This window comes from candidate division WWE3 bacterium, assembly GCA_026396615.1.
Taxonomy (GTDB): Bacteria; Patescibacteriota; WWE3; order JAPLWK01; family JAPLWK01; genus JAPLWK01.
In genome coordinates, this window is record JAPLWK010000011.1 from 1 (window position 1) to 55,932 (window position 55,932).

Sequence of the window (55,932 nt, forward strand, 5' to 3'; positions counted from 1 at the left end):
TCGTGGAAGTGACAGTGAGATTTACGGAGGCGCTTTGGTTGGGATTGAGACCGATGACTGATTGGCCGTTACTAAAGGACCAGTTAGACTTGACCCCGGCTGAAGCCGTAGCCACTGAAGATTCACTTAAGATACTCAAACGATAGGTTTTGAAAACAGGAGTCTCGTTGGTAACTTTAAGGACATCGCTGTAACTGGCGACTTGATTATTCAAAGCCATGGCGCGGACCTCTTGAAGTAGCACCGGGTTAATAGTTCGACCGTATTTTAAGAGATTATTATATTCAGTTGAGGCTGAAAGAACGCTAGCTGTAGAAGTGACGCCTTTCTTAACCAGGCCAAAAGTAAAAAATGGCAAAGCTAGTAAGCCTAAGAAGACGATCATTAAAGCAAAATTGTGCGGCAAATGTTTAAGCATAGAAAAGTTGCGACTCTTTTTTAATCGATAACTCACGTTCGACGTCTAACAGAAGTAGCACCAAAGTTAATACTGTTAAAACTAAGGCAACATAAAAAATCCAAGTAAAAATTAGACTACTAACCGCCATAATTCCCAAGATAAGAGTAGTTAAAAGTGAATAAGACAGCCACACTGTAGCTTGCGTGTAAAGCTCAAAACTGCTTTGAATGAGGTGAATTAAATTGCGGTCAACGAGCTTCGCGGAAGTAGCCGGACTAACGTGGGAATCGTGCCACAGATGAGATTTGAGCAATACCCACAGCGTAAACAGAAGAATTGCTCCAAACATAATTAAAGTGGAATAGGAATTGGCGGCTAAATAATCGGTCCCGGAGTAATAAACCAGACTAATTCCTTTTAAACTCCAACGTAAATTAAGAACGGAGTTGACGATGATGACACCAAGCACTTTAGCGGCCACTAAAATCACGGCCGGCAGAATCGCTTCATCGACTAATTTGGTTAGAGTTTTACTAAGCATACTTCTGTTAAAATACTAGCACTATGATGGGTCTTAAATCAATACTTGGGAAAGTAGAAACCGCTTGCGTCGCCTTACTATTTGTGGTGACGCCTCTCATAGTCACCACTTTTACCTATGAACTATTCGAATTCCCCAAAATGATTTTTGTTTATTTCGTCGGCGCCGCACTACTCGCTTCCAAACTGACGCAGATAATCATTGATGGACGATTACCTAAAATCAATGTTGACCGAAAAATTGTCATTTTATTCGCCACATTCGTCATTATTAACGCAATTAGCGTGATGTTTTCACCTTTTAAATACACTGGTTTATGGGGTTACTACAGCCGTTTTAGCGGCGGTCTGATATCAACATTTATATATTTTGGTGTTTTCTTAGTGCTGCTGACCTGGGAAAAGACGAAACTACTGGAAGTTTTAAAGTGGCTCTTAATGTCATCCGTTCTCGTCGCCATTTACGGCATTGCCCAGCATTTTGGCCTGGAAAAAGACCGCTGGGTTCAAGACGTGACCGCTCGAGTTTTTAGCAGCTTTGGCCAACCAAACTGGCTGGCCGCCTATAACGTTCTGATTATTCCTGTCACTTTTTACTTTAGCCTAATAATGAAGAGTCGACGTGACAAAGTAATCTTTTCGATAATTTTAATGTTAAATTTTGCCAGCCTCTGGTTTACTTTTTCCATGTCCGGCCTTGTCGCCCTCGTCGTCTCTGTAATCTTTATAATCCTACTCATGAACAACAAAGTCCGAGTGACTAACTGGAAACTTTTAACTGTTCAAGCTGCTTGTTGTTTGTTAATTGTTGTTTTACAACCAGGCCTTGCAGCTGGTCGAATTAGCGACACTTTCAAAACCATCAAATCTAAGGTTTCTGTCGTCACCGCCGCCTACGCCGCTACGACTGACCTGCAAGTTGGCGATACCGGCAATATTCGCTTAATAGTTTGGCAAGGAGTAATTAAAGCCGCCCTAAAAGATCCCAAGACTTTTTTGATTGGTAACGGCCCGGAAACCGTTGCTTATACCTTACTCCCCTATCGACCACTAGCTATGAACCAAACCTCGGAATGGGGCTTACTTTACAACAAGGCTCATAACTATTTCTTAGATTTACTTTTAAATACGGGAATCGCAGGTCTACTGGCTTACCTGTGTATAAACATTATAGCTATTATAACTGCTATAAAGACCAGAAACGACACACTGAAACTAGCCATTGGTGCGGCCTTAATTGGCAATCTGATTACTAACTTCTTCGGCTGGCCGGTTGTTATGACTAGTTTAATTTTTGCTTTATATTTAGCGTTATTGGCAAAAAAAGATGAAAATATTATCTAAACTAAAATATCCCGGTATAATCGCTGTTTGGCTGGTGACGTTATACTTTATTTTTAGCGTCCTTAACATCTTTTTAGCGGATGTTTCTTTTTCCAAGGGTATAAATAACGGCAGCATTAAAGATTTAACTGACGCCACTAAACTTAATCCACGTGAGGAAACGTACCATCGTAATTTAGGACTGGCCTACGCTATTTTAACTAAAAATGAAACTGATCAGGACTTGAAACAAGCGCTTGTTACGTTAAGCGATCAAGAAATGCAAACAGCCGTTAATTTAAACTCACAGAATTCATTGGTTTTAAAATCGGCCATTTCCGGTTATAACTATTTGGGGACGGTTAACAAAAGCTACTTCGATAAGGCTAAAAAGATTGCGACGGACCTAACAAAACTTTCGCCAACCGATCCGGAAGCCTGGTACCAACTGGCCACAGTAGAAGCTAAAATAGGAGATAAAACGCAAGCAGCGAAGGATTATAAAAAGACCTTGGAATTGAAGAATGATTTAATATCGTTTCCAATTATTGAGTTGGGGTTGTAACAACGGGCGCCACGTAAGTAGCTGAAACCCAGCCGGTCGTGCCGTCAGGAAGTTTTATTTGCACCCAGCCGGTTTGTTCTGCCAATTTTGGGTAAGTTTGACCTACGGTAGCCTTGCCAATTTCAGTGCCGCTGGGGGAATTACGAACTCGTAAGTAAGTTGCTCCGGTCGGCAATATTTTGATTAAAGTTTCTGACGACGCGGGACCACTAGCCAGCTTTTGTAAACCTTTAAGGGCCAAGGCCGAAATAGTTTTTTCGGTGGGAGTACTTAAATATCCAACATTAGTAGCCGCCGGAACGCTGGTGGAAACTGTTTTTAGAGCCGTCCCTTCGCGATCAAATAAGTTACCGGAACTATCAACAAAATAATTTAACATCGCCGAGGGACTGGTTTCCCGCTCTCGCTGCCAGTAAGAAACCGCTTGGGCCCAAGCATGCGTATCGGCGGATAGGAGCGGACTAGACCCACTTAAATTAAAGACTTTTAGAGCGGCCGGACCGCCGGTTAGTTCTGTTAATGACGGTATAGGTAGCAAAAACAAGTGGCTGGAAACGCCCAAATGATAATTTTCGCGAGCGGCCAGGTTTAGGCTCCGACTTTGGTAATTATCGACCGACAATTTAACAATGTGCGCTCCCGGTTTAATATTAATCGACAGCGGGGTTTTTCCAACATCGGTCCCATCAATAGTTACGAGAACAGAACCGGGATCAGTAATAATCGACAACCCGGCCGCACCACTCACTTTATCCAACCACACATTGTCGGCTCCCGAAAATACGGAGCCTGTTCCTAAGTCCAAATTTAAGGCGGTTTCGGTACCGGGCGTAAAACTTAACTCCCCTTCCCAAGCGTTCTCCGAACTGGCCACTCTAACTTGAGCCTTTTTTGAAGTTATTCCGGTTTTTTTAAGCGGAGTGACCCCAAGGAGCTTCCCATTTAAATAAACTTGGGCAACAGTGTTACCGGTCGCGACCGACAAAGAACCACTGGCAAAGAGCATCGTTTGCGGTAGAACTTTTATGTAAACAAAGACCCCCAGCGCCACCAGTAGTAATAAACTAAAAACAATTGCTATAATGCTCTTGGAATTCATTGCTAAGATTATAGTACAACCTGGCCACGTCGCCAAGCGGTAAGGCAAGGGTCTGCAAAACCCTTATGCGGCGGTTCGATTCCGCCCGTGGCCTCCATTAGAAACTCTTACGAACGAAGTGAGTTAGAGTTTCTTATGCCCTCCGTAGCCCCGAAGGGGCTTCGTAGGATTAAAACCATTAAACCTAAGTTATGCAGAAAAACTTGTAGAAATTCCCAAAAGTCAGGTTTTGGAGTCTATATACAACGCCGCTCGAAAATATTTAAGGCGGCGGAAGAGGGGGAGCAGGGGTGAATTCCGCCGCGGCCGCCGTCTTCTCCATGTTATGAATTAATAAGTTCGTAAATGGGGTTTATTTCTTCTGGATTATAAGGATCAAGCTGAAGAAGTCGTTCGTAAAAACCTTCTCCATAAGTCTGATCGAAAACTATTTGAACATAATCTTCGGCTGCTTCGTTTCCAATTCTGGCATACATTAGATTATCAAAAGCTTTATCCCGATTTGGTAATCTTTCAATTAGCATCCGCAGTGCTATCCCTATGTAATTTAAGTGCTCAGTTGGTCTATCCTCCGGCTTAAGCTCACCTGTAGAATACAAGTAGTTAGTGTAAGTTATTGACGCTAGGCCTTCCTCTAAAAACCGTCCTTGGAGTGACCCTTTTGGATCGTTCTCAAACCCACGCGCTAAGATTTGACTACCGTCGTTTTCTATTTCATGCATCCCAGTATTGTGAAACATCTCCTCGAAAATCAATTTAAAATTAAACTTGGGATCATCTTCAACCAACAAAGCGTAACCTGCTCTTAAGTCACTTCTATAAAGCCCACGACTTGGCCTGCTTGGATCATCCAGCTCTAATCTAGAGGCAGCGGCCTGGAATCGCTGTACAGACTTTGGTGGAACTATATAAATAGGATCCTCCTCGTAATCTTCTGCCACTGGAACATGTCTTCCCAAATATCGCCTGATGACATCTTTTTCTTGATCATAAAGTCCATTTTCGTACCCAAAAGCTTTCAACATTCCTATGTTTTGACTGAGCCACATCTCATGAATTTCGGATTCTGTGTAATGTGTGTCTTCCGGCTGCGGTTTTAATTTTAGCTCCTCCGGAAATACACCTGTCTGCTCATATGGTAAATCCTCTTCGTGAGGTAAAACTAAAAAAGTTGGCTTGTAATCTTCTGGGGAAAGTCTTCTTTTAAAAGCTTTTACGGAATCGTTACCAACAAAATTTCCCAACTTACCTATTACTTGCCTCACTAGTCTAGTAGACAACCAATCTAAAGTCTCTTTATCAGTTAGCTCTTCTTGAGAGAAATCGAACTCACTAGCATATGGAGCTTCAGCCTTAACTTTTTGGATAAATTCCTGTGGGTCATTTTCGTTTTGTAGTCCTTCAGCATAAGGAGAATGCACCATCTTAGCTAAAGCTAACATTCTGTCCAGCCGCTCATTCCGAGTCGCCTCATCTGGCATATCTAAAAACTTTCGGGCCATTACTAACCAATGAATACCAACATCAATTTTTAAGGCGCCCTCAGGTAAAGTTATTGAGTCCGCCTTACCATCAATTAATGATTTATACATTCGAGAAAGTGCCCTGGGAGCCGGAAAACGAGTCCCAGCCACATAAAAGAAATCCTCACCGTAACCTTGAGCTAAATAATCCTGCTCGATACTAAGTACATGCCGACCATGAAGATTTTGGTAAGGATCTGCGGAAGCCTCGGTAGAATTTTGAAAATACGTTGATAGAGCATTAAAGGATAGTACTAAGCCGTCTTTCGTTAGTAGCACCTCATTAAATGATTGATCACGATTACCAAGATATTCTCTGAGCCCATCCGACCCTCCCTGGTAAATTCTCTCTACATCCTTAGGTTCTACATTGTATTTACCTTTTAACACTTGGGTCTCGATGGTATTTCTTTCGCGCGGCCCAAAAACTACTAAATCCACATCGCTCACCGGCAGCTCATCTTCTACTGGTAAACCTAATGCTATTTTAGTTACGACTCTTGCCAAACCTCCCTTAAAACCAACTTCACCGGTATCAGTTTTTTCCGGCAAAGGAAACTCAAAAGTACCTTTAGGTGAAGTGATAACCAATTTTTCACCAGTTATAAATAATGTTGTAGCCCCAGAAGCCAGAGTATTTACCTGATCAGCTTCTAATTTCTCCATCGGAATTAACACTCCCTTATGATGCGGAACTTTTTGCTCACCTTCGATAAGCACCGACTGCTCATTTATCTGATACAGTACAAAATCGTAATTAATCGCCGCCGCAAGTAATGCCTCCGCGTTCGGGTTTTCGGCAGTCCCTTGATTTGCAACATCCTGATGAACTACATGCAAACTATAGTCTAAGTATTGCACCAAAGGATTTATGTACTTCTCGCAAAAAATCCAACGCGGATCAGTCCCTCTTTTCTCACCTGTCATATCAAAGACTGTTTGACTAACAGCACTAAAACCATCCTGCATCGCCTGAGGATAATCCTTAACACTTTCAACGGCCTTTAATCGCTCGGTTACATTGGTAGTTAGTAGTTCTTCGAATAATCCTCGAATTTCTTGTCTCTCAGTACGATTCAAACCTCGGAAAACATCTCGATTTATTGGCGCCTCGATCTCTGGTGGTTTTTGATCCAGTTCCGGGGTTAAATAATCAAGACCTGAATCTTCGAGCATTCCAGCCATTCGAATCGAAGCATCCTTCCGATTTCCGAATGCTAAAAACTTTTTAGGACCAGTGGATTCAATCTTGTAAATATAGTATGGCCCAAAAAGTCTAACCAGATCAACATCTAATTTCTTTTCTTCCCTTAGTCTACTTAGCACTGCTTCATCAATAGGCTTTGGTGCAATTAGGGCTGGTTCGTAAAAAACACTATTTAGTTGGCCAACTTCTTGCGGCGTCATCCGATCGGGGTAACTTACAGATTGAGGCTCACTGATGTTAACAGGACCACCGAGGTCACCCTCCTTAAAAAAAGCTGGGTGTGGTTCCTGAACTAAAACTAACAAAGGCCTACTAAGCTCCGGCAAAGTTTCAGGACCCGATTTTGTTTCAACTCTTTGAGTTTCTTGAAGAATCTCTGATGGGATGTTTGATTCCGGTGTCGAAGTTTCTGAGTTGAGCACAACAAAAGTATACAAAGGAACGCCAACCGCCACAAGAGTTAAACGTTTTTCTAACTACTCAAGAGGAAGTTTTATTTGCTTAGCAGCGGAGCGATGGTTTAGTACCTCTTCAATTTCGTACTCAGTTTTTATTCCAGAATCAGAAACCCATTGCTTTTCTCTTAATTTAACTTCGAATATATCGTCCTTTGAAAAACTGTCTCTGTTTTCCTGAACACCATCTAAAAATTTTCTATCTTTAACAACCGCATAGAAGAAAGAAATGTCGTTCTAGTTTCGTCTTTAAGCGGTTCGTCCTGAACATCTGGCGTTTTAAAATAATCTTTTTGATCAGTACTGATACTATTAATCTTCCCACCCTGTTCTGTTGCGAAAGTTTCTATACCCTCTTTTGATAACGGTTCTGTTATTACTTTTTGAAGAGATGTTCTAATCTTTACACTTGCATATAAATCAATGACTTTTTCTTCTGTCACAATATTTTCTTCATCAACGTAAATTGTAGCCTTACCATTATCTTTAGTTATTTTCTTTATTTTCCTATTGCGTAATAGAACAAGAAGTCCAATTAGACCAGAACCAGGTAAACCAATAAACCCTAAAAGTCCTAATAAATTACATGCAGCACTTACGCTATCAGAGTTAAGGGCGGATATTAGATCGTGTAGCGGTTGTTGAATTACTGAAAATTCAATCCCGAAAGATCCTGTTTTAAAAGATCCTTTAACATTAACCTGAACTTTACTCTTGTCGCCATAAACAATGGTATTCGCCTCATCGAGCATATCGCTAATAGCCAGAAGAGCCGGAGCTAAATCCCTAACGTCCATCTCATGAGACTGTAATATTGGGCCGTCGTAAATTACACTGAAATATTCCTTTTGGGGCATGCTAATAATCTAGTGGATATTTAAGTTGAGTTCAACAACTACTTCCTCAATTGCTTTTTAAAGACGCCTTGGCCGTATTTAATCACTTGGCCAACTTTAGAAACCGTCGCTATACTCGTGCCAACTTTAGCCGCGATTTTGATATGCTGCGCCAAATCCTTGACCACACTTTCTACTGCATCTACAATCAAACTCGTGAACGTCCAATCTCCCGATCCCAAAATTTTAATGGAAGATGGCTGGAAGGCCCGTGAGAATTACGAATTTAAGCAGTCAGAAAAACTTCTTACTGTGGCAAAAAGTCTTTTTGAAAAGCAGAAGGACTGGCAGAATGTTACCGAATGTTTAAACCATCTTGCATATCTTCGCCAAATGCAGGCTTTTGATCTTTTAGTTCAAGGCCGAAAGTTTGCCGCCGAATCACTAACCGTCGCCAGAAAAGAGTCCGTAGACCAAGCACTCCCCAATCGAGCCAACCAAACAATTCTTCGCTGGCTGGGAGAATTTGAACAAGCTGACGAGTTTGCTAAGGTGCTAGTTAATAGTATTAACACAAACTCAGCCGCTAGGGCGGAGGCCCGCGGAAGTTTAGCTCTTATTTTAATGCGTACGGGAAAAATTAATGAAGCGAAGAATGAGATTGAACTAGCTTTTAGAGAACTCGACGAAGGCTGGGAAAAGGAACGAATGCCGCACAAAATGATCTGGAAAACAAAACTTCTGATAATCGCTTCTCTTATTGATTATAATCTTGGTAACAAAAAGGACGCTAAAATTAGAGCCGCCAAGGCCCTAGCTCTATCCAAAGAGCACAATCTTAAAATGCGGTTGGCAGAGGCGGAAGAACTGCTAAAGCTATTTAGCTAGCTCGCCCAACTCACATTGGCCTTCGTCCACTCCAAAATCTTCTTTGTATCTCCAAAGCGATCGCTGCTACCAAGCACCACGACTATAAAATCGCGATCGCGGAGGTGGTAAGCAGTAACGAGACATTGACCGGCTAAATCGGTGTTGCCAGTTTTAACACCAAAAACGCCAGGATAAACTCCTAAAAGCTCATTGGTGTTAACCAGTGACCGCATTAAGTTTGAATTTTGACCGGGTACTAAATAAGTTTTGGTACCGACGACAGTCTTAAAAGTTTCATTTTGCAAAGCAGATTTGGCGATAACGGCTAAATCCCAAGCCGAAGCATTATTTTCTTTCCAAGAACCATCGTCAAACCCAATCGGATTCTCAAAGTGAGCATTAGCAATTCCTAAAGACTCGACGTAAGTATTCATAGCCGCAACGAAGGCTGGTTGACCGCCTGGATAATTGGAGTAAACAGTGCAAGTAGCATCAGTATCGGAGACGAGGAGCATCGCATAAAGCAAATCTTTAAAAGAAATTTCTTCGCCGGGATAAAGTCCTGAATTATTGCCGTTTAAGCCAACACAACTTTTAGGCGTGATTAGTTTTTGATCTAAAGAATAAGTTTGCAGTCCCACCATCGCCGTTACTATTTTAGTCGTTGAAGCCGGCTCGGTTTCGGCGGTTGCTTCCCGACCATATAGAACTTTTAAAGTCGCTAAATCGGCTACAATGACTTGCTTAGCCGAAATCGAAGCGGCATTAAAATCAGCCGCAATTTTAAACCGCGGCTCGACCGGTCGAATTAGTTCTTTGAATGACGGGATCGCTACCGGTTGGTTTTGAATGCCTTCGACCAATCCTTGCGTAATTTGATTCCCGCCAGTATTACGAATAATAATAACAGCAACTACAACCGCAGTTAAGCAAAAAGTTAAAGAGGAACGCCACCAAAAATCTGGGGATTTAGGAAGTTGAGTTTTTGGCATTATCTAATTCTAGCTCTTTTTATTCTCTGTGATTTCCAAAGATAATTCTTTAAGTTGTTTAGGGCTAACCTCAGTTGGCGCGTCCATGACGGCTGTTTTACCGGTTGAAGTCATCGGGAAAGCAATGGCTTCTTTAAGTGAAGTTTCTCCGGCCAAAATCATGACCAAACGATCAAGACCCAAGGCAATACCACCATGCGGCGGCGTTCCTAAATCAAAAGCTTTTAACATATGACCAACGTTACCCTCTATTTGCTCGTCGGTGTAGCCCATGATGTGATAAGTCGCCCGCAATACTTCCGATTTATAGGCGCGAAGACTTCCGCCACCAACCTCGTAGCCATTACAAACTAAATCATATTGAGTCGTTAAGATCTCATCGATATGTTCGCCGTTCATATGCCAATCTAAGTGCGCGTCCAAGGGGCGGCTAAAAGGGTTATGGGTAAAAGTCCAGCCACTTTGACCGTCTTCAACCTCCGCTTTATCCGTCTTATTTACTTTCTTAAAAAACGGAAAGCGCACCACCCAAGCAAAAGCTAAGACGTTATCCTTCTTCTCTTCATCAGTTCGTAAATCGAACTTATCGGCTCCGTATTTAGCAATCGCGTCACTGTAGTTAATAACCGGAAACGGATCGGTTTGTAGTTTTCCGCCGACAGAAGTGATAGCTTTTTTAACAATGTCCTCGATAGTATTACGAACGTCTTCCTCGGCCACGAAACTCATTTCTAAATCTAGTTGCGTAAATTCGTAGCCGCGATCGGCCCGTAAATCCTCGTCACGAATACACTTAGCAAATTGAAAATAGCGCTCAACACCTGCCGTCATTAAAAGTTGCTTATATTGCTGAGGACTTTGAGGTAGTGCATAAAACTTCCCAGGATTGCCACGGGAGGGCACTATAAAATTACGAGCCCCTTCTTTGGTTGGGAATGACAACAGTGGCGTTTCGACCTCAACAAAATTATGGTCATAAAGACCGTCACGTAAAGCTCGCGTTAAGTTTGACCGCAGTATTAATATCTTATGCATTCGCTCGCGGCGAAGATCTAAATAACGATACTTAAGTCGCACCTCTTCGTGCAATTCACTACCGTCAGTGTCTAAAGGAATAGGCAGTTCAGAGGCTTTGTTGAGAATTTGATAAGATGTAACCTCCAGTTCAATTTTACCTAAAGCGATATTGGGATTAATCATCCGTTCACCACGTAATTTGACTAGTCCAACGATTTCCACGACCGATTCCGTTGAGAGTTCTGACATTTTACCAACCCCAACACACTGAATCTTCCCGGTAGTATCACGTAAATCAACAAAAGTAATTTTACCGTGATCCCGTTTAGAATCTACCCAACCGAGTAATTTAATTTCTTGACCAACTTTCGATTCTGTTTCGTTAACCATTGTTCTTTCCATAGCATAGGTAATATAGCAAAAAGGCGTTCTGGTGTACACTATTTACGTGATTGCTTTCATTGATGAATCAGGTACCAATAAACAAGATGGGCACTCAACAATGGCAGTGGTGTATGTAGAAGTAATAAACAAAGAAATATTTGAAAAGGAGTTTTCAATAATTCTTAAGGAGTTGAATATACAGGAATTTCACTGGGCAGATCAAGGTTGGAAAGTTCGACGAAAGTTTATTGAGAGGGTTATCAATTTAAATTTCTTTTTTAAAGTGGCTGTGTTTACAAATCCATCGAATCCTGGAAAGATGCTGGAAATTGTTTTTCAACATTTAATTGTCGAGGAAAATATCCACTTTATATTTATTGATGGTAAAAAACCACGACGATATGAAAACGAATTAAAAAGAGTCTTACGATCCAAGGGTATAACTGTCAAAAAGTTGCGAACTGTTCGAAGTGAGACTGGCTATTTTGGTGTTCAGTTGGCCGACGCTCTTGCTGGACTAATTCGGTATTTTGAAGATAACCCAAAAGCAGAAGATGCTAAAGATCTTATACTTAAAGTACAAAGATCTAAAAGAATTTTTGCCAAATATATCTTTTCAGGACAATAAAAAAGCCCCGCAAATGCGAGGCCAGTTGGTCCGACTAGACTCCTACCAACTGGCAGGAGACTTTCCCACACGGGGATTTGTCACCGGTAACTTGTTATAGGGGTATAATACCATATAAATATATTCAAAGCGAATAATACAATATTTATGAACCTAAAAGATTTAATATTTAAAAACGTTCTAGACGCTGTTAACGCACTTTATGGCGACGCCGTTACTCTGGTGTTACCAAAGCTTGACGTGACCTATCCCCCAAATTCTGACTTTGGCGACTACGCTTGCAATGCGCCCTTAATTATTGGTAAAGAACTTCACAAAAATCCGATGCAAATCGCTACAGAAATTATCGCTAAACTTCCTAAAGACAACAAAATCGCCAGCGTCACCGCGGCCTCCCCCGGCTTTCTCAATTTCAAAATAGCAAAAGGGACAACCCAGGCCGTTGTTAATCAAGTCATCAAGGACGGCAGCGACTACGGAACGTTGACCCCAGAAAAGCCTTTAAAGATTCAAGTAGAATTCGTGTCTGCCAACCCGACCGGACCGCTTCACATCGGCAACTTTCGAGGGGGACCACTTGGTGACAGTCTCGCTAGTGTTTTACAAAAAGCGGGGCACCAGGTTGAGCGTGAGTATTATCACAACGATTTAGGCAACCAAGTCAAAAAATTGGGGGAATCGATTGTTTACCGAATTAACGAGATCCAAGGAAAACCCACCGGCGAATTTCCGGAGGGTGGTTATAAAGGAGAATATGTAACAGATTTAGCTAAAAAAGTCATCGAAAATCATACCTCGCCTACCCCCCATACAACCCCTACCACCCTTACGGATCCAATCGAGCTTGGTAAATACGCCGTAGATTATTTCCGCGACCAAGCTTTGGAACTTTGCCGAACCGCCGATATCCACTTCGATAACGTAACAGCAGAGTCAGATGCGATTGATAAAGGCTGGACCAAAAAATCACTGGAGCAACTCCAAAAAGGCGGTTATCTAAAAGTCGCTGACGGCGCCACCTGGTTCGCCCCCTCCGACAGCTTTCTTGAAGACCGCGAGTGCGTGGTTATTAAATCGAGCGGCGACTACGATTATTTTAGCAACGACATTGGCTATCACCAAAACAAATTCGAACGGGGCTTCGATAAAGTCATCAATGTGTGGGGTGCTAACCACCACGGCCACATTCCTCGCATGAAGGCTGCCATGGAGGCCTTAGGAATTGACCCGAATAGACTTGAGGTTCTGCTCTATCAATGGGTAACACTCATTAGAAATGGCGAAAAGATTGGGATGAGTAAACGAGCCGGCAACTTCGTTTTAGCCAAAGACGTTCTGGCCGAAATTGGCAGTGATGCTTTACGGTTTACGTTTTTAACCAGAGATGCATCAACGCCGCTTGAATTTGATGTTGAACTGGTTAAAAAGAAAGCTCGAGAAAATCCGGTTTACTACGCTCAATATGCCCACGCCCGGATGATGAGTATTTTAGGAAAGTCCGATGCTCCTGTTGTAGAAACCTCAAAGGTGGAGTTGCTGACGACTCAGGAAGAACTGAATATTTTAAAACATCTGAATAAATTTTCGGAATTAATCGCCGAAATCGCAGTGACCTATGGAGTTCATCAACTCACTAACTATGCACTAACACTGGCTGACTTGTTTCACAAATTCTACGAAACCAGCCCCGTCCTCGCTGCCCGCAACGCAGACATAACCAAAGACCTTTCCGAAGCCAGAATTGCTTTAGTCAAAGCCACCCAAACCGTCCTCAAGGAAACCCTGCGCCTCCTCGGCGTCTCCGCCCCAGATCATATGTGAAACACAAACTAGTCATTCCGGGCCTGACCCGGAATCCAGTAACTCCAATCCAAAAATAATTGTAGAGACGCAACATGAGCCAAAGGCTCCCCTTTGGGGTTGTGTCTCGAGCTTCGTGACGCCTCAATCGGTCGAGGACGACGCATGCGTCGTCCCTACATGATCTAAAGGAGGCCTCCCCCTCAACATTGTAGGGACGGGGCATGCCCCGTCCTCGGTGATAACGAGCAAATGATATAATCTTTGTAGTTATGCACAGGGAACCACCAGAAATAATTAAGCAAGTTGGTTTTGATTTTCATTGGGAAGAAAGTAAAGTCTGGGCCCTGGACTTACCAATTGAGGAAATACCAATCTCAGAATTAGAGTGGCATTTTGATGTCCCATTTTGGTTTATGCCGGGTGGTTATTACGATTTAAAACCTAGAGATGTTATTAACAATAAAATCCTGTACGAAAAAGAATACGAAAGAACCATGAACTCAGATCTTAAATATCCATTAGACATAATGCTGTGGAAAGGAAGGTGGCTGTTGCTAGATGGTCTACATCGTTTAGTTAAGGCTTATATTTTGGGGCGGAAAACAATAAAGGTCAGAAAAGTTCCAACCAGCGCAATCCCATTAATCTCCTGAAGTCACACTGGTGTGCGCCATAAATGTCGCCACTACAGATGGATCGCCACGTTTTTAATATCCTTAACAATCAACTCGAGCGACCTTCTCCCCTGCCATTCGTTCTTCGACAGCGTGTAAGCGACGTCGACTTTGGCTCCAGGCTTAAGCTCAGCCTCCGTCTCCCCCATTCCAAAACCGACAGCTCGAAATGAAGAGTTATTTGACCGCAGCATAAGGCTCAGATGTTTGTTAGTTGAACCCATTCTTCGGACGTCGACAACGGTGACGCCATTAGAGCAGAAGACTGGTTCAGGATTACCAAGTCCAAAAGGTTCGAACTGGCTGACAAGGTCATAAAGTTCCCAGGCAACAACGTCCAAAGGCAGACACAAGTCGACCTTTAAATCAGGGGTTAATAATTCTTCGGTTAAAATCTCTTTCGAATAAGCCTGCAACGCCTGCTCAAACTCCGGCAGGTTGCTAGTTTTTATAGTAAAACCGGCCGCGGCGGGATGTCCCCCAACGTTTTCTAACAAGTGTGAGGCGCTGCGTAAAGCTTCGACAATATTAAAGCCAGTGATAGACCGAGCGGAACCTTTAGAAAACTCTTCACCAATCGAAACGACGACCGTTGGACGATGATATTTTTGGCAGAGCTTTCCAGCCACCAGCCCAATAACTCCTTCGTGATAACTCGAATCACCAGCGACGATGACCGCAGAATCAGCTTTTTCGACCAGCAAATTTTCGGCGTGCGATAGCATTTCGGCCGTTTTGGCCTGCCTCAAATTATTCACTTCTGACAACTTCAAAGCCAGGTCATGAGCTTCAGTTTCATTAGTAGTACAAAGTAACCGCAGGCTGTCCAAAGCTGTCTCTAGTCGACCTGAAGCGTTTAGGCGGGGCCCCAGGGCCCACCCAACCTCATAAACACCCAAGTTTTTACCTCGAAGCCCTGCGACCTCCCGAAGCGCTTGCAGGCCTATTCTAGAAGACTTATTTAGCATCACTAGGCCTTTTTTGACGAGCGATCGGTTTAGACCAGTCAAAGGCTGCAAATCAGCAATCGTCGCTAACGTGGCCAAATCAAGCCCCGTTGACCCGGGCAACAATGCTTGAGCTAAAAAGTAAGCGAGCCCTCCAGCGCACAGCTTTTCCGACCATAAAAATTGGCACTCCGGCAACTCATTTTCCGGTTTTTGGTGATGATCTATTACTAAAACTTTGAACCCAAGCTCTGTGGCTTCTTCCACTGATTTTACTGCGGTAATACCGCAATCAACCGTGATTAGCAAACCTAATTTACCTTGAGCCTGTCGAAGGGTTCCCCCTAAACTTTCGGCTAATTTACCACACGCCACAACAGAACTACTACTAAGACCGTATCCGTCTTCAAACCGATTCGGTATATACGGCCGGCAGTTTTTATATCGCAAGCCACGATAAATCGTCTCCCATAAAATCGCCGTCGCACTAATCCCGTCAACATCATAGTCACCGTGAATAATTATTGGCAGATTACTAGAAATTGCTTCTTTGATAAGAGCTAATGCGGCTGAAAGATCATTGGGCGACAGAACAGATAAAACATCCAACTCCACATCCGTTAAATCCGCAAAAAAATCCGTGGAAATCCTTAGGTCGTCGAGACCCCGATTTTTAAGCAGGGCCTCTTTGATGTCAGCTAAGCTTGATGAAGAGCAACTATTTAGAACGCGCCAATTTTTGGCGGGTAAGGATTTCATGCCAAATTACTAAAATCGGAGAAGCGGTAAACATGGATGAGTAGGTCCCGGAAATAGTGCCAACTAAAAGTGCAATCGCAAAAACCCGAATCGTGTCTCCCCCAAGAATGACGAGCGCCAGAAGCATGAAGATAATAGTTAAAGAATTGTTGAGTGATCGTACCGAAGTTTCGTTAAGCGCAGTGTTAACAAGTTCTGGTAAAGATTTCCCAGGCATCACCCGAGTCAGTTCCCGAATTCGGTCGTAAACAACCACCGTGTCATGCGTTGAGAACGACAAAATAGTGAGGACTGCCGTGACATAAAGAGTATCGACTTGAATCCCGAAGAAATGGCCAAGTATGGAAAATACTCCTAGGATGACTAGGGTATCGTGCAACATGGCTGCGATCGCCGCCACCCCAAAGAGCCGATCATGGAAACGGTAAACAATGTAAGCCATGATCAGGAAGGCCGCGAGAATTATAGCGGCTGCGGTCTTGGTGATTAGCTCTTGACCAAGGAGTGGGCCGATGGTTTCAAAGCTAACGTCGGTGACCGCTCCGAATTTCGCCGTCAGCTCTTTGGTAATCGACGTCTTTCGTTCTTCGGTTAGTGGCTTGAGCTTAAGTGACAAGTCATCAGGCTTGACGACCGTCAAAGACACTAATTCCCCAGTCTTACTATCGTCAAAGTATTTCTTGACTTCAGTAGAAGCGACAGTTTTAGAAAACTTTAATTCCCAGACCGTGCCGCCGGTAAAATCAATCGCCGGCTTGAGTCCCCAAAGCACCAATGAGATAAGACCGGGCACGATGACAATTCCAGAGATAATAAAATATAAATATTTATATTTAAGAAAGTTAATCATAAATCTATCGATAAAATAATCGCACTAAAGTCCGTGTCACCACAATTCCGGTAAACAATGATATCGCAATTCCCAAGGCTAACGTTAATGCGAAACCACGAACGAGACCGGAGACGTTTAAGAAAGACCAGTTAAAAGGATTAAAAAGCACAAAACAAGTGATCAAAGTACAAACGTTAGCATCGCGAATACTTTCCCAAGCCCGCTTAAAACCAAGTTCCAGGGATAAAATACGAGGGCGACCCATCCGTCGTTCCTCTTTAATGCGTTCGAAGATTAAAATGTTGGCGTCAACCGCCATCCCAATTGATAGTAGAAAACCGGCGACACCGGCCAGAGTTAAAGTCACAGGAACTAATTTGTAGACGGCGAGCGAAATGACACCATAAATAATCAAAGCTACATCCGCCAATATTCCTAATTTCCCATAGTTCCCTATCATGAAAATGCCAACGATGAGCAAACCAACAAGACCGGCGAAAATGCTTTTTTGGACGGAGTCCGTGCCCAAGGTTGCAGAGACCTGCTTCTGGGAAATCAAAGAAATCGGTACCGGCAAAGCCCCGGCTGAGAGTTGAATTGCTAAGCTTTTAGCTTGATCGACTGTGAACTTGCCGTTAATAACTGCTTGCCCACCGCTGATTTCCTGATTCACATTGGGGGCGCTAACGAGCTGATCATCTAGATAAATCGCTAGCGGCTTCCCAACATTTCTTTTAGTAATTTCTTGAAATTTGGTGGCACCGGTATCAGTAAAAACTATTGAGACTTCCGGTTCATTGGTATCCGGCGCGAATGCTAGAGCCGCTGATTTAAGTTCTTTGCCAGTTAAGCCCGTTGGCACCATTTGGGCCGACTCCGAAGCGCCTTGTAGCTCTCTAAAATCCAATACAGCCGTCTTCCCTATTAACTTAAGGGCTTCATCAACATTAGAAAGTCCCGGTAGTTCTACAGTGATCCGTGACTCTGACCCAACGTGTGAAGTCTGAACTAACGGTTCAGAAACTCCGAAGAAGTTAACCCGCCTATCGATAACAGCTTTGACGGCATCCAGAGCCGTTGCTTGATCTGATTGCGTAATACCAGTCATATCCGCCTTGTAAACGATTTGGACACCTCCCGACAAATCCAAACCTTTTTTAATTTTTAAATCGCGGATGAAGCCTGGCAAGTTTATAGCGTAGCCACCAATTGACGTGTTTATATTTATAGGACCGTAAGCGAACTTAAGTGGAATTTTGGGAAGATCCACGAGCAGCGCTGCCGCGCTTGTCGCGACAATAAAAAGCAAGGTCCAAGAATAACGACTCATTCTAAATTTCATATTTGAGAATCACTTGAAGAAACTGCAATATTTTTCTTCGTCTCCACATAATATCACACGGGCTTGTCCAAGCGCCCCTACTAAAAGAGGGTCGTGACGAGTTTTTTGAAAGCCAAATTCATCCTCAGAAAGAGCCATAAAATTAATTTCTTTACCCAAAAAAGCCTCCTCTTTTTTAACCAGTGATTCCAGGGCTTGCTGGTTTAAATTGCCCACTACCATTAAATCAACTTGATTACGCGAAGATGCTCTACCCTTTATAAATTCCAGTGATAACATCGCGAATTTAATATTTCCTAAACTTTCTCGATTTTTAAGAATTTCTCCGCCCAAGCCATATTCACAAGAAAAAAGTTTAATTAACGGATTTAAATAATAAAAACCGGGGTTAGTTTCGTAATAAAGTCGATTACCACTGTGCCTTTTTTTAAGCATTCCGGCATCGGATAAGTGCATTAATTCTCGACGGACGGCGTTGATTTCGGTCCCCACCATACGGCCTAAATCTCGAATGTGAAAGGAAGCCTTGGGAGTTAATAAAAATTTAGCCAATATTTCTCGCCGAATTTTAGAGGTAATAAAAACTTCCAACATAATTAACTTGCGAGAGGACTAATAATATCTTTAGGCGCTACACTTAAAGCCCCACTTTGATAAATAAAATAGCCACCAACAACTATTACGATTAAAGCTACAACTACTAGCCAAAACCAGAGTCGTTTATAAACCGGCGGCGTTTCCTCTTCAAAGAAAATTGAGGTCACTTTCGTTTTTGGATCTAAGGAATCACTCACACTTGTAATTTACTCGTTAATATTAGTTTTGTCACTAGGTAAAGTTATAAGAGAGTTTTAGAGTACCGATTGTCTTCATTAATGATGTGGTAGAATAAGTTATGCCTCAAAAGACAGATGCCGGTAAATTAAAAAGAGAAAATGAAATCTTGCGGGCCGAAATTAACGCTCTCCGCAGCTCCGTGCGACCAAACTCAAACAATACTTTTTCGTCCTCTATTTCTAAAACTGGTCAAGTATCCAAAGAGCTGAAGTCCGATCTTCGAAATGACACTTTAGTCTTAGACTTTAAATATTTACGCAGTGATCTTACTCGCACGATGATTTTAACAAGCCTAGCGACCATCGCCGTCATTGCGCTCTCTATCTTTGAACCTAAAACTCCCTTTATCCACCAATTAATAAGCTCAATAAATATTTAACATCAACTTGTCATTCCGGGCTTGACCCGGAATCCAGTCACCCCAAAATGAATTCTAATTACCAATTTTTGATCAAAATCGGTTTAAAAATTAAAAATTTAAATCTGTTACTGGATTCTGAATCAAGTTCAGAATGACGGATTGGTTGACCCTTGCTACTTTCTATTTCATGTTCCATACTTATATAGATGGCCCTAGCAAAAGTGCTTTCCGGAACTACAGTTGGTCTTGAGAGCACACCGATCAACATTGAAGTCAGTATCGAAGAAGTCGGCTTTCCGGCATTTACAATCGTCGGCATGGCCGACAAAGCCGTTGAAGAATCTCGCGAACGGGTCCGCAGTGCTATAAAAAGTTCCGGTTTGGAATTTCCCAGGCACCGAGTAACAGTAAATCTAACGCCCGCTGACCTACCCAAACGTGGCGCCTCGTTTGACCTGCCCATCGCCATTGGAATCTTAATTGCTTCCGGCGCTCTCGAAATTGAAGTCAAGGACGCCTTATTTTTTGGTGAGTTATCACTTGACGGTTCGTTACGACATACCCCAGGAGCAATTACACTGGGAACACTTTGCGAAAAATTAAACATTCCCAATTTATACTTACCGGAAACGAATGCGTTAGAAGCCTCTTTCATCAGTGGCATTAAACCCTTCGGTGTTTTAAAGCTTAGTGACCTCGTCAAGCATCTCGCCGGTGATAACAACCTAATAGCCACTCCCACGCATGATTTTAACGAACTGATCAACGCTGAAATTACGTACCCACTTGATTTTAAGGAAGTTCGCGGCCAAGAACAGGCTAAAAGAGCGCTCGAAATCGCTGCGGCCGGTGGCCACAATGTGGCTATGAAGGGGCCTCCCGGCAGTGGCAAAACGATGCTCGCCCGCGCTCTTCCCTCAATTCTTCCGAAGTTGACACCTAAAGAAGCCTTTGAGGTCACGAAGATTTATTCGGTAACTGGGAATTTGCCGGCTGAAGAGTCGTTTATGAAAACCCGGCCATTTCGCAGCCCCCACCACACGACATCCAGAATTGGCCTTGTTGGCGGCGGCTCCCACCCCACCCCTGGCGAGATTTCCCTAGCTCATCGCGGTGTTTTATTTCTCGATGAGTTTCCGGAATTAGATCGTGCGACGCTGGAAGCATTAAGACAGCCTTTAGAGGACGGTTTTGTTTCGGTTTCCAGGGCGGCGGGGACCATGGTCTTCCCTTCCAAATTTATCTTAATAGTCGCCAGCAACCCCTGCCCTTGCGGCAATCTTGGAAGTTCTAATCGCAAATGTATTTGTAACGCGCATCAAATAGAAAATTATAAAAAGCGCATTTCCGGCCCTATTTTGGACCGCATTGATATTCATTTAGAAGTGCCGGCCGTGGAAATCGATAAATTAGTGGGAAATAATATCGTGGCCGCTGAGGATAGTACAGCAGTAAGGTCACGAGTCCAAGCAGCCAGGGACCGACAAGAGAAACGTTTAAAAGACGCTGGGCTAACCTGTAATGCAGAAATGTCGACCCGCCATATTAAAGAGTTTTGTGAAATTAGTAACGACTCTCAAAATCTGCTCAAGACCGCCGTCGCCAATATGGGCCTCTCCGCCCGCGGCTATTTTCGCATCCTCAAAGTTGCCCGCACAATAGCCGATCTCGCCGGCAGCGACACGATTGAAACCCCAATGATTGCGGAAGCTTTGCAATACAGAACTCAGACGTAACCACACGCTGTAGTGGTGGCATTTATGACGCGCGTCAATCGAATGTGAGGGCGAATCATGATTCGCCCCTACGCCGTGCTTTTTGTGACCTCCTTCCAAACATGTAGGGACGGGGCATGCCCCGTCCTCGGCAAATAGAAAATAAAGCATAGGCCAGTTACGATTGTGTTAGCATATAAGTTATATGACAGTAAACAGCAATGAAAAAAATGGAGTGGTTTCCAGAGAAAAATCGGAACAACTAGAGAGAGAGAAAGAGAGAGAGAGAGAGCTTACAAATCTTACAGCACACGAAGCTGGGCATATTCTAATCTCCGCTAAAGAGAAAATCCCGATAATGAAAGTGAATCTTAGCCTTCATAATGGTGGTAGTGTTGTCTGGGACGACTTAACTCACGCCTCAAAGAAAGATCGCGCAATTGCGTATGCCGCTGGTTTTGCTAGCGAGATGCGTCTTTTGGATGACGAAACAGTGAAAAAATCTGCTAGGTCGTCTGGTTTCGTCACGGATTCAAGAAGACTGGATGATTTAGGATACACAACCCAAGAGCAGAAGGTCGCACTAGTTATTGCCGCTAGTAAGGTTCTACAAAGTAATTCTGAGCAGCTACTTAATATCCAAAGGGCGTTAACTGAACGTTTTTTGAAGCAAGTCGAACGAGGAGAAGACGTTCTTGAACTAGACAAACAAGAAATTAAAGAAATTATTCAAGAATCCGAAGCAGTTGCGGGCTCAGCAGGCTGAGCTCCTACGCTTGTTGAGATCGTTTACTGGATTCCGGGGTCAGGCCCGGAATGACGAGTTGTTTATTGCCGGGAGCTCGTAAGCCAGATTCTGTTTAAGCAGCATCTATCTATGCCCCATCTTCCAACCTCGCCAAAGATAGCTGTAACGGTTGGGTCGTGGGTTGCCACTGGCAAGGATTACCGCGTTTCACCTCGCCCTTTGGGCGAACTCGTCTCTGTGGCTCTAGCTGTAACCTTACGGCTACCCTCAATTAAGAAAGTGCCATTCTTTGTGTGGTCTGGACTTTCCTCCCCTTCTGGCATTACACCAAAAAGAGTCACTGCCCGGCTCCCGGCGCCTGTATTATAACGCATTATTCATATTAAACAGAGAATTCTTATTCGGCTTTGGAGGAACTGTGCTCAATGATGTTCTTGATGACAATGTAGAGCGACAAGGTAACCGGGAGAGATAGAAAGGCCCCAACGACACCAAACAAACGACCACCAATTAAAAGAGCCAAGAGGGTGACTAGCGGATTAAGTCCCACTGCCTTTTTCATAATTCGAGGAATTACCAAATTCCACTGGACTTGCTGGACCAGTAAATACAAACCGCCAACTGCGATGCCCATAATCGGAGAAATCGAAAAACCAACGATCACGGCTAAAATAAAGGAAACAGTGGAACCAATGAATGGCACGAGTTCCCCGAGGAAAGCAAAGACCGCTAGTGGCACCGCGAACTCGACGCGAAGCAGCATTAGGCCAAAGAAAGTGGTCAGACCCACAAAGCCCATGCCGATTAATTGCCCCCGTAACCAACCACCCAAGCGCTGCTCGATTTCTTGAATTGTTTCGTTTGCCACGTGTTGATAGCTGGAACGGGGTAGCAGCCCCACGAAGATTTTTTTAAGATGGTCAAAATCAACCAGAATATAAGCCGAGAAAACAACGACTGAAAGGACCGAAACAGCCCCCGAGAGAACATCAATGGTAAATTTGATTAGGCCACCGGAAACGTTTCCCAGTTGTTGAGTTAAAGTATTTCCAAAATTCTGAAGAGCCGTGCTTACGGAAATAGACTTAAAGACAGTTTCCAGAAGCTTTGGAAATTGGTTAATAAAGAGTTCAGTTTGGCTAATTATTGGAGTGAGTGAGACCGCTATTAATCCGCCAAGAACCACTACAACAAGAAGTAGTGTTAGCAAAACCGCCACTGACCTTTTGAACTTTTTAGTAACCAAGAAATCTACAAAGGGAGAAATCACTAAAGCGATCATTAGAGCCACAAAGAGAAGCGCTAAGATTTCTTTAATTTGAATGAGCAGAAAAGCAACAACGACGGCCAGCGCGGTAAAAACTATAGTTTTAGGTGTAATAACGATATTTCTATCCATCTAGATATGATTCTACTTTATTTGTAAGCTCCTCGTCAAAGGTTTTTTTGGTTGTGTCAAACCAAGTCACTCCCGGCATTTTGCGAAAATACGTTTCCTGGCGCCGAATATAATCATGGATTTGATATTTAATCAGCTGCGGCATTTCTGAAATGCTAACCTCATCGGCGAGATACGATTTCACAACTTTATAAATCAGGCCGTTTAATTGCGGTGTGTTACCATATCCTTGGTCAATTAATCTTTGTGTCTCTTCGACCAAACCGACTTTTAGCGCCTCATCTACCCAAGCGTCAGCTCGAGGATAAAGGATTTCGTGTGGAGCGGTGAAGCCGAGAATTAATGAATGCGATATGTCATTCCGGGCTTGACCCGGAATCCAGTTACTGGATTCTGAATCAAGTTCAGAATGACGATTTTTCTCATTTGACACTTCAATAGCTCTCTGCAAACGCCTCGGATTATTTTTATCAACTCGCCCCCACGCCGCCGGATCAATCTCTTTTAACTTCGTTGACAACTCAGCCACAGACAACTTATCGAGTTCTTCGCGTAACTTTATGTTCGGTGACACGTTTGCCACACTTTTTAGGCCAAGCAACGTCTCCACATAAAACCCGGTCCCACCAACAATAAAAGGCACTTTCGCTCGCTTCCAAACATCATCTATGGTCACCTCAGCTTTATTTTTAAAATCCAAGGCCGAAAAATATTCACCGGGATTAACCACGTCATACATCCAAACTCGTGTATCATTAAAATCCCAGTGACCACCGGCCTTAGTAACGTCGACACGATCGGCTGACAAGGGCAGCTTCCCCGTCCCAATGTCCATACCTTTGTATAACTGCCGAGAGTCGGCCGAAATAACTTCGCCGTTGAATTTTTTACACAACTCCAATGCCTTCGAGGTTTTGCCGGAGGAGGTGGGACCTACTAGAACAATAAATTTATTTGAACGCATAACAAGCCTATCATTCCGGCTCCAAAGCCGAAAAACTCAGTTAAAAAAGTTTCTAATTTGAAATTTGAAATTCGAAATCAAGATCAAATTTGAAAATTTAAATTTTAATACATTTCAAATTGAATTCAAATTGTAAATTTAAAATTTTAAATTAATACTTTAGATATTTTCTTAATTAAATCTAGTACCTCCTTATGCCTCTGTCTTTTTACTTTCGACGGCACATCATCCATCATCGTCTCAGCCGCCACCGTCCCTTTCCGCGGCGAGTACATGGCTACAAATATTTGTTTAAACCCAACCTCTTTAATTAAATCTAAAGTGTGGCCAAACTGCCCATCTGTTTCGCCCGGAAAACCCACGATAATATCCGTCCCAATTCGTATTTCCGGCACTGCTTTTTTAATCTTCACGACTAACTCTAAATATTCTTCGCGGGTATGACGGCGATTCATCTTTCTTAGAATCTCATCATCACCACTTTGCACCGGCAAATGCAAATAGCGATCAACTTTTGGAAGTTTTAAAACCGCAATCAAATCGTCTTCGAAATCGTAGGGATTCGACGATAAGAATGACACTTTAGTAATGCCTTTAATAGCATGAACTTTTTTTACAAGATACGAAAATCTTTCTGGCGGTGTAAAATCTTTACCCCAGGAATTTACATTTTGCCCAAGTAATATTATTTCTGTTTGACCGCTGGTAACCAACTTCTCAACTTCCTCGATGATGTCTGATAATGGTCTCGACTTTTCCGGCCCTCTGGCATAAGGCACAACACAGTAAGTACAAAAATTATCGCAACCTCGAGAAATCGAGACAAGACCTGTTGAATTTCGTTCAACTGACGCCACTCTATTTGACTTAACAATCGTCGGCAATTTTTCTACCGCTTCTTCAAACGTCCAAAAATAATCAACCCATGGCGCTTTCTTTTGCAAATACGACAATTCGTAACGCCTCCGCTGGCTTTTAGCGGCACCGGTGAGGCAGCCCATCAAAATAACCACCGGCTTTTTAGGCAAATCTTTAATTACTAATCCCCAGCCATAAACTGAATCTTCAGCCGCCTGCCGAATAGAACAGGAATTAATTATTAAAAAATCACTTTGGTGAATGTCGGAAGCTTCAGTAAGATCAAGACCTAAAAGCAAATCTGCGATCTTACCAGATTCGTAGGTGTTCATGGCGCAACCGTAGGTTTTAAGTAAGAAAGTCATCATGTAAACACTTCGCCCCAACTGTTGCCTCTGTACACAAGGCATAGTTGGGGTTAGCGTTCTTCGTCGGCCGACGAAGAAGATTCTAGAATCAACAAAATAAAATTAACTACGGACGGAATCCTTTAAACCCTTACCAGCTTTGAAGGCTGGGGTTTTGGAAGCGGCGATGTGAAGGGGTGCCCCGGTTTGCGGGTTACGACCCATTCGAGCAGCGCGCTGCCGAATTTCGAAGGTACCAAATCCGGTGATAGTGACTTTTTCACCTTTCTTCAGGGCAGCAGAAATGGTATCAACAACAGCTTCCATAGCGCGGGAAGCATCAGCCTTGGTTAGGCCGGCTTTCTCTGCCATCTTGGCTACTAATTCTAATTTTACCATTTGTAATCACCCCCTTTCAGTTAAAACATACTTTGCCAATAAATAAATTTTTAGATTAATTTGTCTACTCTTTTTATTCCGGTCGCTTTACCAGTCTTATCATTAATTTTAATCTCCACGCTACTAAAGATTGCTGGCCCGCAAGAATCCCAATCAAAACGCTGCCTACCCTGATTTACAAAACGATCAATAATAATTTCTTTTTTAACTCCCAGAACGCTGTTGTATGAACCACACATTCCAACGTCAGTCACGTAAGCGGTGCCCAAAGGCAAAATTCGAACGTCCGCAGTACCTACGTGAGTGTGTGTCCCAACAACGGCAGAAACCCGACCATCCAAAAACCAACCCATCGCCATTTTCTCGCTCGTCGCCTCGGCGTGAAAATCAACTAAAATTCCAGCTAACTTTTCACCCTCAAACTGCCGTAATAAATTATCAATGACTAAGAACGGGTTTCGTAAATCTGGATAATCTATAAAAGTGCTCCCCAGTAAATTACAAATTAAAAAGCGACCCTTTTTTCCAAGGTCAAAAATATAATATGACAATCCGGCTTCGCTGTCGGGAAAATTCGCGGGTCTAATAACTGGTAGGTTAACAATTTCATTTTTAAACTCCTCACGATAAAAAATATGATCGCCGGATGTTAAAACGTCTACGCCGCTATTTAAAAGCTCGGTGACGGTCTTTTGGCTTGCGCCGCGTCCGTGCGCCAAATTCTCACCATTAGCGATAACTATATTGATGCTATCACCTTTTTTTAGGGTTGGCAATATTTTGCTTACAGCCAAGCGCCCTAAAGATCCAACTACATCTCCTATAAAAAGAATTTTAATCATCTTTCAAATTTCTAATCTCTAATTTCTTAATCCAGCTTCCAAATTCTAACATCCAACTTCTGACCTTACTTAGCTACTTCGCTACTTCGTAATTCTCTAATAACGGTCACTTTAACAATACCTGGGTACACCTGTTCTTTCTCTATTTTACTGGCAATATCATGAGCCATTTTAGCCGCCCCGTTATCATTCACTTCTTCCGGCTTTACCATTACTCGCACTTCTCGCCCAGCGCTAATTGCGAAAGCCTTTTCGACCCCCGGAAAACTTAAAGCCGCTCCCTCAAGATCCCGCATCCTCTTTAAATACGCTCCGTAATCCTCAACTCTGGCGCCAGGCCTGGAACCACTCATGGCGTCGGAAATATAGCAGATGACCGATTCTAAAGAAGAAAATGGTTTATCTTCGTGATGCTCGGCAATACAAGCAATCACTTTTTCCGGCAATTTATATTTACGAGCCAAATCTACCCCTAAACCAACGTGGCTACCTTCTTCGTCAGTGACTACTTTTCCGATATCGTGAAGTAAACAACCGAGTTTAACAATGTTGACGTCAAGTCCCAATTCAGTCGCCAAATAAACGCCCATTTTAGTTTCCTCCAGTGTATGTTCAATCATATTTTGGCCGTATGAGAATCTAAATTTAAAGCGCCCCAGAGCCGTTACTAACTCAACTGGTAAATTATAAACCCCGATCCGATGACACAGGTCTTCGCCAGCTTCAAGCATTATTTTCTCAATTTCCTTTTGAGTTTTTAAAACTATTTCCTCGATCTTAGCCGGCTGAATGCGGCCATCGGCCATGAGCCTTTCGAGAGACAAGCGGGCCACTTCCCGACGCACCGGATCAAAACAGGAGATTCGCAGCTGCCCCGGCGTTTCATCAAGATCAATGTTAACGCCCGTTTGCTGCTCGAAGGCCTTAATATTGCGGCCTTCCCTGCCTATAATTCGACCTTTCATTTCCTCATCCGGTAGTTTAACAACGGAAGTGGTGTATTCGGCCACGTAATCGGTACTGGCGTGCTGCATTGCTTCCACTAAAATTTGCTGAGCTTTCGCTTTAGACTCCGTTCTAAAAGTGTCTTCTGATTCCCGAATCTTTCGACCCAATTCATCCGTAAGAGAGCTCTCCAAGGTAGATATGATATGACGACGAGCTTCTTCACGAGTGGTACCGGCCACACTTTCCAGTTTAGTGATTTGTTCTTGACGTAATCTTTCGATTTCCTCCAGTTTTTTATTAACACCACGCTGTGAAGAAATTAAATTTTGCTCTTTTTCTTCCAAGCCTTCCAACTTTTTAGTGATTTCCTCCTGTTTACCGGAAATCCTTTTTTCGTCTTCAAAAAGCTTTTGCCGGATTTTAGAAGCTTCCTCCTCAGCATTACGTTTGACTTTAAAAGCTTCTTCTTGTGCCGATAGCACGATGTCACGAGCATTAACCGACAAAGGAGCATTTGCAGATGGTTGGGGGGCACTTAATGGCTGGGTGGCTTGACCGGATTCTTTAGTGGCTAACTTTTTAGATAACAGTAAATAAATAATTACTGCCGATAACACGGCCGCGGCAATCATGGCCGCGATTAATAGGAGTGGCGTCATATGAGTTTTTCCTTTCAGGTAAATAGAACATAAATAAAATCAAACGATAATTATTAGTGATGTGATAGGCCCATTCTACGGCCTTCCGAGGACCTCGTCAACCACGCGGCGTACAGCTTCGTACTCGTAACCGCGGCGCAACAGGAAGCTGGTTAGTCGCTGGCGGCCGATTTTAGGGGCGAGTTTTGCGTAACGATGACCAATTTTAAGGGCCAGAGCGGCCAAACTGGCCTCTTCGGGAACCGCCCCACTTTCAACGATCGTTTTGGAAGCGTCAAATTTAATGCCTTTTTTCGCCAGCTCCTGTTGCAAACGACGTTTTGACCGAGTCGATCCGCGTGACTCGACCCACGATTTGGCAAAAGCAGTGTCATCAACTAATTTTAGTTCTTGCAATTTTGATAACGTTGATTCGATAGCCTCGTCTGGTTTTAAACCAACCCAAGCAGAGTGCCATTTTATATTCCGCCGAAACTTTTGCTGTAAATATGTTTTTATTTCCTGGCTACTGTGAGGACGAAGTTCAAGGTATTTAAGAGACCAGGTGTAAAATTTGGTTTCAAGCATAAATATTTGTCATTCCGGGCTTGACCCGGAATCCAGTAACGCGATAAATTTTTAATCAATAATTAATTAATTAATTTTTAAAAATTCATGTTTGATTGAAAATTAAAAATTGGTAATTAAAAATTCTAACTGGAGACCCTAGGAAACAACGCCCCTATAAACTTAATCTCGCCACTTAACCCAGTAACCAGTTTCTCTGACGTCCCAGGTATTATTGGCGAAATTAATATGGCAATTTCTAAAATCTTCGGAATCAGCGTCTTTAAATAGGTTTGACGTTTTTCCGCGTCTTCAATTTCCCACGGTTTCGCTTCCTGCAACTCCTTATTTACAACCGTCACTTTCGCCGCAATATCTTCAACCGCTTGCGAAAAGTGCAAAGTCTCTATAGCGGTCTTAAAAATCTGACTTGATTCAAGAGCAATGACATCTTTAAAAGTCGATACAACTTCATCATTCTTTAATTTGACTTGTTCCGCGAGTCTCGTAAACCGACTAAATAAATTTCCCAAATTATTAGCCAGGTCGGAATTATATTTCTGCGTAAAGCGAGAAAAACCAACGTCACTATCGTCATCTCTTGGAAAATAGGCAGCGATTAAAAAACGCGCGCCATCAACGCCGTATCTATCTATTAAGTCCTGTGGCGTTATGACGTTACCGAGTGACTTACTCATCTTTTGGCCGTCAACCATAAAATAACTATGAATAAAAACTTCTTTTGGTAGAGGAAGTTCTAGGGAGATAAGCATTGCTGTCCATAACACAGCGTGGAACCACGCGATGTCTTTGGCTATTGTATGATGCATATTTTCAAAAAAACCAGGCCGATCAAAAATTTTAGTAGCCGTATAGTAGTTAGGTAAGGCATCAAACCAAACATAGATGGTTTGTGAGTTGTCCCATGGAATCGGAATTCCCCACGGAACAACTTTGGCTTGCCTGGAAATACTTGTATCGGGAATATCTCCAAGTTTTAGTTTACTTAATATTTCGTTACGTTTCGAAATTGGATTAATTTCAAAATGATTTTTGTCGTTGGGATCTTCAATTGCTCTAATTAAGGTATCGACATATTTTGAGAGCTTAAAAAAATAGTTTTCCTCTTTTAATTTTTCCGGAACGCGATTATGAAGCGGGCATTTTCCATCTACGAGTTCGCTTTCGGTTACAAATTTTTCACAACCGACGCAATAAAGGCCTTCGTAGACTCCTTTGTAAATGTCGCCCTTATCATAGGTTTTCTGAGTTAATTCCTGAACAATCTTAATATGCTCGGGATTTGTTGTTCTAATAAAGGCATTAAAAGAAAGGTTAATTTTTAACCAGTTACTTTCAAACTTTGGCGCAATGAAGTCACAATAGTCTTTGGGAGACATTCCAGCTTTGGTTGCTGCTTCGGCCACTTTGGCCCCGTGCTCGTCAGTGCCGGTTAAAAAGAAGGTATCGTCACCCAGTAATCGGTGGTAACGGGCCAAGATATCAGCCGCGACAGTCGTGCAAGTATGCCCAATATGCGGCACGTCGTTAACGTAATATATAGGTGTAGTGACGTAATATTTTTTTAACATGTGTTAATTTTAACACTAACGACTAATTTATTCGGCTACGATGCCAAAAATAGAATTCGACGGCCACTAAAAATAAAATTACTAAAATAATATTTAGTTTCGTAGCCACGTTCCAAAATTTAAAACCTAGTGACAAAGTCAGAAATAGGGACAAGAGGATGCCCCGACGTAAGGCATTTCTGTAAATATACCGCGGCTCACTAAAAATACTTTTGTTAAGCGTCACCAATTTATAAATAACGACCGAAAAAGCCAGGCTAATTGTTATAAGCAAATCTACCAAAAAAATGATCTTGTTGGGAACTGTCGTTGGTGGAATTTTAAAAAAAATAAGAACTAAACTAATTAGGAATAATAAATTAATAGTGATAATGGTATATATAAATCGAGGCATATATTACTTAGTTAACGGTGAGGAGATCCAAGAGGTGTCAACAGCGGGAACATAAGCGGTAAAATCGCCATCACTGCCTCCGGTAGTTTTAAATAGGCCGCTAAAAATATAAATTGGTTGTAAGTAATTTTGTATTTTATCGTTGTCGTAATAGCCAAGTTCCACGGTCCGCACGGAAACTTGAGTGATATTTAAAGGCGAATAAGTGGCGTAAGCATCCTGCCCCCGTAGTTTTAAATAAACGTAACCGCCAACCCCGCTTTTTAGTTCCGAAAAAGCTTTATCCACAGATTTTAAAGGGTAAGTGCCCACTTTAGTAGTTTCCAGCGGCCATGAATTATAGGTAATAAGTGGATACGTCGCTTGGGGATTGCCACTAATTAAAACCCTAATCAGACCTTTTGAAGGGTCGGCGCCATAAATATTTAACTTATCGGCTTGTCGAAATAAACTAACATCGACTAACTGGGCTTCAGAAATGCTTCCGGCCTCCGCTAAATTACCGGTAACGATTTTAACTAAAGTGGTTTTTTGAGTTCCTGAAATATAATCGGTGGTTAAAAGTTGTTTATTTGTAAATAATCCCAAAGCGGAGTTAATGGCTTGGGCTTGAGTGGGCGAAGTGCCAGGCTCCAAATTTAGTGACAAGGTGGGGTTATCTGTCGCAATATTAAAATTACCGGTAACAATATTTATGTCAAACGTCCGGCTCCCCGGTACGTCATCAAAATGAAGTTCTGACGAGGAAACGCGAGTCGGTTCGTTATTAAAACTAAAGGAATGAGCAAGGGCCCGAGCCCTAGATTCGGAAAGTAAAGTCGCCGGAGCGTGTGGAATAGCAAAAACTTTGGCTTGAATTGGTAGGTTGGGAAACTTGCCTGTCGGCGTGTCGACGGTATAAGCAATACTTTCTACTCCTTCGACTTTAAGATGAGGCACGGTAATTGGTGGGAGTTTTCCAAAAATCGTGGTCACGGGCGGCGGGGCCGGCGGGTTAATATTAAGATACAAAGCCCGTACTAAAACAAAAAAGTATTTAAAAATAAAAAACCCAACCAAGAAAAAAACCATTATTACGGCCAGTCTTTTTACCAATATGGCGGTATCGGTCAGGTTCACCATTAGATTATAGCTGAATTTACGTTATAATAAACGAATTATTTATGGTTCGCACCCGCATCGCCCCCAGCCCCACCGGCGAATTTCACGTAGGGCACATTCGCACATTACTTTATAACTACGCCCTGGCTAAAAATGCCGGTGGCACTTTTGTGGTACGAATTGAAGATACGGATCGCGAGCGTTATGTGCCTGGCGCGGTTGAGAAGATTTTAGAAATTATTAAAGATTACGGTTTATCTTGGGACGAGGGACCAATTGTCGGCGGCCCTTACGCGCCATACGTACAATCAGAGCGACTTGATATTTACAAAAAATATTCTCTAGAATTAGTTGAAAAAGGCGCAGCTTACTACTGTTTTTGTACATCCGAAAGATTAGATGAGATGCGAGCTAAACAGCGAGAATTGGGGTACGCCGCGACGAGATACGACGGCCGTTGTCGTGATCTCTCTAATACAGAAGTGACGAAAAAGCTAGCAGCCAAAATGCCTTTCGTAATTCGACTTAAAGTTCCCAAGGATCAAAAGATTACTTTTCACGACGAGGTTCTAGGTGACATGTCTTTTGACAGCAACGAAATTGATGATCAAGTACTTTTAAAGTCTGACGGCTTTCCAACGTATCAACTGGCGGTGGTTATTGATGATCATTTGATGAATATTACGCATGTAATGCGCGGCATCGACTGGTTGCCATCCACCCCTAAGCACGTTTTACTTTACCAGGCTTTTGGTTGGGAATTCCCGAAGCATATTCATTTACCAAACTTAAAAGAGGTCGGTGAAAATAAAAAACTTTCTAAACGACATGGGTCTGTAGCAGCTTTAGAATTTTTGCAAGAAGGCTATTTGCCGGAGGCAATTTTAAACTTTTTGATGCTACTGGGCTGGTCCCCCAAAGTCGAAAAAGAAATTATGACAGTACCGGAATTTGTAGCCGAATTTGCGATTGATCGCATTCACCAAACGGACCTGGTTGCTTTCGACCGCCAAAAACTGCTCTGGCTTAATGGCGCTTACATTAGAAACATGGCTGTTGCAGAACTGTATGACCGGCTGACCCGGTGGTCCCAGAAGTTTGGAGTTAATATTAATACGACAGGGTTTGACCGAATCTATATTGAGAAAGTTTTGACATTAACGCAAGACCGATTAAAATTACTAAGTGATTTTCCAATTCTAAGTAATTATTTCTTTACCGAACCTAATATAGATGTAGATCTATTAGTTAAGCAGTCCAAAGACGTCGCCAAATGCCAAGAAATAATTATAAAATTTATAACAGCTGTAGCAAATATCCCCAACTGGACCAAGGAAAATCTAGAAGTCGTGGGGCACCAAGTGCTACTTGATAATAATTACAAACCCAAAGAAGCCTTTATGACAATTCGCATCACCGTTTGCGGTGTTGAGGCAACTCCACCACTTTTTGATACACTGGAAGTACTTGGAAAAGACGTTGTTTTAAAACGTCTGGAGAAGGCCCTAAATGACTGCCCCGCTAAAACCTAAAAAATTCTTAAATACACCTGTCAAAGTGACAACTTCACCCAATCTCTGCGAAATAAAGAGTAAGTTGACCATTCACAAGCAAGCGGCCTACGAATCAATTAAGGATAAATTAAGTCCACAAGCTTTTTTGGCTCTTCAAAGCAGTCAAGCCAGAAATTTAATTGGCAGCACTCTTTCCGGCCTATTATTGTTGACCGCTGCCGTCCCTTCGTTACAACTTCCTCCGGCTAATCGCCTCTTACCAAAGACTGTTATGATCGCATCTAGTACCCCCAAAATATTAATTACTGAAGATTTGTCGACCATGTTGCCGCCAATTGGAGAAGTGGTTGACTCGTCTGCTGCCCAAAAACTCAGCAACTGGGCATCTCTCGTTTACGGTGTAATCGCAACAGCCAATCTTGATAACCAGACATTACCTAATATTTACGGTTTAATGGGCGGCGAACAGCATTTACTGCGTTATCCGGGTGACGTCACGGAAGCTCATATGAGGGACGCCGAGGACTACGGCATGTACTTTGGCAGTGGTACGGCGCCTTTAACGGGTGCCTGGGGCTACTTTGCCTCGTCATCAAGTAAATTAACTGAAGATTTAGCTCAAAAAGAACGCTACTACGTGGCGGTAGAAACTTTTTTAATTCCTAACTGGAACAGTGACTGGGCCAAACTTAAAGAATGGTATAAATACCGAAAAGTAGCAGTGATTAATACTGTTACTAAACAAGATCGTGTGGCGGTAGTTGGCGATAGTGGGCCTAGCCCCTGGACTGGTAAAATCTTTGGTGGTAGCCCCGAGGTAATGGAAGCGACGGGATTAGGGGCGGGACCCAGGAAGGGCCCAGTAGTAATTTTATTTGTAAATGATCCTACGGATGTAGTACCATTGGGGCCGTTACCTTTTGCTAATATAAGCCAGTATGTCTAAAAAAGTATTTTTTTCGGAAATAATCGAATATGAAGAATTTATTCTCTTTTTTAAGGGTGAGAAGCTGGCCGAAATCGAGATAACTCAGGTAATTGCCGAACTGGAGGAAACTTTACACGCCAAAACCTTAGAATTTATTTTAGAAGAACTACCCCAAGAGCATCATGAGGAATTTTTAACGTTGTTTTTAGGCCAGCCCGAAGATGTAAGTCATTGGGACCGGCTAATTCTTAAAAAACCAGATATTAAAGAAAAAGTAACCACTAAAGTCCACCACTTTAAAAAAGAACTGCTCACAGACTTAAAAAAATGATAATTTTCGATGGTAAAGCACTAGCTTCGCAAATAGAATTAGATATAAAAAACAAATTTACCTCGCCGAAGCAAGTTTCGCCGGAGCGAAGCGGCGGCGAACGCAGCGTAGGCGGGCTTAATCTCGTTATTCTAGCCACCACCACCGACGAAGCCAGCAACACTTACGTGCGTATGAAACAACGCCTGGGGGAGCGGCTGGGAGTTACCGTCCAAAAAGTAACGGTGACTGCCGAAACTTTATCCGATGAACTTAAAAAGTACGCTGCCATGACCGAGGTGACTGGCCTTATGGTCCAGCTCCCTATCCCCAGTCTTGATAAAAAATCACTTAATAATGTACTGTCACTAATACCTCTTACTAAAGATGTCGATGGCTTAAATCCCCAAAACTTAGCCTTAATTAAAACAGGCCAACAAACTTTTTTACCGGCTACAGTGTTAGCGGTGGAAAGAATTATCGCAGCAGCACCTTTAGAATTTAAACTGGGCTTAACCACGGCCGCTGTGGTGGGGGCCAACGGTATGGTGGGTGGGCCACTTAGCGATCGGCTAGAATATTTGGGTTTTAAAGTGGGTAGGTTCGACATTGGGGAAACATTGACGGAGCTGCGAGACTTTGACGTGGTGGTCAGCTGCACCGGCAGCCCTAAACTAATTACATCCGAGTTGATCAAACCAGGCGCTATCGTTATCGACGTTGGCTACCCTCAAGGTGATGTTGACTTTGAGAATGTTAAAAATAAAACCAGTTTTATTACCCCCGTCCCCGGCGGCGTCGGCCCCGTCACCGTAGCTTCTCTCATGGAAAACCTAGTCCAACTATGTCATTCCGGGCCCCGAAGGGGAGCCTTTGGCTCTTGACCCGGAATCCAGTAAACGATTGAAAAACTCAATAGAAACAAAAAAGCCCCACTAATTTATACCAGTGTATAAACTACCAGGGGCTGCGATGTTAACCATGATGTGTCTGACCTTTTTCTAACGAAACTAACCTATCTAAACTAATCTTTTTACTTATAGAAATTTACGAAATCGAAACGGAGAAAAATGTACGCCAGGGATCGATCTTTTTCGCTTCAACATCTACAAGAATTTTTCCTAAATCCTCGCATGTCAAGCAACAAGATCTACTTTCTTTTTCCCCGGTACTTAAATTAGCGCTAGTTGGGATTTCCCAGCCGTCTTCGTAACTCCCAAAGTAGCTATTATTTTTCCCTGATTTAACACCATCTACTACTTTAGCCAGAGTAACCCTGATCCAAGATAATTTTACTTTCATCTCGAATACATGGAAAAGAGGATTTATAAAGATGTGATAATCTCCAATTTCTAAATCCACATCTAAAGCCTGAATCTCATATAAATCTGAGATTCCATCTAGCTGTCTGGCATCCGGTTCAAAAACAACTGTTGTCGCGTTCCAGGTCTTCATTTAAGACCCTCCTAAAAAGTAGTCAAGAAAGCTCGTGGAGCTTGCATTCGACTCCAGTGCAACCTTGCGTAGGTTCGCAAACGAAGTGCAACATTAGGTAAAATCACCAGGTTAAGGAGGTGATTAAATGCCTAGTTATGAACATCTAAATATTGAGGAACGAGAACGTCTTTTTGGTTGGCGGGAATCAGGAGTTTCTCTTCAAGAAATTGGAAGAAGACTTGGTAGAAATGTTTCGACTGTCTCTCGCGAACTGGAAAGGAACACATACTTTGGTAGGCAGTATCTCCCCTGTTTAGCTCAAAGAAGAGCTGAGAGGGTGGGACTAAAGCAACGTTACCAAGCGCCTTTAAAGAACCCAGAGGTGTTTCTGTATGTTCGAGAACACTTACGGCTACCACACCTGTGGTCACCGGAAGCAATTGCCGGAAGGATTGGAATTGACATTAAAGGAGCGAGAATCAATCAAGAGACCATCTATCGGTACATCTACGGGAGGAGAGGTAAGAAGTATAAATTGTGGCAATATTTGGAGTGTGGTCGGAAGAAACGGATGAAAAAAGATGGCCGCAGAGTCCACAATAAAGGCAAGGTGCCAAACGCCATATCGATTGATCTACGGCCCAAAGCGGTTAATAACAGAAAGGTCGTCGGTTACTGGGAGACAGATAACATTGAAGGTCCAAGGAAGTCAAAATCAGCTCTCTCCGTCATCTCTGAAAGATCGGTAAGAAGGGTGTTAATTAGTAAAATAGCTAATCAAACCGCAGTGGTTAAAACAGCCTCATTAGTACAAAGAATGAAGATTTATCCGCAGGCTCTTTTGGGGTCAATTACTCAAGATAACGGTCAGGAGAACTATTGCCACCAGGAAACTGGTAAGGCTTTAGGAACGACTATGTACTTCTGTAACGCCTATCACAGTTGGGAGAAAGGTGGTGTCGAAAATCGTAATAAAGCCATCCGAAGATTCTTTCCCAAGGGAACGGATTTCGATCTAGTGTCAGATGAGGAAGTAGCGGTAGTAGAGTATATTATCAACAGTCGACCAATGAAGTGCTTGAACTATTTGAAACCCTACGAGAAAATGCAACAGTTGGTGAGTAAGTTAGGATCAACTTAACGACCAAGTGTTGCACTTCCGCTGCGAATGTACCTGTGAGGTTGCAATTCAAATAAAACGTAGAGGCGATTCACGAATCGCCCTTAATCCACAAAAACAAAAAACGGCGAGGTCTGTAGTTTCTCCTTGCGGATACTTGCTACATACTTCGCCGTTTCGCTAACCTAGAACCATATAGGCCCCCTGCTGCCCCAAGAAATCGGAAGGTGAGTGGTACTGCAACCGTATTGGCCGCGGCGCTGCTTCTTCCAAATTGCTACAGAGCTTGTGGTTATTGGCAAGTTGATGACAATCAGGCGTATTTGGCTGTCCTTCACGAACCGAACCAACGCCACTTCGACATCAGCTTGTTTACCAGCGTCTACTATAATCGTCTGCTCTTCCTCGAAAATAGGAAGAATCTCTGACGATTTACCGTAGGCATAGTAAGCGCCAATACTCCGGTCGAGCCTGAGAGTAACGTTTCCAAAGCTGATCTTTGGACGATACGTTACCTCGTGCTTTCCGCCCCAAAGTCCGAACAGGTAGAACAGGACCGCTTCACGCCATTTCGTCTCTGGGAAGCAAGTCAGCCCACTTACCTGTAAGTCCTTGTATTCGTTCTCTGCCATGTCGTTCTCCTTCCCTTATGGGGAAAGTACTTCTTAGTACCACACTCCTGGTCCTCCCAGCAGGTGAACTATGAAGATTACTACATTTCTGCAGCAACAAGCGAAGGGCTATCTAATTAACCTTCTGATTGTTACTGCGGAAATATATTGATTTAGGGGACTATTTGGATATTCGATTCGATTTGTGCCACTATTATAACACTACAGGGTATATTTGTCGAGAGGGTACGTATCGATTTGAGTTACTGGATTCCCTGCCAGTTGGCGGGCAGGCGGCTCTAGGGCCGGAATGACTTGTCTTTAACGCTTGGAGTATTGCGGAGCTTTGCGAGCCTTGTGCATGTAGTATTTTTTGGGCTCTACTTCGCGAGAGTCACGGCGTAACAAATTATTCTTCCTAAGAATAGTTTCAAAAGAAGCATCAAAGGCCGACAAGGCTCTGGAAATACCTAAAGTGATAGCCTCAAGTTGGCTGTTACGGCCACCACCAGAAACTTTAATGGAACCAGCAAATTTAGCATGTGGGTGAGAAATACCTACTAAATGGAAGGGCTTAAGCCAAGCTTGCTTCTCATCTTCAGTCACCATTACTTCCGTAATTAACTTGTCATTAATAGTGTATTCCCCTTTTCCCGGGGTTAACCATACCCGAGCCACGGCGCTTTTACGCCGGCCGGTCCCACTATAAAATTTTTCTTTTGGTTTATTTTCTGCCATTTTTAGATCCACAAAAAATCTTTAAATATTTAATTCTGTCATTTCGTAATTTGTTCTTTGGTAACATCCCAAGCACCGCTTGTCGAATCACTTCCGCCGGATCGCGTTTTAATAATCTTTCCAAAGATTCTTCTTTAAGACCTTTGGGAAAGCCGCTGTGACGCACATAAATCTTATTAATTAATTTATTGCCGGTAATCTGAACTTTAGAAGCGTTGATAACGGTGACCACATCAGAATTGACTAGATGTGACGCATTTAAGACCTTACCTTTGCCAAGAAGATACCGAGCCGCTTCCGAGGCAATCCGCCCCAAAGTATTAGTACTGGCGTCAATAGTAACGTTATTACGAATTATTTCTTTTGAGCTTAAAGTTCTAGTTTCCATAAAATTATTCTGCTTTCACTTCCGCCACCTCTTCGACGACTTCTGACTTATTCTCTGTGACTTTTGCCTTTTTCGGGGCCGTTTTTACAATAGTCTTCTTAACTTTCATATCTTCCTTAACAACCTTCTCCTTCTCAACTACATCATAAATAAAATCGACTTTAACCATCGGTGCTTTGTCTCCAACGCGAATACCAACTTTAGTTAATGATAAATAGCCGCTATTCCGAGCCGTCAGTTTAGCAGATGTATCAATAATTTTCTTGGCCAAATCTTTATTACCGGTTTCGGTAATTAAGCGACGCAGGGCGGTAAGACCACCAATTTTAGCGATAGTTACCAGATGATCCGCGTGACTTCGCAACCATTTAGCCTTTGCTTCAGTGGTCGTAATCCCATCTTCCAGGAACAAGGAACGCACCAAATTCCGAAGCAGTGAATTTCGATGGTCCCGATCGCGATTAAATTTTACTCGCTTTACTCTGTGACGCATAAATTATTAACGTAAACCTTCGCTTTTAAGCACGTCGGTAATTTCTTGGACTGATTTTTCGCCTAAGTTTTTGATTTTTAAAATTTTCTCATCTGGCAAGGCCCCTAAATCAGCCAAGGTTTTAAGATCAGCCCGTTTTAAGGCGTTAATCGTCCGAGTTGGCAGATTCAGTTCATCGAGTAGCACATCCGCGGCGGAAACAGTGCGGCCTCGAGCTTTCTTGGGAGCGGCTTCGGAAGCAACATTGGCGACCTCTTCAACCATGGAATCTTTACCGGAAGCAAGGCGCTCAAAAAATACTTGTAAAGTATTAGAGGCCGACATTAAAGCCGCTCTTGGTGAAATAGCACCGTTAGTGGTAATTTCTAAAATTAAACGGTCAAAATCGGATTTCTGGCCAATCCGGGCCGGCTCAATCTTATAGGTAACCAAAACGACCGGGGAAAAGAGACTATCGACTGCAATGACGCCGATTTTATTGCTTTCGTGATCCTCGGCAGTGGCGTAACCAATGCCTTTTTCAATCACTAACTCCGCTTCCAAATGAGCGCTTTTACTACCTAAAGTGGCGATGATCTGATCTTTATTAATCACTTCCAAGCCTTCGGGAAGATCTAAATCGGCTGCGGTAACAGTGGTTAAGCCCTTGGCATCTAAAGTAACCACAACCGGGTCAGTGCCTTCGTAATTAAAATGAATTGACTTCAAATTTAAAAGAATGTCGATAACATCCTCTTTAACCCCTGGAATATTGGTAAATTGATGAGTCACACCGGCAAATTTAATGGTGGTAATAGCGGCACCGGGAATGCTGCTCAGCAACATGCGGCGCAAACTGGTTCCTAAAGTATGACCAAATCCCGCCGGAAGTGGTTCTAAAGCGAATTTTCCATAAGTGGCGTTTTCCACTTCGGCTTTAATTTTGGCATCGCTTGGTTGAAGCATAAATTTAATCCTATCTGGAGTAATACTCCACAATTAATTGTTCCTCATAATCGGCGTCAATTTGATCTCGAGTTGGAAGGGCCACTACTTTGGCCGTCGCAGACTGCGCGTTTAATTCTAACCAAGTTGGTAATTTATAATCGGAACGAATAACAGCTCCCGCGAGCGTTAAAGTATCATTAACACCAACACTGTAACTAGGATGCGTAACTTTAATGCCATTAACCGTAGCTTTACCGGAGACTATGGATTTACGAGCAGCGGCCCGCGACATCGCCAAACCACTTCTAAACATAGCATTATCAAGGCGTCGCTCCAAAAGATTTAATAAAACCTCACCGGTTACTCCGGTTACCCGAGCCGCTTCTTCATAATAGTTTCTAAAAGCTCGTTCTAAAAGTCCGTAGGCTCGCTTAACCCGTTGTTTAGCCCGCAGTTGTAACCCAAAGGCGGAAGGCCGTCGTTTGGCATTACCGTGCATTCCTGGTGCTTGTTGCTTTTTATTTAAAGCGCACTTAGGCCCACTACAACGCAGTCCCTTTAGGAATAGCTTTACCCCCTCGCGACGACATAATCTGCATTTTGGTCCGGTGTATCTAGACATAAATTAAACGCGCCTCCGTTTCTCGGGCCTACAACCATTGTGAGGAATCGGGGTTACATCGGCAATTGACGTGACCTGAAGCCCAGCGGCCCGTAAACTCTTGATAGCATTTACACGACCCGATCCCGGTCCTTTAACGAAAATACTAACCTCCCGAATTCCGCGATCTAAAGCCTTTTTAGCGACTTGCTCGGCCGCCATGGAAGCGGCGTACGGGGTAGCTCTTTTAGAACCTTTAAAGCCGCTGGAACCGCTGCTACTCCAAGCCACTACTTTATCATCACCAGTCGTAATCGTAATAATAGTATTATTAAACCCCGCCATAATGTGGGCCTTGCCGTACGGATTACTATTTACTTTTATTGCAGTGTTCGCCATAATATTATGTCTTTTCTAATGATTTCTTACCACCGGAGCCACCAACTGTAATCTTCTTACCACGACGAGTTCGGGCGTTAGTCCGAGTTCGTTGCCCACGGGACGGTAAATTCCTTTTGTGGCGCCAACCTCGGTAACTGCCAATATCTTTTAAGCGACGGATATTAGAAGCCACGGTGCGACGTAATTCGCCTTCAGTCACAATGTGATTTTTTTCTACAATTGCTCGTAACTTGGCCAAATCCTCATCGGTGAGATCTTTTACCATTAAATACTCCGAAATTCCCGCTTCTTTAAGAATCTTTTGAGAATTAGGAATTCCAATCCCGTAAATATAGGTTAAAGCGACTTTCATTCGCTTATTATTTGGTAAATCTACTCCTACAAGTCTAGCCATAATTTAACCTTGTCGTTGTTTGTGCTTTGGGTTTGAGCAGATAACCCGAACCACGCCTTCTCGGCGAATTACTTTACATTTTTGACAAATTTTCTTAACGGAAGCGCGCACTTTCATGTTAATAAATCATTTACTCCTAAAAACGATCCGACCACGAGTTAAGTCGTGCGGACTAAACTCCACTCTTACACGGTCTCCTATTAAAATCCTAATCGAAAAACGGCGCATCTTGCCGGAGATTGTTCCCAAAGCCTTTGTGCCGTCATCTAGATCAATTCTAAAATTAGCACTAGGCAGTGATTCCACCACAATTCCCGATTTTTCAATTAAGCCACTGTTTTTTCCCATAAAAGATCTCCCCTATTGAGGAGAACATTGACGGAACTTTATCAAATTAAGACGCCGCTGTCAACACTTGCGGGCCGTTTAATGTTACGGCAACCGTATGTTCAAACAGACCGGCAATACTACCGTCAGAAGTGACAATAGTCCAGTCATCAGAACTTGTTTTCATATCGCCCTCGCCAAAGCAATAAATAATCTCAATGGCCAGCACCATGCCTTCTTTTATAGTCACGTCGGAGCCCATTAATAACACTCCCGGAATATCGGGATCTTCGTGTAGTGATCTGCCAACGCCGTGTCCAGTCAGTTCGTAGACCACGCCATAACCATTTTTCTCCTCAATTTCTTCTTCTATGACTCGACTAATATCAGAAATTTTATTACCGACGCGAGCCTTATCAATAGCTTTATCTAGTGTAATTTGACCGACCTCAAGGAACCTCTCAATAATATTGTCTTTCGTGACGTCGCCACAGGGGACGTAAACTGTAGTCGCGGTATCAGAATGCCAACCGTCCAAAATGACGCCGAGATCTATTTTGACGACATCGCCGGCTTTAATGATGACGTCTTTTGACGGCAGTCCGTGCACAATGCCGTCGTTAACGTTAATGCAAGTGCCAAATTTGTAACCGGAAACAGTTTTAAAAGATGGCTCGACTTTATTTTCAGCCATGAGCCCTTCAGCAAAGTTGTTGAGTTCCAGCGTCGACACACCTACCCCAACCTGAGCGGCGGTTTTTTTAAGAATTTCCCCAGCAATTATGCCGCTAGCTCGCATGGCTTTAATATCTTCTGGAGATTTAATAGTTATAGACACCCCTCTATTTTATCATGAAATTATAAGTGATTACGACGATTACTGAATATTTAGTACCACGGTTAACACTGAAGAGGTAAAAACAGCTATGTAAATCGATAAAATAAAGTAAATAACTAATTTCTCTAACTTCGTCGCTGGAACTGCAGTTATTACAACTAGTGTTTTAGCAACCCTATCATGCCAAGATTGATGTTTCTTATCAAAAACTGAAACAAAAAAGCCAATTGTAAAATATAGTATAAGTAATGCTAAAAATATAATTATATTTAAAGCTAGTACATTAGCGATCACAAGATTAACATCAACCGGAAGTAGGTTAAGTAATTTATCAAGACCGCAAGTAAAGATAACAAATTCTAATATACCGGCGCCTACAATTAGTAGAACAGCGTGCAACCTAATTAAGCAACTACTTAATTTAAGTCGATCACCGTTTTCGTCAATCACCGAGATTCCAAGAACACTGTTTCCAGGGGTGCGGCCATGGTTTTTAAACCAGAAAAAACAGAAATAAAGAACTATGAAAACAAAATGAAAGAAAATAGATATACCGTCGCCATCTCCAGAAACTCGATGGTAAGCAGGGTTTAAATAATCATATACGTTACTGGCTACTCGATCGATATAGTAATAAGTAAAATTTATTAATATTACATCGATTACTAAAGCAAGTGCTCGTCGCCAAAAACTGGCGTACTTTGGAGGAATCGAGATAATTGAAGTTGCGTTGATGGTATCAGGGTGATTTTTTATAGTTGCTGTCACACGGCCATTTTATCACGAGCAGGGGCTAAAGCGAATTGTGAGTCGGCAGTCGAGAGCGTCCGCGAGCCTCATCAAGAATTTGACAGAGGGGTTAGCTAAACCACTTTCTAACCTGGAAACTACTGCTTGCTTGGTGCCCATCTTTTTAGCCAGCTGAGTTTGCGTTAAACCTTTTTCCATCCGCGCTTTAAGAACCGCTTCCATAGCGGCATACTCCGGTTCTGCACGATCATATGCAGCTTTAATCTTTGGATTCTTCAAAGCCTCTTCAATAAATGGTGTTACATCTGGATATTCTCTTTTCATATAACTTATATGTTATATAATTTCTTTATATCTGTCAATGGCTTTTTTGATTTCTTTCGGAGGTGTTTTCTGACTTTGCTTCTTAAAACCATGCAGAAGATAAAAATCATTATTAATTATCGTATAAAAGATACGAACATTTATTTCCCCGGTAATCCGGAGCTCGTAAATATGGCTGGAAATCTTTTTACTAATTGGTGGTTTTAGAAAGGGGCCGTACTCCTTAAGCATTCTTACCGCGTTAATATATTTACCATAAGTAGACTCGTCCAATGTTTCTACGAATTCCTGAACAGGCAATTCCTCTCTAGAAGTTTTATAGAACTTAACAAACCAACTCACAAATAAATTCTAACACCAACAAGACGTAGGGGCGGGTTTTTCCCGCCCCGAAGGGGCCCCTTCGGGGCCCGCAATTTCAATTCGCGTAATTTTCTAAATAGCCTCAGCTTTTACAACGATAAGCTGAAACTGGTTTAAAATCTTTAAACTTAAGAAATGGTACTTTTGTACCTTTAAACCAGGAAAGTAACCTTGCGGCATACGCTGGAAAAGAACCTAAGTCAAACTCCCCACCGCAAATTGGACATTTTCGATCTGGTTTCATAAACACCACCTAGTTATTTAGTGAGTATTAGTTTTTACCCACTTTTGAAAAATATCAAATAAATAACTCAAACTTAATGGCGATGTACTTACTGGTGTCATATAGGCAGCCAAAGCAACACTAAGTGGAATGTATACCACAATAGAAATAATTGGAACCACTAAATACCCTAACAAATACATGCTTGTAGTGGCTGGACCACCATCTTCAACAACGATAGTCTTCGCAATTTTGTCATGCCAGGTTTGCTTCTTTTTGTCGCGGTAGGCCCAAATATAACCAAGCAGAAATACGTATGAAGAAACGAGAGTAAAAATCTGACGTAAACCAGCAGTAACCCAATCAATTGGCCGACCATCTTCCCGAACAATTCGAATTTTCACTAATTTCTTTCCGGGTGTTTGGCCATTTGTTTGCACCCAAAGAATTACATAGTATAGAAAAGAGATCAAATAAGAAATATTACTAGCAATCGCTGTAGGAATTATTTTTCCAAGAACAACGCGTAATAATAACGTAATACAACCAATAATTAAACCATCGACCGCTAAAGCAGCGCCACGACGGTAGAATCCTGCATAATTGGGTTGATTAGAATTTATTGGAGCCGTCGAAACGGACGGGTTGTTGAGAGTAACTTGTTCCATAAATTTATTTTTGCCCTCCTTTAGGCAACGGAATAATACCAGCCATATCACCAATCACGTTAACAAGTTCTTTGTCGCTGGGAACGATTATTTTAGAGTTATTACTTAAAGCTTTTTCCACGGCTTCAATACGGCGGAGCACCTGAGCGTTACCGACGAAGTATTTTTCCGCGGATTCGTTAACGAGTTTTATAGCTTCGGCTTCGCCTTCGGCCTCTAAAATATTGGCTTGCTTAATACCCTCGGCTTTCTTGATTTCGGCTCGCTTTTGGCCATCTGCGGCCGTTTCGGTCGCCGTAGCGTAATCAATGGCAGCGATCTTCTCGTTCTCGGCTTTAACAACTTTATTCATCGTTTCCTGCACGTCTTTAGGCGGATCAATTTCTTTAAGTTCGGTGCGAACAATTTCCAGACCCCAAGAGCCGGTTTCATCACGGAGTGTTTTCTGTAACTCAAAATTAATGCGACCGCGCTCGCTATTAGCTGACTTTAAAGTCATGGTGCCGATAATGTTACGGAGAGTGGTGCGGGCTAAACTGACGATTTGGTAGTAATAATTATTAACACTGTATTGGGATTTTTTAACGCTGTCTTCGTCGTTCTTGACTTTAAAATAAACTTGGGCGTCGACGGTGGCGTTTAAATTATCGTTGGTAATAATTTCCTGAGGTTCGGCATTGACCATTTGTTCAGTGACGTCAACCGTGGCGATGCGGTCAATAAAGGGAATAATCCAGTTAAAACCGGCATCGGCAAAATGATGATACTTACCAAGACGCTCCACCACACCGCGATGAGTGGGCCGAATAATTCTGATCCCGGCGAAAAAGACGAAAACTAAAAGGCAGATTATTAAAAATAAATACATAGATTATTTACATTCTAGGGCGCTTTAGGCCACTGTCAAGCCCAGTGCTACCTTAATATCCGAAAAAATCTTGGGGACCGGCTGTTCACCATTAATGACTTTAAGAATTCCGGCCACTTCGTACATTTTTAAAATCGGCTCCGTTTCGCGATGATATATTTCCAAACGCTTATGAACAATTTCTGGGGTGTCGTCCTCACGGCGCCGCAGTAACAACCGCTCAATGGAGATTTTGTCGGAAACTGAGAGTTGCACTGCGTAATCAAATCTGATTGGTGAATGCTGCGCCTGATAAATATTCCTAGGGAAGCCATCCAGTATCACCCCTTTTTGGTAACTGGGTTTTCTAAACTCGACCGATAAGACCGCGAAAGTATCCTCGTCTGTAACTAGAAGACCACGCATGATTTTGTCGCGAATCCGACGCGCCATTAATGAGTTACCATGTTCTAAACTTCGGAAGATATCGCCGGTCGAAATTGCCGGAATACCAAGAACGGCAGAGAGGAGACGCGCTTGAGTGGATTTTCCGCAGCCCATTGGTCCCAAAATGACTATGTTCATACTGAATTCCGATTACATCTGCCCTTGAAACTTCTTCGCCAGTTTTTTCTGGGTCTCTTTAAACGCCTTGTTGATCGCTTCCCGAAGCCGTTTGTCTTCAACGCCACCAACTTCCAGACTTTCGACTCTAAAGTCACCGCGCATCTTTATTTTTACCCCGTGCTCCTCTGTTTCCAAGAACATCTCTTCCATTTGCTTTTTCATAGCCAGCTGTTTTTTTATGGTCGAAGCTTGATCTTTTTTAGCGTCTATAAAATCAGTAATTTTAGACATATATCATTTCAAAAAAGAATCGTAGTCACGGGTCACCAGTAAAGACTCGACTTGCTTTACTGATTCTAGCACAACCGAAACTACGATTAGAACACTGGTACCGCCAATGGCGAGAGAAGCGGCTGTCGCGAATAAATTCTGCATTAGTGATGGCAGAACTGCAACGAGACCGAGGAAAATTGCTCCAGACAAAGTAATGCGAGCCAGAATCCAGTTTAGAAAGTTGACTGTCGGCTTCCCCGGCCGAATTCCCGGGATAAACCTACCACTTTTCATAAACTCATCAGCAATTTTTTCAGGATTAAACGAAATTACAGTATAAAAGAAGGTGAAAGCCACCACCATCACAAAGTAAAAAATATTATAGACTGCTTTTTGAGGAGTAAAGTTAACAATTAACCAATTGGCAACGGCTCTAATTTGCGGCTCCGAGAAACGTTGTAAAAATTGACCCAGCGAGGCCGGCAACATTACTACTGCCACCGCAAAAATAATCGGCATCACCCCGGCCTGATTCACTTTTAACGGTAAGTGAGTTGGGGCTTCACTGTAACCTCCGGTACTATTAGTGCGACGCGCCACGTGAATTGGAATCCGGCGCTCCCCTTCGTTAACGGCCACAATGGCAATGATAATAGCCACCGCCGCCACTCCCAGCGCAATTAAATTAAAGGAGTTTTCGGGAGTAATAGTTTGGGTTAGTGACGAAAAGGCCGAGGGCAAACGGCTTAAAATGCCGGCGGTGATAACCACCGAAATTCCGTTACCAATGCCATATTCCGTGAGTAATTCTCCCAGCCACATCATGATCATCGTTCCGGCAACCAGTGTGATGATCAGAGTCCCCAGCTCCCACCACTGCAAACTCCCGAAAATATTGATTTGTTTGGAAAGTAGAAAATAGAGGCCAACGGCTTGAACGATGGCGAGAGGAACAGTTAAAAGACGGGTCCACTGATTAATCTTTTCGTACCCTCCCGGCTCTTTTTGCAAAGCTTCGATTTTTGGCAAGGCCATCCCTAGTAACTGAAAAATAACGGAAGCGGTGATATAAGGGTTAAGGCTTAAACTGGCGATTGAAAAATGTTGTAAATTCCCACCACTAAATAAATCAAAAAGACCAAAAAAAGCGTTGCGAGAGAGCAAATCGCGTAGCTTACTAACGTCAACGCCAGGCAGAGGAATATTTGACAGAACCCTAAGGAGCGCCAAAATCAGGATAGTAAACAAAATCCGCCGTCGCAACTCCGGCACCTCCCACATATTGCGAATAGTTCGAATAATTTTATCGATCATAAAAGAATGGTCAGGGTGACAGGATTCGAACCTGCGGCCTCCAGTACCCCATACTGGCGCGCTACCAACTGCGCCACACCCTGTAATTACGCCAGTTCATGATAGCATACCAATAATACAAATTGTCATTCCGGGCTTGACCCGGAATCCAGTCAACAGATTAACAATTGGATCGAATTACTGGATTCTGAATCAAGTTCAGAATGACAAATTATTAAAATAAACTTACCTGACTCTCATCTACCTTCTTCACATTCCCAGCCACTTTAATTGTGCTCTGATCCATATTTAAAATACCGGGAATCTTTAGGAAATCTTCTTTTAGGACCCGCTTTACATTTTCGCTCCGAAGCGCTGCGGCGGGATGGTAAAGAGGGAAAATAATAAAATTACCAACTTTCTTCGGAACGCCATGGTCCTTACTGATTTTAGAGTCCTTTAAAAAGTGCTCCAAGGCGAACTTGCCAAGAGGAATTACTAATTTCGGCTTGATAGCCCGCAGCTGATCATCTAAATATGGTGTGCAGGCCCTAATTTCATCAACCATCGGTTCCCGATTGTCGGGCGGCCGACATTTTACGATATTACCAATCCACACATCTTGTCGAGTTAAGCGAATGGTCTTCAGTAACTCTGACAAAAGCGCTCCGGACTGGCCCACGAACGGGCGCCCCTGTTCATCTTCATTCATACCTGGCCCCTCGCCAATAAATACAATTTGCGCTCTGGGATTACCCTCGCCGGGCACCGCGTTTTTACGGCCATGACAGAGTCGACATTTCTGGCATTTAGTCACCGTGGACGCAATTCTTTTTAGTAAGTCATCATTTCCCATAAATCACAAGTCATTCCGGGCTTGACCCGGAATCCAGTAACTTGATCCGATTTATAATCGGTTGACTGGATTCCGGCTCCGGGGCCGGAATGACAAGTTTCTAGTATCGTGGCATGAAATCTTTAATATTATTTGAGGTAATAGTTACCGCTGTCGCTTTGCCCTCTACGATTTGGAGGACAACTTTGCGACAGACAGCTTCAATAATTCTTTGCAAACTTCGGATTCCCGAATCATAACCCAAGGGGCGAATTAATTTCGGCCAAATCTCGTCACTAAAAGACAGCTGCTCACTTTTGAGTCCTGTCGCCTTCATCACTTTTGGCAGTAAATAATTTTTAATGATTACTTCCTTTTGAGAATCGGTGTATGAAGGCATTTGAATAATTTCTAAGCGATCCATAAGCGCGGCCGAAAAAGTCCCAATATTATTAGCGCTACAAATAAACATCACATCTGACAGGTCCAAAGGATAATCAAGATAATGATCGCGAAACGAAGTATTCTGCTCAGGATCAAGTAGTTCGAGAAGGACAGCCATAAAGTCACTGCGTAGCCCTTGTTCGCCACTGACTTTATCCATTTCATCAAGCAGAATTAAGGGATTTCTGACTCCAGTCCGAATCAAAGCTTTAACAATTTGGCCCGGTTCCGGGTCCGGTAAACTTTTGCTTTTACCACGCAGTTCGGTCGTTGTGCCGAGGGCGCCCATAGAAATCCGGATAAATTTTTTGCCAAGGGCTTCGGCTACAGACCGCGCCATAGTCGTCTTCCCAACGCCCTGCAACCCAACCAAACAAAGTACCGTGGCTTTTTCCATTGGTTTGTCAGCCTTCTGTTCAATTAACATTTTTTGGACGGCCAAATATTCTAAAACTCGCTGTTTCACATCGTCTAGTCCGTAATGATTTGCATCAAGCACTTTCTGCGCGTTAGCGATATTTAAATTATCTTTAGTGTAATTTCCCCAGGGAATTGAAAGGACGGTTTCTATGTAAGTGCTTAAGGTATCAAACTCTGAAGAATAATTAGAGACATGCGAAAGGCGATTAAGTCGGTCCAGCATCTGAACCAAGCGTTCTTTTAGACCATCCGGGAGCCCCTTCGCGGCCGATACTTGGTCGTTTAGTTTTTTTAGTTCAATAAAGAGGAAATCTTCCGCCACGAACTTAGTTTAGCAGAATTAAGTTAGAGTTTAAGCAGTTTTTCAAGTGTTACAGTTTCTTGGCTGCGGGCAATCATATCTTTTACGGCGACCGTGCCGTCTTTTAGTTCCGTCTCACCAATAATGAGCGCTTTCCCGATCTGTTTCCGATCAGCGTATTTAAGTTGCTTCTCGAGTTTGTCGGATTTTCCAAGCCAAGTGACTACGTTTTTACCAGATTCTCGTAATTTAGTGGCCACTTCAAACGCTCTTTTTTGGTAACCGTCCGACTCGGAAGGCCAAACAGTGACTAAGAAGTCGATTGTATTCTCCATCTTTGGTAACAGATTCCAGTTCTTTAAAAATTCTAAAAAAGTGTAGTCACCAAGAGCAAAGCCGGTCGCAGGTAGTTCGTAATCGCCAAAGATATTTATTAGCCGATCGAAGCGTTCCCCGCCAAAAAGCGACCGCCGATTATTTGGGTTCTCATCGTAAACTTCATAAACAAAACCATCGCTATAATCAAAGCCACGAATAATCGAGGGGTCAAAGCGGCAATATTCATAAAGTCCCGCGTCTTTGAGAAGACTGACTAGTTTCTGAATGGCTAAATATCCTTCGTTTTTATTAAGTAACTCATCGGAAATAATACTCGGTAAATCTTGAAACTTGGAACTTAGAAATTTGTTAACGGAATCGACTTGACCTTGTTTTAGACCCAAGTCAAGTAAGGCAGCATCGAAATCCTCCTGAGATAACTTACCCTTCTTGTCCATCAACCTTCTTACTTTTGTTTGCAATTCTTCTGACAATCCCAAGACGTTCCCTAACAGTTCAGCGACTAATCTTCGATCGCTAAACCGCACGCTAAATTGCTCTTGTTTAGCCCCAAAAGCTTTAAGTAAAGAAATGATTAAAGAGAAAATTTCAAAGTCGGCCGTAGCTCCCGCTTCGCCAAAAATGTTAGCTTCGAGTTGGTAAAATTCGCGCCCCCGGCCTAGCTGTGGCTTCTCAAAGCGCCAATTATTGCCGATCATAAACCAGCGCACAGGCTTTGGCAGTTCCTCAAACTTCTGAGCAATCATTCGGACTGTTCCCGGAGTCAGTTCTGGTCGAACGGCCAGTTTGCGGCCACCTCGGTCTTCAAATGAGAACAGTTGGTCGTTGACGATTTCCGATCCAGACTTAGCCGCAAAAATTTCTAGAGGCTCAATGATCGGAAAATCATATTCTTCAAAACCAAACGATAAGCACACCTGTTTCCAAGTGTTAAAAATATAATTCCGGATTTTCATATCCTCCGGATAAAAATCCCTCGCCCCTTTATAAGGCTGGGTGCTTAGTTTTTCGGCTTTTATTTTTTCCATCCCCGTGATTATAGTTTAAAAAGGGTAACAAATGTAGTGACCAAGTTGTTATTGGATATAACAACGGTAAATTAAAAGTTAATAAGTAATAGTTGCAGTACTTTTGAGTTCACCATCTATATACAGTTTTAACTCTTTATTCCCAACGCTCCAAGTAAAAGCAATCATATGCTTTTTAGATTTATCAAGAGTGGATACGTCACATTCAACGTCAGTTCTGCCTTTCCCGATGTAAACGTGAAATACCTTAATCTTTCTATCAACGTCCTTGATAATTAAAATGGATCCACCCAAAGGATTAACCTGAAGCAATTGGATGGCCTCATTGCTTTGGAAGTCGACTTTGTTCTCGCTTATCCAGAACTCAATTGTTCCTTCTAATATGCTACTTTGGTTTAGGTTATTTCCCATGTATTACCTCCATACTATTATTCATATATAGATTTTCTATTATACCTTCATTTTTCACAGTTTGCTGCTGTTTTATTGAAGAGATTAGTTTATAAATTGCTTTAGTACCACTTTTTAATTCACGTATAACCATGAATATTGAAAAAGGAAAACCAAGTATAGTAACAATATTCGCTAAAACCGAGATTTGCTCAGCCATATTGATAATAAATTATGATCAAATCCTGAGGACATTATAATACAAAAACTTTGGGAAGATCGTTTTTAGTTAGGAAATATTTCGTCCAGACAATTAACTGCATATTTTTGTCCAAAATAAAGATTTGCTGTGATTGTAGCATCACTACCTTTTAAATTCTGTTCGTAGCTAAGTGAGCTTAAACTATCTGCTGGTACTTTAACGTCTCCAAGATTTGAAAGTTCTTCTAGACTACTTGGGAACTTGCCAGTTTTAAGTTGAAATAAATTGCAGGATAAAGCAAGGCGTTGTGTAAGACTCCTCAAGTTAGTATTGTGTGTTATTATCGTGCTATACAAAGTACGCCCAACGAAAGCAAATGTTGTAACTAGGATTACTAGTGAAATTGCTATCTTCTTTTTCCTAACATCAGTCATAAGCAATTAATAGTAAACAGCACAAGCTATCAGTTGTCAAAGATAAAGGATTAGCCACAATTAGCCATTAATTACTCTTTCGTCCCAACGTTAAAAATCGCCCGCCAGGGTTGGTAGAGGTGACTTAAAATTTTCTCTGGAAATTATTTTACGACCGGTTTTTTGTTCCAACTCTTTCCGAGCATTTTTGGCTACTCGCCCTCCCCGTACCGCCGGAATTTTATTTTCTGTAAAACCACTAGCCCCAACGGTCTCCGCTATTTGACGGGTCGAAAGTTCTGCCAGCGCGGTAAAGATTAACTCCGCCTCCGTCATATGATCCCTTAGGTTTTCCGTTTTCAAGTTTTTTAAGTTTTTATGCTGCTTTACAGTTAGATCCGACCATTCATGATGAATAATATTTGTTAAAACGGCGTATTCATTTTGCTCTTTCACATCATGCGATTTCCAATAATCTGTTAATTTATTTCTGGTTTCCTGGCCTGTCATCCTCTGTTGAATCCATTTCTCACTCCGACCGTACTTTTTCCAGTTTTCACGAGCGCGGTTTAGGGACCTCTCCGGATCAGCACTTTCCTGGATTCTTTCGTAACCAACTTTAGCCAACCATAGCTTAATAGGCTCAGCCTTGGGACTGGGGACTGATTGGATTAGTCTTAGCAATGTTTCGACGTCCGCAACGTCTGTCATGCGCATTTTTCCGTCTTCCGCTGGTAATTTCAACCGGTTACATTTTGTAACCACTTCACTACCCTCAGCTAATAGTCGGCTTTTTAAGACCTTCCAATAGTTCCTCGCCGCTTGGAAATGAGGTTGTAAAGTTAAAGCTCGGACGATGTCGATAACAGAAAAATACCAGGTTTCAGAACCCTCATCGAAGTGGCGACGGATCTTGTAGCCATCGAAAATAGCCAATGTATCTACAGAGTCCTTGACCATATACAAAGTATACTACTACTCTTTCGTCCCGACGTTAAAAATTGCCCGCCAGGGTTGGTAGTGACTCACAAAAGTATCGTCTTGGAGGACGGAACCCGCGCGAGTAACTTTGCGGTAAAAGGTGACATCGGCGCCCGAGGCGCTAAAGTCAGTTTGTAAAGTCGTCCCTTTTGGTAAAGTCGGATCGTCTTGATATAAAGTGGCCGGAGCCGGTTGATTATTGGTGACGACAGGACCGTTCATAGCAACCAAGCGACCGTCTGAAGTTCCAAAAATCTGGAAACCCAAAAAGTTTTTATTAATGTCAATTTCTCGCTGAATTAAAATGTAGTTCGGCGTGTCATTCCTAAAGACTAGATCGACGCCTGGATTGTAGACCGTCGCATCTAGTCCTACAGGCGGTTCGTAATAGTGAACACGATACGCGTGAGCCGTGCGACTAATGATTGGAAGCCCGGCATTTAAAGCCGCCCGAAAAAGAGTCGTCGATACTTGGCAAAGACCGCCCCCAGTACCGAGTATCGTCCGACCGTCAGAGATAATATAAGCTTCGTCATAGCCGGTCGCCGCGCTCACCTCACCGACCAGATTATTAAACGAGATTTCGGTGTTCGGCGGAATTAAAGCCCCACTGATCCGACCAGAGGCGACGTCAATATTATGAATTCTCCCCGGGATACTGCCATAAAAATTTGAAGTCCCCTCTCCAATTAATTCGTTGATACCATATTCATTGCCGCTTTTGGGGGCTGGCGTAGTGTTGACGACCAGAGCGACAGACTTCGGCGTTGTCGTCAACTCTAAGGCTTGCGCAATTGCCGCCGCCGATTCTGTCACTTTTAACTCGTAACCCGGCTGAGAGGGTTTAAAGTCAACTACTTTATTATTATCTGTTTTAAAGACTTCGCCCCGACTATCAGCGTTAAGGTCTGCGGCAATTGTCGTTAAGTAATCAGTGATAACAGTGGTATTAGCGGAGACGGTGACATTACCTGGTGACTTGGTAAAAGTTAGAAAGTGCAACAATTGACCCGGCGTTAAAGACCAACTTTTATTATTGAAAGTAACTTTAGTTAGTGTTGTAACTTTAGTCGACACAGCATCGTTAATCGCTTGCAGGTCAGCTTGGTAAATCTGGGGCTTTGATGCAATTAGAGGCAAAGTGATATCTGAATAATCAAACTTGGACCATTTACTTAATAGCTGGGATTTGACGGAGTCTTCAGAGATAATCCAACCGCTATTTTCGGAAGTAATAGTAAATGTCCCGGAGTCAAAACTAAAGCTGGCGTCGTGAGCCGGTTTAGCTAATTGCAACGATACATTAGTAATTATTTTCGACAATTTCTCACTATTATATGAATAGATAGGTTTAATAATTCGTAAATGCCTAGCCACTTGCCATTTAGTAATTAACTCAGATATAAAATCACCACTACGACCAACGTTGTAAGCCATTTCGGCAGTCTTCAGAGCGTTATATGTAAAGTCTATGTCGGCCGCGGTTACCGGAAAATTCTTGTCGCCGAAAGTTAAAGCTGAGCTTGGGGAAGCGGTATCATAAGTGCGATTGATAATATCTAAACTTTGAGCTACGGACTTACCACCAAGATTTGTTTGGCCAAAATAGACTCCTGGTATAATTTTTCCAGCGTAATAAAAATTAAAGATAGCGTAGGCTATAAACGGAGTGGTTAAAAGAAAGCCGAGGAATATAAATCCGAATCGACGGATCACGTCCGCACCTCCCAAGCAGAACGGGCAATCGCCGCATCCTTTGCCGTCAAGATTTTAACAACCACCCCCATCTGTACCATTACAAAATCTCCAACTTTAACATCTTCTCCACCAGCTAGGGCGTCGCGCGTTTGACCCGGATAGGCGACCGTCACCCGCTGGCCTTCAACATTTAGAATCTTCCCAGGAATTGCAAGGCACATATTCTGCTATCATTATAGATGTTATGGACCAGACAGTCACGAGTATCTTAAGTAAGAAGTTGGTGGTTGGTTGGTTCTCGTTCACTTGCTCCGAGGATAGCACGATACTCTTGACGGAAATGCTTAACACTCATTTTGATGATTGGGTTAAATTAGTTGAGTTTAAACATTTTAAAACTCTAAAATCCGACAATGATTTATCAAATCTGGACGTGGCTTTTATCGAAGGGGCAATTTCATCCGATTCCCAAGCCGTGGACGTTAAAAAGATTCGAGAGAATGCTAAATACGTGGTGGCCATTGGCGCTTGCGCTTGTACAGGGATGCCATCGAGTTCCCGGAATGCTTTTGGGGACAAAGAAATGACCGGAAAAATAGGAGACTATTTTAAACGTTTTGATTACAGTGCTAAAGTGCA

General features: G+C 42.7%; 68 protein-coding genes, 2 tRNA genes and 1 other RNA gene (1 of these 71 only partly in view). 16 read left to right on the top strand and 55 right to left on the bottom strand.

Annotated elements, in window-relative coordinates:
- Positions 1 to 418, bottom strand: a 418-nt coding sequence (locus tag NT141_04045) for a hypothetical protein (protein MCX6784202.1), incomplete at its 3' end; no start/stop codon positions are given.
- Positions 411 to 941, bottom strand: a complete 531-nt coding sequence (locus tag NT141_04050) for a hypothetical protein (GenBank protein MCX6784203.1) — start codon at positions 939 to 941, stop codon at positions 411 to 413. The genes NT141_04050 and NT141_04045, both read right to left, overlap by 8 nt.
- 23 nt (positions 942 to 964) lie before the next feature.
- Between NT141_04050 and NT141_04055 the strand changes: the two genes are divergently transcribed.
- A complete protein-coding gene (locus tag NT141_04055; protein MCX6784204.1) occupies positions 965 to 2,284 on the top strand; it encodes an O-antigen ligase family protein in 1,320 nt (439 codons plus the stop codon).
- Complete coding sequence (locus tag NT141_04060; GenBank protein MCX6784205.1) at positions 2,268 to 2,828, top strand: hypothetical protein; 561 nt, start codon at positions 2,268 to 2,270, stop codon at positions 2,826 to 2,828. Before NT141_04055 ends, NT141_04060 begins: the two co-directional genes overlap by 17 nt.
- Here the strand turns inward: NT141_04060 and NT141_04065 are convergent.
- Positions 2,809 to 3,927, bottom strand: a complete 1,119-nt coding sequence (locus tag NT141_04065; protein MCX6784206.1) for a PEGA domain-containing protein — start codon at positions 3,925 to 3,927, stop codon at positions 2,809 to 2,811. The two genes, NT141_04060 and NT141_04065, sit on opposite strands and share 20 nt — an antisense overlap.
- A gap of 22 nt (positions 3,928 to 3,949) precedes the next feature.
- On the opposite strand from NT141_04065, the gene NT141_04070 reads away from it, so the two are divergent.
- Positions 3,950 to 4,024: transfer RNA gene (locus tag NT141_04070), tRNA-Cys, on the top strand.
- Positions 4,025 to 4,250: 226 nt separating this feature from the next.
- On the opposite strand, the gene NT141_04075 is transcribed toward NT141_04070, so the two are convergent.
- The 3 genes from NT141_04075 to NT141_04085 all read right to left on the bottom strand — a co-directional run bounded on the left by NT141_04075 (position 4,251) and on the right by NT141_04085 (position 8,160).
- The gene (locus NT141_04075) at positions 4,251 to 7,079 is read right to left on the bottom strand and encodes a hypothetical protein (GenBank protein MCX6784207.1); all 2,829 of its coding nucleotides are present in this window, start codon (positions 7,077 to 7,079) and stop codon (positions 4,251 to 4,253) included.
- 221 nt (positions 7,080 to 7,300) lie between these two features.
- Complete coding sequence (locus NT141_04080; protein MCX6784208.1) at positions 7,301 to 7,969, bottom strand: hypothetical protein; 669 nt, start codon at positions 7,967 to 7,969, stop codon at positions 7,301 to 7,303.
- Between the two features lie 38 nt (positions 7,970 to 8,007).
- Positions 8,008 to 8,160: a Trp family transcriptional regulator gene (locus NT141_04085; GenBank protein MCX6784209.1), complete on the bottom strand. Its 153-nt coding sequence runs from the start codon at positions 8,158 to 8,160 to the stop codon at positions 8,008 to 8,010.
- Between the two features lie 4 nt (positions 8,161 to 8,164).
- Here NT141_04085 and NT141_04090 point away from each other — a divergent pair, with 4 nt between their 5' ends.
- Complete coding sequence (locus NT141_04090) at positions 8,165 to 8,836, top strand: hypothetical protein (protein MCX6784210.1); 672 nt, start codon at positions 8,165 to 8,167, stop codon at positions 8,834 to 8,836.
- Here the strand turns inward: NT141_04090 and NT141_04095 are convergent.
- Both NT141_04095 and NT141_04100 read right to left on the bottom strand, forming a co-directional pair.
- Positions 8,833 to 9,810 carry a serine hydrolase gene (locus NT141_04095; GenBank protein ID MCX6784211.1) on the bottom strand — a complete coding sequence of 326 codons (978 nt, stop codon included), beginning with the start codon at positions 9,808 to 9,810 and terminating at the stop codon, positions 8,833 to 8,835. The genes NT141_04090 and NT141_04095 overlap by 4 nt on opposite strands.
- Before the next feature lie 9 nt (positions 9,811 to 9,819).
- Positions 9,820 to 11,229, bottom strand: coding sequence for an OB-fold nucleic acid binding domain-containing protein (locus tag NT141_04100; GenBank protein ID MCX6784212.1), 1,410 nt, complete (start codon positions 11,227 to 11,229; stop codon positions 9,820 to 9,822).
- A gap of 46 nt (positions 11,230 to 11,275) precedes the next feature.
- Here NT141_04100 and NT141_04105 point away from each other — a divergent pair, with 46 nt between their 5' ends.
- The 3 genes from NT141_04105 (at position 11,276) to NT141_04115 (ending at position 14,295) form a co-directional block, all read left to right on the top strand.
- The gene (locus tag NT141_04105) at positions 11,276 to 11,839 is read left to right on the top strand and encodes a DUF3800 domain-containing protein (GenBank protein MCX6784213.1); all 564 of its coding nucleotides are present in this window, start codon (positions 11,276 to 11,278) and stop codon (positions 11,837 to 11,839) included.
- Positions 11,840 to 11,986: 147 nt separating this feature from the next.
- Positions 11,987 to 13,660 carry an arginine--tRNA ligase gene (gene argS, locus NT141_04110; protein ID MCX6784214.1) on the top strand — a complete coding sequence of 558 codons (1,674 nt, stop codon included), beginning with the start codon at positions 11,987 to 11,989 and terminating at the stop codon, positions 13,658 to 13,660.
- Between the two features lie 251 nt (positions 13,661 to 13,911).
- Positions 13,912 to 14,295 (top strand): hypothetical protein, encoded by a 384-nt coding sequence (locus NT141_04115; GenBank protein MCX6784215.1) that lies wholly within the window; start codon positions 13,912 to 13,914, stop codon positions 14,293 to 14,295.
- A 32-nt stretch (positions 14,296 to 14,327) separates the two neighbouring features.
- On the opposite strand, the gene recJ is transcribed toward NT141_04115, so the two are convergent.
- From recJ to NT141_04140, 5 genes are read right to left on the bottom strand one after another with little or no spacing between them, the layout of a single operon-like run.
- The gene (gene recJ / locus NT141_04120) at positions 14,328 to 16,022 is read right to left on the bottom strand and encodes a single-stranded-DNA-specific exonuclease RecJ (protein MCX6784216.1); all 1,695 of its coding nucleotides are present in this window, start codon (positions 16,020 to 16,022) and stop codon (positions 14,328 to 14,330) included.
- Positions 15,982 to 16,872: a protein translocase subunit SecF gene (gene secF / locus NT141_04125; GenBank protein ID MCX6784217.1), complete on the bottom strand. Its 891-nt coding sequence runs from the start codon at positions 16,870 to 16,872 to the stop codon at positions 15,982 to 15,984. The genes recJ and secF overlap by 41 nt, the downstream gene beginning before the upstream one ends.
- A 4-nt stretch (positions 16,873 to 16,876) precedes the next feature.
- On the bottom strand, positions 16,877 to 18,196 hold the full coding sequence (secD, locus tag NT141_04130; GenBank protein MCX6784218.1) for a protein translocase subunit SecD: 1,320 nt from the start codon (positions 18,194 to 18,196) through the stop codon (positions 16,877 to 16,879).
- Between the two features lie 9 nt (positions 18,197 to 18,205).
- Positions 18,206 to 18,790, bottom strand: a complete 585-nt coding sequence (locus NT141_04135; protein MCX6784219.1) for a hypothetical protein — start codon at positions 18,788 to 18,790, stop codon at positions 18,206 to 18,208.
- Positions 18,791 to 18,792: 2 nt separating this feature from the next.
- The gene (locus NT141_04140; GenBank protein ID MCX6784220.1) at positions 18,793 to 18,990 is read right to left on the bottom strand and encodes a hypothetical protein; all 198 of its coding nucleotides are present in this window, start codon (positions 18,988 to 18,990) and stop codon (positions 18,793 to 18,795) included.
- Positions 18,991 to 19,091: 101 nt separating this feature from the next.
- Between NT141_04140 and NT141_04145 the strand changes: the two genes are divergently transcribed.
- The 3 genes from NT141_04145 (at position 19,092) to NT141_04155 (ending at position 21,875) form a co-directional block, all read left to right on the top strand.
- Positions 19,092 to 19,412, top strand: a complete 321-nt coding sequence (locus NT141_04145) for a hypothetical protein (GenBank protein ID MCX6784221.1) — start codon at positions 19,092 to 19,094, stop codon at positions 19,410 to 19,412.
- A 188-nt stretch (positions 19,413 to 19,600) separates the two neighbouring features.
- Positions 19,601 to 21,130 (top strand): YifB family Mg chelatase-like AAA ATPase, encoded by a 1,530-nt coding sequence (locus tag NT141_04150; GenBank protein ID MCX6784222.1) that lies wholly within the window; start codon positions 19,601 to 19,603, stop codon positions 21,128 to 21,130.
- A 184-nt stretch (positions 21,131 to 21,314) separates the two neighbouring features.
- Positions 21,315 to 21,875 (top strand): hypothetical protein, encoded by a 561-nt coding sequence (locus NT141_04155; GenBank protein ID MCX6784223.1) that lies wholly within the window; start codon positions 21,315 to 21,317, stop codon positions 21,873 to 21,875.
- Between the two features lie 63 nt (positions 21,876 to 21,938).
- On the opposite strand, the gene rnpB is transcribed toward NT141_04155, so the two are convergent.
- From rnpB to NT141_04210, 11 genes are all read right to left on the bottom strand, one after another.
- Positions 21,939 to 22,213, bottom strand: an RNA gene (gene rnpB, locus NT141_04160) — RNase P RNA component class A.
- A 41-nt stretch (positions 22,214 to 22,254) separates the two neighbouring features.
- Positions 22,255 to 23,256, bottom strand: a complete 1,002-nt coding sequence (locus tag NT141_04165; protein MCX6784224.1) for an AI-2E family transporter — start codon at positions 23,254 to 23,256, stop codon at positions 22,255 to 22,257.
- Positions 23,249 to 24,220: a tRNA (adenosine(37)-N6)-dimethylallyltransferase MiaA gene (gene miaA / locus NT141_04170; GenBank protein ID MCX6784225.1), complete on the bottom strand. Its 972-nt coding sequence runs from the start codon at positions 24,218 to 24,220 to the stop codon at positions 23,249 to 23,251. Before miaA ends, NT141_04165 begins: the two co-directional genes overlap by 8 nt.
- Positions 24,221 to 24,366: 146 nt before the next feature.
- Positions 24,367 to 25,446, bottom strand: coding sequence for a MiaB/RimO family radical SAM methylthiotransferase (locus NT141_04175; GenBank protein MCX6784226.1), 1,080 nt, complete (start codon positions 25,444 to 25,446; stop codon positions 24,367 to 24,369).
- Between the two features lie 102 nt (positions 25,447 to 25,548).
- Positions 25,549 to 25,824, bottom strand: a complete 276-nt coding sequence (locus NT141_04180) for an HU family DNA-binding protein (protein MCX6784227.1) — start codon at positions 25,822 to 25,824, stop codon at positions 25,549 to 25,551.
- Between the two features lie 50 nt (positions 25,825 to 25,874).
- Complete coding sequence (locus NT141_04185) at positions 25,875 to 26,666, bottom strand: TIGR00282 family metallophosphoesterase (GenBank protein ID MCX6784228.1); 792 nt, start codon at positions 26,664 to 26,666, stop codon at positions 25,875 to 25,877.
- Positions 26,667 to 26,731: 65 nt separating this feature from the next.
- Positions 26,732 to 28,273, bottom strand: coding sequence for a ribonuclease Y (gene rny / locus NT141_04190; GenBank protein ID MCX6784229.1), 1,542 nt, complete (start codon positions 28,271 to 28,273; stop codon positions 26,732 to 26,734).
- Positions 28,274 to 28,348: 75 nt separating this feature from the next.
- Complete coding sequence (locus tag NT141_04195; protein ID MCX6784230.1) at positions 28,349 to 28,840, bottom strand: regulatory protein RecX; 492 nt, start codon at positions 28,838 to 28,840, stop codon at positions 28,349 to 28,351.
- Positions 28,841 to 28,965: 125 nt separating this feature from the next.
- Entirely contained in the window at positions 28,966 to 30,411 is a 1,446-nt protein-coding gene (gene metG, locus NT141_04200; protein MCX6784231.1) for a methionine--tRNA ligase, read from the bottom strand.
- 22 nt (positions 30,412 to 30,433) lie between these two features.
- A complete protein-coding gene (locus tag NT141_04205; GenBank protein MCX6784232.1) occupies positions 30,434 to 30,805 on the bottom strand; it encodes a hypothetical protein in 372 nt (123 codons plus the stop codon).
- A gap of 3 nt (positions 30,806 to 30,808) precedes the next feature.
- Positions 30,809 to 31,924, bottom strand: a complete 1,116-nt coding sequence (locus NT141_04210) for a hypothetical protein (protein MCX6784233.1) — start codon at positions 31,922 to 31,924, stop codon at positions 30,809 to 30,811.
- A 44-nt stretch (positions 31,925 to 31,968) separates the two neighbouring features.
- Between NT141_04210 and gltX the strand changes: the two genes are divergently transcribed.
- From gltX to NT141_04230, 4 genes are read left to right on the top strand one after another with little or no spacing between them, the layout of a single operon-like run.
- Positions 31,969 to 33,438, top strand: coding sequence for a glutamate--tRNA ligase (gene gltX, locus NT141_04215; protein MCX6784234.1), 1,470 nt, complete (start codon positions 31,969 to 31,971; stop codon positions 33,436 to 33,438).
- Complete coding sequence (locus NT141_04220; protein MCX6784235.1) at positions 33,416 to 34,366, top strand: hypothetical protein; 951 nt, start codon at positions 33,416 to 33,418, stop codon at positions 34,364 to 34,366. The genes gltX and NT141_04220 overlap by 23 nt, the downstream gene beginning before the upstream one ends.
- Entirely contained in the window at positions 34,359 to 34,679 is a 321-nt protein-coding gene (locus tag NT141_04225; GenBank protein ID MCX6784236.1) for a hypothetical protein, read from the top strand. The genes NT141_04220 and NT141_04225 overlap by 8 nt, the downstream gene beginning before the upstream one ends.
- Positions 34,676 to 35,542 carry a bifunctional 5,10-methylenetetrahydrofolate dehydrogenase/5,10-methenyltetrahydrofolate cyclohydrolase gene (locus NT141_04230; GenBank protein ID MCX6784237.1) on the top strand — a complete coding sequence of 289 codons (867 nt, stop codon included), beginning with the start codon at positions 34,676 to 34,678 and terminating at the stop codon, positions 35,540 to 35,542. The genes NT141_04225 and NT141_04230 overlap by 4 nt, the downstream gene beginning before the upstream one ends.
- Positions 35,543 to 35,705: 163 nt before the next feature.
- On the opposite strand, the gene NT141_04235 is transcribed toward NT141_04230, so the two are convergent.
- Complete coding sequence (locus NT141_04235; protein MCX6784238.1) at positions 35,706 to 36,113, bottom strand: hypothetical protein; 408 nt, start codon at positions 36,111 to 36,113, stop codon at positions 35,706 to 35,708.
- 127 nt (positions 36,114 to 36,240) lie between these two features.
- Between NT141_04235 and NT141_04240 the strand changes: the two genes are divergently transcribed.
- A complete protein-coding gene (locus tag NT141_04240; protein ID MCX6784239.1) occupies positions 36,241 to 37,236 on the top strand; it encodes an IS30 family transposase in 996 nt (331 codons plus the stop codon).
- A 164-nt stretch (positions 37,237 to 37,400) separates the two neighbouring features.
- Here NT141_04240 and NT141_04245 read toward each other — a convergent pair whose 3' ends face one another.
- From NT141_04245 to NT141_04390, 30 genes are all read right to left on the bottom strand, one after another.
- A complete protein-coding gene (locus NT141_04245; protein ID MCX6784240.1) occupies positions 37,401 to 37,847 on the bottom strand; it encodes a hypothetical protein in 447 nt (148 codons plus the stop codon).
- 300 nt (positions 37,848 to 38,147) lie between these two features.
- Entirely contained in the window at positions 38,148 to 38,564 is a 417-nt protein-coding gene (gene rpsI / locus NT141_04250; protein MCX6784241.1) for a 30S ribosomal protein S9, read from the bottom strand.
- Positions 38,551 to 38,952: a 50S ribosomal protein L13 gene (gene rplM / locus NT141_04255; protein MCX6784242.1), complete on the bottom strand. Its 402-nt coding sequence runs from the start codon at positions 38,950 to 38,952 to the stop codon at positions 38,551 to 38,553. The genes rpsI and rplM overlap by 14 nt, the downstream gene beginning before the upstream one ends.
- 4 nt (positions 38,953 to 38,956) lie before the next feature.
- A complete protein-coding gene (gene rplQ / locus NT141_04260; protein ID MCX6784243.1) occupies positions 38,957 to 39,445 on the bottom strand; it encodes a 50S ribosomal protein L17 in 489 nt (162 codons plus the stop codon).
- Positions 39,446 to 39,451: 6 nt separating this feature from the next.
- The gene (locus NT141_04265; GenBank protein MCX6784244.1) at positions 39,452 to 40,390 is read right to left on the bottom strand and encodes a DNA-directed RNA polymerase subunit alpha; all 939 of its coding nucleotides are present in this window, start codon (positions 40,388 to 40,390) and stop codon (positions 39,452 to 39,454) included.
- Positions 40,391 to 40,400: 10 nt separating this feature from the next.
- Positions 40,401 to 40,994 (bottom strand): 30S ribosomal protein S4, encoded by a 594-nt coding sequence (rpsD, locus tag NT141_04270; protein MCX6784245.1) that lies wholly within the window; start codon positions 40,992 to 40,994, stop codon positions 40,401 to 40,403.
- A 3-nt stretch (positions 40,995 to 40,997) separates the two neighbouring features.
- Entirely contained in the window at positions 40,998 to 41,372 is a 375-nt protein-coding gene (gene rpsK / locus NT141_04275; GenBank protein ID MCX6784246.1) for a 30S ribosomal protein S11, read from the bottom strand.
- Positions 41,373 to 41,376: 4 nt separating this feature from the next.
- Positions 41,377 to 41,769: a 30S ribosomal protein S13 gene (gene rpsM / locus NT141_04280; GenBank protein ID MCX6784247.1), complete on the bottom strand. Its 393-nt coding sequence runs from the start codon at positions 41,767 to 41,769 to the stop codon at positions 41,377 to 41,379.
- A 3-nt stretch (positions 41,770 to 41,772) separates the two neighbouring features.
- On the bottom strand, positions 41,773 to 41,886 hold the full coding sequence (gene rpmJ, locus NT141_04285; protein MCX6784248.1) for a 50S ribosomal protein L36: 114 nt from the start codon (positions 41,884 to 41,886) through the stop codon (positions 41,773 to 41,775).
- Positions 41,887 to 41,895: 9 nt separating this feature from the next.
- A complete protein-coding gene (gene infA, locus NT141_04290; protein MCX6784249.1) occupies positions 41,896 to 42,117 on the bottom strand; it encodes a translation initiation factor IF-1 in 222 nt (73 codons plus the stop codon).
- Positions 42,118 to 42,163: 46 nt separating this feature from the next.
- Positions 42,164 to 42,934 carry a type I methionyl aminopeptidase gene (gene map, locus NT141_04295; protein MCX6784250.1) on the bottom strand — a complete coding sequence of 257 codons (771 nt, stop codon included), beginning with the start codon at positions 42,932 to 42,934 and terminating at the stop codon, positions 42,164 to 42,166.
- 39 nt (positions 42,935 to 42,973) lie between these two features.
- Entirely contained in the window at positions 42,974 to 43,702 is a 729-nt protein-coding gene (locus tag NT141_04300) for an RDD family protein (protein MCX6784251.1), read from the bottom strand.
- Positions 43,703 to 43,714: 12 nt separating this feature from the next.
- A complete protein-coding gene (locus NT141_04305) occupies positions 43,715 to 44,008 on the bottom strand; it encodes a helix-turn-helix transcriptional regulator (protein ID MCX6784252.1) in 294 nt (97 codons plus the stop codon).
- Between the two features lie 12 nt (positions 44,009 to 44,020).
- Complete coding sequence (locus tag NT141_04310; protein MCX6784253.1) at positions 44,021 to 44,350, bottom strand: type II toxin-antitoxin system RelE/ParE family toxin; 330 nt, start codon at positions 44,348 to 44,350, stop codon at positions 44,021 to 44,023.
- 103 nt (positions 44,351 to 44,453) lie between these two features.
- Entirely contained in the window at positions 44,454 to 44,615 is a 162-nt protein-coding gene (locus NT141_04315; protein MCX6784254.1) for a hypothetical protein, read from the bottom strand.
- A gap of 17 nt (positions 44,616 to 44,632) precedes the next feature.
- Positions 44,633 to 45,262, bottom strand: a complete 630-nt coding sequence (locus NT141_04320) for an RDD family protein (protein MCX6784255.1) — start codon at positions 45,260 to 45,262, stop codon at positions 44,633 to 44,635.
- A gap of 4 nt (positions 45,263 to 45,266) precedes the next feature.
- On the bottom strand, positions 45,267 to 46,130 hold the full coding sequence (locus NT141_04325; GenBank protein MCX6784256.1) for an SPFH/Band 7/PHB domain protein: 864 nt from the start codon (positions 46,128 to 46,130) through the stop codon (positions 45,267 to 45,269).
- A gap of 24 nt (positions 46,131 to 46,154) precedes the next feature.
- Positions 46,155 to 46,694, bottom strand: a complete 540-nt coding sequence (locus tag NT141_04330; GenBank protein MCX6784257.1) for a nucleoside monophosphate kinase — start codon at positions 46,692 to 46,694, stop codon at positions 46,155 to 46,157.
- A gap of 12 nt (positions 46,695 to 46,706) precedes the next feature.
- Complete coding sequence (locus tag NT141_04335; protein ID MCX6784258.1) at positions 46,707 to 46,967, bottom strand: hypothetical protein; 261 nt, start codon at positions 46,965 to 46,967, stop codon at positions 46,707 to 46,709.
- A gap of 3 nt (positions 46,968 to 46,970) precedes the next feature.
- Positions 46,971 to 48,263: a preprotein translocase subunit SecY gene (secY, locus tag NT141_04340; protein MCX6784259.1), complete on the bottom strand. Its 1,293-nt coding sequence runs from the start codon at positions 48,261 to 48,263 to the stop codon at positions 46,971 to 46,973.
- 7 nt (positions 48,264 to 48,270) lie between these two features.
- Positions 48,271 to 48,346: transfer RNA gene (locus NT141_04345), tRNA-Pro, on the bottom strand.
- A gap of 131 nt (positions 48,347 to 48,477) precedes the next feature.
- Entirely contained in the window at positions 48,478 to 49,098 is a 621-nt protein-coding gene (locus NT141_04350; protein ID MCX6784260.1) for a uracil-DNA glycosylase, read from the bottom strand.
- Between the two features lie 100 nt (positions 49,099 to 49,198).
- The gene (locus NT141_04355) at positions 49,199 to 50,263 is read right to left on the bottom strand and encodes an AAA family ATPase (GenBank protein MCX6784261.1); all 1,065 of its coding nucleotides are present in this window, start codon (positions 50,261 to 50,263) and stop codon (positions 49,199 to 49,201) included.
- Positions 50,264 to 50,286: 23 nt separating this feature from the next.
- On the bottom strand, positions 50,287 to 51,609 hold the full coding sequence (gene hisS, locus NT141_04360) for a histidine--tRNA ligase (GenBank protein MCX6784262.1): 1,323 nt from the start codon (positions 51,607 to 51,609) through the stop codon (positions 50,287 to 50,289).
- Positions 51,610 to 51,687: 78 nt separating this feature from the next.
- Positions 51,688 to 52,020 carry a hypothetical protein gene (locus NT141_04365; protein MCX6784263.1) on the bottom strand — a complete coding sequence of 111 codons (333 nt, stop codon included), beginning with the start codon at positions 52,018 to 52,020 and terminating at the stop codon, positions 51,688 to 51,690.
- The gene (locus tag NT141_04370) at positions 52,010 to 52,219 is read right to left on the bottom strand and encodes a hypothetical protein (protein ID MCX6784264.1); all 210 of its coding nucleotides are present in this window, start codon (positions 52,217 to 52,219) and stop codon (positions 52,010 to 52,012) included. The genes NT141_04365 and NT141_04370 overlap by 11 nt, the downstream gene beginning before the upstream one ends.
- 65 nt (positions 52,220 to 52,284) lie before the next feature.
- Positions 52,285 to 52,635 carry a hypothetical protein gene (locus NT141_04375; protein MCX6784265.1) on the bottom strand — a complete coding sequence of 117 codons (351 nt, stop codon included), beginning with the start codon at positions 52,633 to 52,635 and terminating at the stop codon, positions 52,285 to 52,287.
- 90 nt (positions 52,636 to 52,725) lie between these two features.
- Positions 52,726 to 53,574, bottom strand: a complete 849-nt coding sequence (locus tag NT141_04380) for a BRO family protein (GenBank protein ID MCX6784266.1) — start codon at positions 53,572 to 53,574, stop codon at positions 52,726 to 52,728.
- Between the two features lie 15 nt (positions 53,575 to 53,589).
- Positions 53,590 to 55,311 carry a VanW family protein gene (locus NT141_04385; protein ID MCX6784267.1) on the bottom strand — a complete coding sequence of 574 codons (1,722 nt, stop codon included), beginning with the start codon at positions 55,309 to 55,311 and terminating at the stop codon, positions 53,590 to 53,592.
- The gene (locus tag NT141_04390; protein MCX6784268.1) at positions 55,308 to 55,514 is read right to left on the bottom strand and encodes a HypC/HybG/HupF family hydrogenase formation chaperone; all 207 of its coding nucleotides are present in this window, start codon (positions 55,512 to 55,514) and stop codon (positions 55,308 to 55,310) included. The genes NT141_04385 and NT141_04390 overlap by 4 nt, the downstream gene beginning before the upstream one ends.
- Before the next feature lie 23 nt (positions 55,515 to 55,537).
- On the opposite strand from NT141_04390, the gene NT141_04395 reads away from it, so the two are divergent.
- A protein-coding gene (locus tag NT141_04395; protein ID MCX6784269.1) for a hypothetical protein crosses the window boundary here: on the top strand, positions 55,538 to 55,932 show its 5' portion. 115 nt of this gene lie beyond the right edge of the window; 395 of the gene's 510 nt are visible here — the first part of the coding sequence; its start codon is at positions 55,538 to 55,540; its stop codon lies beyond the right edge, outside the window.

Excerpts from the sequence above, each read along its gene's own strand:
- NT141_04205 (MCX6784232.1), bottom strand. The coding sequence starts at position 30,805 with ATGCCTCGATTTATATATACCATTATCACTATTAATTTATTATTCCTA.
- NT141_04265 (MCX6784244.1), bottom strand. The coding sequence starts at position 40,390 with ATGCTTCAACCAAGCGATGCCAAAATTAAAGCCGAAGTGGAAAACGCC.
- rpsM (MCX6784247.1), bottom strand. The coding sequence starts at position 41,769 with ATGGCTAGACTTGTAGGAGTAGATTTACCAAATAATAAGCGAATGAAA.
- NT141_04375 (MCX6784265.1), bottom strand. The coding sequence starts at position 52,635 with ATGACTGATGTTAGGAAAAAGAAGATAGCAATTTCACTAGTAATCCTA.
- infA (MCX6784249.1), bottom strand. The coding sequence starts at position 42,117 with ATGGGAAAAAACAGTGGCTTAATTGAAAAATCGGGAATTGTGGTGGAA.
- NT141_04365 (MCX6784263.1), bottom strand. The coding sequence starts at position 52,020 with ATGGGAAATAACCTAAACCAAAGTAGCATATTAGAAGGAACAATTGAG.
- NT141_04145 (MCX6784221.1), top strand. The coding sequence starts at position 19,092 with ATGCCTCAAAAGACAGATGCCGGTAAATTAAAAAGAGAAAATGAAATC.
- NT141_04135 (MCX6784219.1), bottom strand. The coding sequence starts at position 18,790 with ATGTTGGAAGTTTTTATTACCTCTAAAATTCGGCGAGAAATATTGGCT.
- argS (MCX6784214.1), top strand. The coding sequence starts at position 11,987 with ATGAACCTAAAAGATTTAATATTTAAAAACGTTCTAGACGCTGTTAAC.
- NT141_04315 (MCX6784254.1), bottom strand. The coding sequence starts at position 44,615 with ATGAAACCAGATCGAAAATGTCCAATTTGCGGTGGGGAGTTTGACTTA.
- secD (MCX6784218.1), bottom strand. The coding sequence starts at position 18,196 with ATGAAATTTAGAATGAGTCGTTATTCTTGGACCTTGCTTTTTATTGTC.
- NT141_04225 (MCX6784236.1), top strand. The coding sequence starts at position 34,359 with ATGTCTAAAAAAGTATTTTTTTCGGAAATAATCGAATATGAAGAATTT.
- NT141_04055 (MCX6784204.1), top strand. The coding sequence starts at position 965 with ATGATGGGTCTTAAATCAATACTTGGGAAAGTAGAAACCGCTTGCGTC.
- NT141_04095 (MCX6784211.1), bottom strand. The coding sequence starts at position 9,810 with ATGCCAAAAACTCAACTTCCTAAATCCCCAGATTTTTGGTGGCGTTCC.
- NT141_04350 (MCX6784260.1), bottom strand. The coding sequence starts at position 49,098 with ATGGGAAATGATGACTTACTAAAAAGAATTGCGTCCACGGTGACTAAA.
- gltX (MCX6784234.1), top strand. The coding sequence starts at position 31,969 with ATGGTTCGCACCCGCATCGCCCCCAGCCCCACCGGCGAATTTCACGTA.
- NT141_04320 (MCX6784255.1), bottom strand. The coding sequence starts at position 45,262 with ATGGAACAAGTTACTCTCAACAACCCGTCCGTTTCGACGGCTCCAATA.
- recJ (MCX6784216.1), bottom strand. The coding sequence starts at position 16,022 with ATGAAATCCTTACCCGCCAAAAATTGGCGCGTTCTAAATAGTTGCTCT.
- rpmJ (MCX6784248.1), bottom strand. The coding sequence starts at position 41,886 with ATGAAAGTGCGCGCTTCCGTTAAGAAAATTTGTCAAAAATGTAAAGTA.
- NT141_04150 (MCX6784222.1), top strand. The coding sequence starts at position 19,601 with ATGGCCCTAGCAAAAGTGCTTTCCGGAACTACAGTTGGTCTTGAGAGC.
- rplQ (MCX6784243.1), bottom strand. The coding sequence starts at position 39,445 with ATGCGTCACAGAGTAAAGCGAGTAAAATTTAATCGCGATCGGGACCAT.
- NT141_04065 (MCX6784206.1), bottom strand. The coding sequence starts at position 3,927 with ATGAATTCCAAGAGCATTATAGCAATTGTTTTTAGTTTATTACTACTG.
- NT141_04155 (MCX6784223.1), top strand. The coding sequence starts at position 21,315 with ATGACAGTAAACAGCAATGAAAAAAATGGAGTGGTTTCCAGAGAAAAA.
- rpsI (MCX6784241.1), bottom strand. The coding sequence starts at position 38,564 with ATGGCAGAAAATAAACCAAAAGAAAAATTTTATAGTGGGACCGGCCGG.
- NT141_04185 (MCX6784228.1), bottom strand. The coding sequence starts at position 26,666 with ATGATTAAAATTCTTTTTATAGGAGATGTAGTTGGATCTTTAGGGCGC.
- NT141_04245 (MCX6784240.1), bottom strand. The coding sequence starts at position 37,847 with ATGGCAGAGAACGAATACAAGGACTTACAGGTAAGTGGGCTGACTTGC.
- NT141_04050 (MCX6784203.1), bottom strand. The coding sequence starts at position 941 with ATGCTTAGTAAAACTCTAACCAAATTAGTCGATGAAGCGATTCTGCCG.
- hisS (MCX6784262.1), bottom strand. The coding sequence starts at position 51,609 with ATGGAAAAAATAAAAGCCGAAAAACTAAGCACCCAGCCTTATAAAGGG.
- NT141_04220 (MCX6784235.1), top strand. The coding sequence starts at position 33,416 with ATGACTGCCCCGCTAAAACCTAAAAAATTCTTAAATACACCTGTCAAA.
- rpsK (MCX6784246.1), bottom strand. The coding sequence starts at position 41,372 with ATGGCGAACACTGCAATAAAAGTAAATAGTAATCCGTACGGCAAGGCC.
- NT141_04165 (MCX6784224.1), bottom strand. The coding sequence starts at position 23,256 with ATGGATAGAAATATCGTTATTACACCTAAAACTATAGTTTTTACCGCG.
- rplM (MCX6784242.1), bottom strand. The coding sequence starts at position 38,952 with ATGGAAACTAGAACTTTAAGCTCAAAAGAAATAATTCGTAATAACGTT.
- NT141_04175 (MCX6784226.1), bottom strand. The coding sequence starts at position 25,446 with ATGATGACTTTCTTACTTAAAACCTACGGTTGCGCCATGAACACCTAC.
- NT141_04060 (MCX6784205.1), top strand. The coding sequence starts at position 2,268 with ATGAAAATATTATCTAAACTAAAATATCCCGGTATAATCGCTGTTTGG.
- rny (MCX6784229.1), bottom strand. The coding sequence starts at position 28,273 with ATGACGCCACTCCTATTAATCGCGGCCATGATTGCCGCGGCCGTGTTA.
- NT141_04230 (MCX6784237.1), top strand. The coding sequence starts at position 34,676 with ATGATAATTTTCGATGGTAAAGCACTAGCTTCGCAAATAGAATTAGAT.
- NT141_04335 (MCX6784258.1), bottom strand. The coding sequence starts at position 46,967 with ATGTCTAAAATTACTGATTTTATAGACGCTAAAAAAGATCAAGCTTCG.
- NT141_04370 (MCX6784264.1), bottom strand. The coding sequence starts at position 52,219 with ATGGCTGAGCAAATCTCGGTTTTAGCGAATATTGTTACTATACTTGGT.
- NT141_04305 (MCX6784252.1), bottom strand. The coding sequence starts at position 44,008 with ATGAAAAGAGAATATCCAGATGTAACACCATTTATTGAAGAGGCTTTG.
- NT141_04325 (MCX6784256.1), bottom strand. The coding sequence starts at position 46,130 with ATGTATTTATTTTTAATAATCTGCCTTTTAGTTTTCGTCTTTTTCGCC.
- NT141_04100 (MCX6784212.1), bottom strand. The coding sequence starts at position 11,229 with ATGGAAAGAACAATGGTTAACGAAACAGAATCGAAAGTTGGTCAAGAA.
- rpsD (MCX6784245.1), bottom strand. The coding sequence starts at position 40,994 with ATGTCTAGATACACCGGACCAAAATGCAGATTATGTCGTCGCGAGGGG.
- NT141_04080 (MCX6784208.1), bottom strand. The coding sequence starts at position 7,969 with ATGCCCCAAAAGGAATATTTCAGTGTAATTTACGACGGCCCAATATTA.
- NT141_04330 (MCX6784257.1), bottom strand. The coding sequence starts at position 46,694 with ATGAACATAGTCATTTTGGGACCAATGGGCTGCGGAAAATCCACTCAA.
- NT141_04195 (MCX6784230.1), bottom strand. The coding sequence starts at position 28,840 with ATGCTTGAAACCAAATTTTACACCTGGTCTCTTAAATACCTTGAACTT.
- miaA (MCX6784225.1), bottom strand. The coding sequence starts at position 24,220 with ATGCGTTCAAATAAATTTATTGTTCTAGTAGGTCCCACCTCCTCCGGC.
- NT141_04390 (MCX6784268.1), bottom strand. The coding sequence starts at position 55,514 with ATGTGCCTTGCAATTCCTGGGAAGATTCTAAATGTTGAAGGCCAGCGG.
- NT141_04235 (MCX6784238.1), bottom strand. The coding sequence starts at position 36,113 with ATGAAGACCTGGAACGCGACAACAGTTGTTTTTGAACCGGATGCCAGA.
- NT141_04240 (MCX6784239.1), top strand. The coding sequence starts at position 36,241 with ATGCCTAGTTATGAACATCTAAATATTGAGGAACGAGAACGTCTTTTT.
- secF (MCX6784217.1), bottom strand. The coding sequence starts at position 16,872 with ATGATTAACTTTCTTAAATATAAATATTTATATTTTATTATCTCTGGA.
- NT141_04115 (MCX6784215.1), top strand. The coding sequence starts at position 13,912 with ATGCACAGGGAACCACCAGAAATAATTAAGCAAGTTGGTTTTGATTTT.
- metG (MCX6784231.1), bottom strand. The coding sequence starts at position 30,411 with ATGTTAAAAAAATATTACGTCACTACACCTATATATTACGTTAACGAC.
- NT141_04380 (MCX6784266.1), bottom strand. The coding sequence starts at position 53,574 with ATGGTCAAGGACTCTGTAGATACATTGGCTATTTTCGATGGCTACAAG.
- secY (MCX6784259.1), bottom strand. The coding sequence starts at position 48,263 with ATGATCGATAAAATTATTCGAACTATTCGCAATATGTGGGAGGTGCCG.
- NT141_04180 (MCX6784227.1), bottom strand. The coding sequence starts at position 25,824 with ATGGTAAAATTAGAATTAGTAGCCAAGATGGCAGAGAAAGCCGGCCTA.